The sequence below is a fragment of the Burkholderia sp. COPS genome, from assembly GCF_019425585.1.
GTDB classification, from domain to species: Bacteria; Pseudomonadota; Gammaproteobacteria; order Burkholderiales; family Burkholderiaceae; genus Burkholderia; species Burkholderia cepacia.
On record NZ_WIXR01000026.1, the window covers coordinates 1 to 55532 of the forward strand.

Below are 55532 nucleotides of genomic sequence, written 5' to 3' on the forward strand. Positions count from 1 at the left end.
GCCGAGAGCGGCGCGATCGCGATCGGCGGCAAGGCGGAAGACGCGTATGTCTGATTCGGCGAGCGATCGCGCCGCTCTCGGCCAGGTTGCGCACGATCTGCAGGATGCGGCGCTGCTGCGTCTCGACTTCGGACACGCGTACCGGGCCGCGCGCGTCGAGATCCTCGGCGAGCAGTTCGGCCGCGCGCTGCGACATGTTCGCGAGGAACTTCTGGCGCAGCGCGGGCGGCGCGCCCTTCAGCGCGATGATCAGCGTTTCCGACTCGACTTCCTTGAGCACCATCTGGATCGCGCGGTCCTCGAGGTCGAGCAGGTTCTCGAACACGAACATCTGGTCGACGATCTTCTGCGCGAGATCCGCGTCGTACTGGCGCACGCTTTCGAGCACGCCTTCCTCATGCACGCTCGTCATGAAGTTCAGGATCTCGGCCGCGGTGCGGATGCCGCCCATCGGGCTGCGCTTCAGGTTGTCGCTGCCGGACAGCAGGCCCGTCAGCACGTCGTCGAGTTCGCGCAGCGCGGCCGGCTGGATGCCGTCGAGCGTCGCGATCCGCAGCATCACGTCGTTACGCAGGCGCTCGGTGAAGCACGACGCGATCTCGGATGCCTGGTCGCGGTCGAGGTGCACGAGGATCGTCGCGATGATCTGCGGATGCTCGTTCTTGATCAGTTCGGCCACCGCGCCCGAGTCCATCCACTTCAGGCCCTCGATGCCGCTCGTGTCGCTGCCCTGCAGGATGCGGTCGATCAGCACGCCGGCCTTGTCCTCGCCGAGCGCCTTGGTCAGCACCGAGCGGATGTAGTCGCTCGAATCGAGCGACAGCGCGGTGTGCTGCTCCGCTTCCTTCGCGAATTCCTGCAGCACGTCCTCGACCTGCTCGCGCGTGACGTTCTTCAGCGCGGCCATCGCGGCGCCGATCTTCTGGACCTCGCGCGGCGCGAGGAACTTGAATACCTGCGCGGCCTCTTCCTCGCCGATCGACATCAGCAGCAGCGCGCTCTTGGTCAAGCCTTCAGCGTTCATCGGACACCCAGTTCTTCACGACGGTGGCGACGATCTTCGGATCCTGGCGGGCGATCGAGCGCGCGTAGTCGAGGTTGCGTTCGTAACGGTTCTTTTCGCTTTCGAAACCGAGCAGCAGCGCGTCGGGTTCTTCGGCCTTCTCCGGCGCCGGCAGGCCGTCGAGCGCGACCGGATCTTCCGGCGCGGCGAGCGCCGCCGCGACCGGCTCGGGCGGCGGGAACGCGCGGCGCATCGCCGGGCGCACGAACATGAAGTAGAGCGCCGCCGCGGCCGCCGCGATGCCGAGCCACTTCGCGGCTTCCTTCGCCATCGCGATCATGTCGGGCTGGCGCCACCACGGCAGGTCGGCGTACGGGTCGCTCGCGGTCGAGAACGCGCTGTTCACGACGTTCACCGAGTCGCCGCGCTTCGCGTCGTAGCCCATCGCATCCTTCACGAGCTGTTCGACCTGCGCGAGCTTTGCCGGCGGCAACGGCTGCATCGTCACATGGCCCTTCGCATCGGCGACCGGCTGGTAGTTGACGACGACCGCGACCGACAGCCGCTTCACGCTGCCCATCGGCTGCTCGAGGTGACGGATCGTCTTGTCGAGCTCGTAGTTGGTCGTCTGGTCCTTGCGGTCGCTCACGGGCGTCGTCTGCGGCGCGTTCTGGCCGTTGCCGGCGACGATCGGCGCGGACGCCGGCTGCGGCGGCGTGTTCGACAACGCGCCCGGCACGCCCGACGCGCCGCCCTGCGCGAGCTCGGTCGCGCTGCTGGTCTGCTGGCTGCGGATCGCGGATTGCTGCGGATTGCCGTTCGGGCCGTAGCTTTCCGACGTCTGCTCGACCTTCGAGAAATCGAGATCCGCGCTGACCTGCGAGCGCGCATTGCCCGTGCCGAAGATCGGCGCGAGGATCGCGTCGATGCGCTTCTGCGTGTTGTGCTCGACCTGCTGCACGTACTTGAGCTGGCTCGCGTCGAGGCCGGATGCCGAGGCGGTCTGGGTCAGCAGGTTGCCGTCCTGGTCGACGATCGTCACGTTCTTCGCGGGCATGTCGGGCACGCCGGACGACACCATCCGCGTGATCGCCTGCACCTGGCCCTCGTCGAGCACGCGGCCCGGGTAGAGGTCGACGAACACCGACGCGCTCGGCGCTTCCTTGTCGCGCACGAACACCGACGGCTTCGGGATCGCGAGATGCACGCGCGCGCCGCGCACGGCGTTGATCGATTCGATGGTGCGCTGCAGCTCGCCTTCGAGCGCGCGCTGGTAGTTGATCTGCTCGGCGAACTGGCTGATGCCGAACTTCTGGTTGTCCATCAGCTCGAAGCCGACCGAGCCGCCCTTCGGCAGCCCCATCGCGGCGAGCTTCAGGCGCGTTTCATGTACCTGGTTCGACGGCACGAGGATCGCGCCGCCGGCATCGGCGAACTTGTAGGGAACGTTTGCCTGCTGGAGCGCGGCGATGATCGCGCCGCCGTCGCGATCCGACAGGTTGCTGTACAGCACGCGATAGTCGGGCGCGCGGCTCCACAGCACGAGCGCGGTGATCACGGCGACCGCGAACGCGACGGCGATCAGGAACGGCAGCTTCGGGTTGCCCTTCATCCGCGAGATGCCGGGAATGCGTTCCGCGAAGCCGCCAAGCCCGAAGTCCGCGCCTGCGCCACCCGCGCCCGGCAACGCGGCGGCCGCGGCGGCGCCGGGCGCCGGGCTGGCGAGGCCCGCGCGGGCGTCTGGGTTGATCAGCGAGTTGGCCTGCGAATCCATGCGTCGAGTTTCTCCGGAGCGGGACGACTGAGCTCGCTCGGACGAGCGGGCGGACAATGACACGATGCGATTATCGTGACCCGGGCCCGGTTCCGATCGACTGAAAAGAGCGGGGTTTCCCCCGTACTTTCTCGGCTTTGACGCGCGGCGCGCTGCTATCCTTTTTCGCGATCCGGCATGGTGCGCGTGGTGCGGCGCCGGCGGAACGCCCGGTGCGCCGGGTCTCTTCTCTCAGTTTTGGGGACAGCATGACTGCGAACGTCAGCGGAATCGGTTCGGTGTTGCAACAGATGCAGTCGATGGCCGCGCAGGCGTCCGGCGGCGTCGCGAGCCCGACGGCAGCGCTGGCCGGTTCGGGCGCGGCGACGGCCGGCACGTTCGCGAGCGCGATGAAGGCGTCGCTCGACAAGATCAGCGGCGACCAGCAGCACGCGCTCGGCGAGGCGCAGGCGTTCGAGGTCGGTGCGCCGAACGTCTCGCTGAACGACGTGATGGTCGACATGCAGAAAGCCAATATCGGCTTCCAGTTCGGGCTCCAGGTCCGCAACAAGCTGGTGAGCGCTTACAACGACATCATGCAGATGTCGGTGTGATGCGGCGGGCATCCGGGGACGGGTACCCGGCGACGGGCACCCGGGGGCGGCCATCCGGCGAAAGTTGTTCAGGGAAGGCCTCCGGGCCGGCGCCTTCGGCGCCCCGGCGGCAGGCTACGCTTGCCTAAAGCTTTTCAAATCCCTTCCGATAACTCCGGTGAAGGCCGCGTCGTGCGATGCACGGCGGCGGTTCCCGTATAGCCAACGCATAACAAGGAGAAGCGCATGTTTTCCCCAGGACACGCTGGAGCCAGTGCATACGCGCGTGTCGGCGTCGAGACCGGGGTGATGGGCGCCTCCCCGCACCGTTTGATCGCGATGCTGTACCAGGGCGCGCGGCAGGCGGTTGCGCTGGCGCGCATGCATTTGCAGCAGGGCAATGTGTCCGCGCGCGGCGATGCGATCGGCAAGGCGATCCGGATCGTCGAGAGCGGGCTGAAGGCATCGCTGAACCGCGACGCGGGCGGCGAGATCGCGGAACGGCTGGACGCGCTGTATGCGTATATCGGCCGGCGTCTGCTGGAAGCGAACGCGCAGGCGAGCGACGCGATGCTGGTCGAGGTCGACGGGCTGCTCGCGACGCTCGAGGAAGCATGGACGGGGATCGCCCCGGAAGTCGCGCGGATGGCCGCGCAACAGGCAGTGGAAGCATCGAGATGAATCGCAAGGCCGAATACTTCGCACGTTACGAGGCGCTCGCCGCCGTGTCGGGCCGGATGCTGGGCGCCGCCCGCAGCGCCGACTGGAGCGCGTTGCCGGGGTTGCAGGCCGAATTCATGGCACTCGTCGACGGGCTGAAGGAAGCCGATCCGGGCGTCGTGCTCGACGAATCGGATCTCGGCCGCAAGCTCGACCTGATCCGCCGCATCCTGGCCGACGACGCCGCGATCCGCGACCTCGCGAGCCCGGACGTCGCGCGGCTGTCCGCGCTGTTCGAGGCGCGGCGCTCGACCAAGGTATTGACCGATCTCTACCGCGCGCGCGGGTAGGGCCCGTTTCCAGGGAAGCCGGGAGGCGGGGAGACGGGCGCGGGGCGCACGAACCCGTTGCGGGAGGCGCGCAGTTCCCGCGGGCGGCACCGGCGTGCCGTTCCCGGATTCGCAACGATGTGGCTGAGGTGAGCAGGCTCCGATCATGACCGGTATCGACTCCGTTGCGGCCGCGCTGCTGGCGAGCCGCCTCGACAGCCTGCTGACCGGCACCGTATCGGCGCCCGCCGGCGGCGGCGCGACCTCGCAGGTCGGCACGCCGGGCACCGGCACGGCGCCCACGCCTTCGGCCGGCAGCCCGCCGGCCGCGCCGCCGGCCTCGACCCAGACCGCACTGTCCGATGTCGGGCGCGTGCTCGACGCAATCTCGCGGGCCGGTGGCGACTCGACGCCGGCCATTGCCGGGCGCGTGCCGCTGCTGCCCGATCCCACCGTGCTGCTCACCGATACGGCCTTGCCGGCCCGCGCGCCGGCCGCCTCCGATCCGGCTGCGTCTTCGACGCCGGCCGCCGCCGCGGCATCTTCCGCTGCGGCGGCGCGCGAAGCGGGCGCGGCCCTGCCGGTCGCGGCGCTGCGCGCAGCGCTCGCGCAGGCCGTGAGCGAAAGCGGCCTTTTCTACGAATCCCATCTGGCGCAGTGGCTGGCCGGCCAGCGCCCGCTCGCGGCGCTGATGCGCGAGCCGCAGGCACGCCTCGCGGCCGCGCTCGTGCCGGCCGACCCGGATGCCGCGCAGCACGGCTCGACCGATGTGCTCGACGAACTGCTTGCGCAGCGGCCGCCGCTGCCCGCGACCGCGCGGGCGACGGCGCAGCCGGGTACGCCGGCCCAGGGCGGCGCACCGGCACGCGATCCCGCGCAGGGCTTGCCGGCGGGCGCGCGGCACGGCGCGTCGCTGCCGCCCGATACGTTCGATCTGCTCGGCGAACGCCCTGATGTGCGCGGGACGCCCGCACAACCGGCCACCGCGTCGTCCGACTCCCAGGCGCAGACGCTGGCGACCGTGCATCCGGCCACCGTGCCGCTCGTCAGGCAGCAGCTCGACGCGCTCGCGACCGACCAGTTCCGCTGGACGGGCGAGGCGTGGCCCGGTGCGCGGCTCGACTGGACGATCGAGCCGGACGATCCGGGCAGCCGCTCGCCGCGCGGCGACGATGGCCCGGGAGACGGCATCGCATGGCGCACGCGCCTGACGCTGACGTTGCCGTCGCTCGGCACGGTCGACGCGGAACTGGTGCTGAACGGCACGCAACTGGTCGCGCGATTGCGCGCGAACCAGACGGGCGCCGACCGCCTCGCGCGGCACGAGGCCGCGCTGCGGCAGCGGCTCGAGGTGTCGGGGCTGAGGGTGGGAGGATTGTCGATCCGCGCGGTCGACGACGGCCCGGACGGCTTCGACCTGTTCGCAGCCCAGGCGGCCGCCGCCGCGTATGCGCGCGGTTCGGCCGGCGGCCCGGCGACGCATGCGCCGGATACCGACGACGAGGCGCTGCCATGAGCATGACGTCCCGCAAGCGCGCGGCCGCGCTCGTCTACGATCCGAAGGGCGGCGATGCGGCGCCGCGCGTGGTCGCGAAGGGCTACGGCGTGCTCGCCGAGATGATCGTCGCGCGTGCGCACGATGCGGGCTTGTACGTGCATACGGCACCGGAGATGGTGTCGCTGCTGATGCAGGTCGATCTCGACGACCGGATTCCGCCGCAGCTCTACCAGGCGGTCGCGGATTTGCTCGCGTGGCTGTACGCGCTCGACCGCACCGAGCCCGCGCCGGAAGACACCACACCGCGCTTTCCGCTGCCGCCGCTGCGCTGAATCGCCCGGCATCGCGCGACTTCTTACGAAATGCTGTCCTGGTCTTGCAAGGTCATTCGGGCGGCATTTTCCGGCTATCGGCCGGCATCGTGGCGCAACGCGCGCGCTTTGTCCGCCTTCTTGCTCTTGCCGGGCGTGCCGCGGCGCACCCGGATGGATTGAGCCGCCGGTTTGTTTGTGTAATGATATCCATTCTCATTTTCATGCTACCCGGGCGGCGCGCACGTTTTGCGCGCCGCCCGTTGTTTTGAACGAATGGAACCTTTCGCGTGAACGCGCCCGAAACAATCAATCCGCCCAGGACGGGTACTGCCCGCGCGGGCGTCACCGTGCTGCACCCGGCGGCGGCCCGCCCGCTGAGCGACGACGAACTGGCCGCGCGCCGCCAGCGCTCGCGCCGCGCGACCTTCATCAAGTGGCTGCGCAAGGTGCACGGCTGGGTCGGGCTGTGGGGCGCGGTGCTCGGGCTGCTGTTCGGCGTGACGGGCGTGCTGCTCAACCACCGCGCGCCGCCGCTGAAGATTTCGACAGGCGAGCCGCAGGTCGAGGAGATGCAGATCGCGCTGCCCGATCCGGTGCCGAAGACGCCCGCCGCGATGACGAAGTGGCTGCAGCACGAGCTGAATTTCGACGGCAAGCCGGGGCGCATGCGCAAGGAGGCCGCGCAGCCCGTTGCGTGGGGCGACAAGCGCGTGATGCAGCCGGAGCACTGGCAGTTCGGCCTGTTCGGCCCGCACCAGAACCTGCAGGCCGAATACTGGGTCGGCAACGGCTACGTCTCGGTGAAGCGCACGGGCAACACGTTCCTGACGACGCTGAACAACCTGCATCGCGGCGTCGGGATGAATCTCGGCTGGGTGCTGCTGATGGACACGATCGCGGGCTCGCTGATCCTGCTGTCGCTGACCGGCGTGCTGCTGTGGACCGAGCTGAACAAGCGCCGCACGGTCGGCGTCGTGCTGGTGGCCGGTTCGGTCGCCGCGGCGCTTGCCGCCGGCCTGACCTGACCGGCGGGCGCGCCGGCCGGCCGCCGGCGCGTGCGCTGTCGTCAGTTTCGTCGGCTTCGCCAGTTTCGTCGGCTTAGCCCGTCGCGGCCGCGTATCCCGCGCGACTACCCGCCGATCAGAGGCCGCACGCCGCGCCGCTGTTCGCCGCGATCTCCCGCGCGGCCTTCGCGCCCTCGACCTGCAGGATCGTCGGCAGCGACACATGGTTCTTCGCGGCGGTGATCTCGGCGAGGATCGAGATCGCGATTTCCGGCGGCGTCCGGCTGCCGATGTAGATGCCGGCCGGCCCGTGCAGCCGGGCCAGTTCCGCTTCGCTCAGGTCGAATTCGCGCAGCCGTTCGCGCCGCGCCGCGTTGTTGCGCCGCGAGCCGAGCGCGCCCACGTAGAACGCGGGCGTCTTCAGCGCCTCCATCAGCGCGAGATCGTCGAGCTTCGGATCGTGCGTCAGTGCAATCACGGCCGAACGCGCATCGAGGTTCATCTCGAGCACCGTATCGTCGGGCATCGTGTGCACGACGCGCGTGCCCGGCACGTCCCACGCATCGGTGTATTCCTCGCGCGGATCGCATACCGTCACCTGGTAGTCGAGCCCGACCGCGATCTGGCACAGATAGCGCGACAACTGGCCGGCGCCGATCACGAGCATCCGGTAGCGCGGCCCGTGGATCGTCACGAGCCGCTCGCCGTCGAACGCGAGCCCGTCGGCGGCCTGCGCGGGTGACAGCGATGCGCGGCCCGTCGCGAGCGTCATCGTGCGCGTGACGAGGCGCCCGGCCTCGACTTCCGCGCACAGCGCGGTTATCCCGCTGTCGCGCGTGAGCGGCTCGAGCACGAGCTGGATCGTGCCGCCGCAAGGCAGCCCGAAGCGATGTGCTTCCTCGGCCGTCACGCCGTACTTGAGCGCTTCCGGGCGCGCGTCGGCCGCGATGCCGCTCGCATGCACGCGGGCGATCAGGTCGTCCTCGATACACCCGCCGGACACCGAGCCGACCACGAGCCCGTCCTCGCGGACCGCGAGCATCGCGCCTTCGGGGCGGGGCGACGAGCCCCAGGTCTTCACGACCGTCACGAGCAGCACGCGGCGCCCTTCTTCGAGCCAGCGCGCGCTGGATTTCAATACATCGAGATCGACGCTTTCCATCATCTTCTTCCTGTTGCCGGGCGCACCCGTCGATGCGGGCCGCCGTTCGATGGCGCGATTATGAACCGGCCGCGACAAGCGTGCAGGGACGGGGGAAGGCGCAAAACGGGGAAGGGGAGGCGCGCAGCGGCGGGGAAGGCGAGCGGGACGGCCCGTGCCGGGCCGTCGGCAGGTTGCCGGGCGGACGCATCCGCCCGGCGGGGCGATGCGTCAGAGCGAGCCCAGGTACTGCGTCAGGTTGCGGATGTTGTTGTCATACGCGCTCGGCGAGCCAAGCTCGACGCCGCCGCTGCGCACGTAATACTCGAACGGCACGGAGCGGGTGCCGAAGAACGGCAGGAAATTGTCCGGCTGCAGCGTCGTGCCGTTCAGGCCGATCGCCCAGTTCCGCGACTTGTACAGCTCGAGCTCGCGGATCGTCGCCTGGACCTGGTTTGTCTCCGACGCGCGAATCGCGGCGATGTGCTGCGTCAGCGTCTCGATGTTCGCCTGGTATGCGCTCGGCTCGCCGACCGAGACGCCACGCGCGCGGACGTAGTAGCTGAACGGCAGGTTGCGTTCGGTGAAGAACGTGAGGAAACCATCCGGCGCGAGCGTATCCCCGTTCAGCCCGATCGCCCAGTTCTTGCTTTGATAATCCCTGAGCCCCGCAATCGTCTGGTTGGTCGCGCTGATTTCGACCTTCGCCGTGACGTTGACCAATGTATTGCTCATGACAGACCTCTCTGGTTCTTGTTGAACTTCGGACAGGTGCAGCGACATGCCTCCCCTCGGAGGCAATTCAATACCAGCGACCGGATTATCCGGCTTTAAATGTCGTTAATTAAAAAGATGCTGAAAATTCGTCCGTGAACACGCAATGAATTTCTGTTTGATGGAAATGCGATTCGATGAAGCCGATTGCATCGCGTTGCGCTCATGCTGCGGCGAATTCCCCGTCTGACGCAGGCTGGGCGGGTGTGTGCGGCCGGCCGACCTGAATACTAGTTTGGCGAATGAAGGAGTTCAATGTCGTTTGCGAGATTATTTTCTTCTATTCATATTCAATTCAATTGAATTACATTTTTCATCGATTAATTTGTCGATCCGAATCGAATATACCGGTATTCGGAAAACAGCCGATGAAAACGGGAACTGCCGCGCGAATCGTTGCGGGAAACGCAACGCGGCGGCGTGACGGGCGAGGGAGAGGAGAGGAGGGGGCGGGGCCGGATGGCGGCCCCGCGGATGCGCATCGTGCCGCGTGCGGCACGGCGGCGCTCAGTGCGCGTCGTGGTGACCGTGCGCGAGCTTCGAGTGGTGACGCGAGTACAGGAAGTAGATCACGAGGCCGATCACGAGCCAGATGCCGAACGCGGCCCACGTGACGGGCTGCAGGTTCAGCATCAGGAACAGGCACGATGCGACCGCGAGGATCGGCACGACCGGTACGCCGGGGCAGCGGAACGCGCGTGGCAGGTCGGGGTGCGTGCGGCGCAGCACGAGCACCGCGATCGACACCATCGAGAACGCCGCGAGCGTGCCGATGTTGATCAGCTCGGCGAGCACGTTGAGCGGCACGAGCGCGGCGATCAGCCCGAAGAACAGGCCGACGAGCCAGGTCGTCAGGAACGGCGTCGCGAAACGCGGGTGCACGCGCGACAGCGTTGCCGGCAGCAGCCCGTCGCGCGACATCGCGAAGATCACGCGCGTCTGGCCGTAGCTCATCACGAGGATCACGGTCAGCATGCCGAGCACGGCGCCGAGATCGATGAAGCCCGCCACCCACGTCTCGCCGGCGACCTGCAGTGCATACGAGATCGGGTGCGAGATGTTCGCGTACTGCGCCGACGGCACGATGCCGGTCGCGACCGCGGCGACCGTCACGTACAGCACCGCGCACACCGCGAGCGACGCGATGATGCCGATCGGCAAATCGCGTTTCGGATTCTTCACTTCCTCGGCCGCCGACGACACCGCGTCGAAGCCGATGAACGCGAAGAACATCACGGCCGCCGCGCCGAACACGCCGTTCCAGCCGTGCGGCATGAACGGCTTCCAGTTCGCGGGCGTCACATGGAACACGCCGACCGCGATCACGAGCAGCACGACCGACACCTTGATGAACACCATGATGTTGTTGATGCGGGTCGACTCGCGGATGCCGATCGACAGCAGCGTGGTGATCACGATCATCACGAGGAACGCGGGCAGGTTGAACCACGTGACGACACCCGGCACCGCGCCGGGCGCGGCCGTCAGCACGGTGGGCAGCGTCAGTCCGAAGCCCTGCAGCAGCGACTGCAGGTAACCCGACCAGCCGACCGACACGGCCGACGACGCGAGGCCGTATTCGAGCATCAGGTCCCAGCCGATGATCCACGCGACGAGTTCGCCGAGCGTCGCGTACGAGTACGTGTAGATCGAGCCGGCGACGGGGATCGTCGACGCGAATTCCGCGTACGACAGCGCCGCGAGGCCGCATGCGATCGCGGCGATCACGAACGACAGCATCAGCGCGGGGCCGGCCTGCACGGCGCCGGTGCCGGTCAGCACGAAGATGCCGGTGCCGATGATCGCGCCGATGCCGAGGAAGGTGAGGTCGATCGCGCCGAGCGCTTTCTTGAGCCCGGCGGCCTGCGCGCCGGCGATCATGCGATCGACGTTTTTCTTGCGGAAGAGAGACATTGCGGATGAATCGCCAGCGCGCGCGGGCGCGATAGCGCTGACTGAGTGAAAACCCGCAATTTTAGCCGATTTGGCGCGCAAGACTCGCTGCGGCGCAGCGGTGTACCGCGAAATCGTCCGATAAAACAAGCGCTTGCGCGCCCAAAGGCGGGGCGGCGGACGGCACTCGGCGGCGGCGCGGCATGCGCCGCGTCGCCGGGTCGGGCCAGGTGAGTCGGGCCGGGCGGGGAAATCAGGCGCCGGCCGTGGGCGCCATGTCGACGAGCTGGTTGCTCATCACGTAAAACGTGAGTTCCGCATTGTTCGACAGCCGCATCTTCTCGAGCAGCCGCGACCGGTACACGCTCACCGTCTTCACGGACAGCGACAGCGTGTTCGCGATATCGGTGAGCCGCTTGCCCGACGCGAGCATGCAGAGCGTCTGGTATTCGCGGTCGGACAGCTTCTCGTGCGGCAGCGGCTCGTTCTCGAACGACACGTATTCGGCGAGCGCCTCGGCCATCGCGGGGCTCACGTACTTGCGGCCGGCCGCGACCTGCTGGATCGCGCCGATCATCTGCGCCGCGTTGACCGTCTTCGACAGGTAGCCGGCGGCACCGGCCTTCAGCGCGCGCACCGCGTACTGATCCTCGCGGTACATCGAGAACATCAGCACCGGCGTGCGCGGCAGCTTGCGCTTGAGGCGCTTGAGCACTTCGATGCCGTTCGTGTCCGGCAGCGAGATGTCGAGCAGGATCGCGTCGAATTCCTGCTTGTCGACGGCGGCCATGGCGTCGCCGCCGTTCTCGGCCTCGGTGACGTCGCGCGCGACGCCACGGTCGATCAGCAACTGGCGGATCCCTTGCCGGACGATCGCGTGATCGTCCACGAGCAGGATGTTCAGGCTCATGACGACCTCACGAAAGCGACGCGCGGCGGGCCGTGACGGGCACCGCGAGCAGCGAATCCCAGGCGAAGCGCGCGGTGACGCGCGTGCCGTGGCCGGCTTCCGGCGTGGCCGTCTCGAAGCTGCCGCCGAACGCCTCGCAGCGGGCGCGCATGCCGGCGAGACCGTAGCCGCTGCGGCGGCTGCGGGGGAAACCGGTACCATCGTCGGAGATAATCAGTGACAGATGCGTGCCGTCGGTGACGATCCGCACGTCGACCGACGTCGCGCGGGCGTGCTTCGCGACGTTCGACAACGCTTCCTGCGCGACGCGGAACACCGCGAGCGCGCCGGCGCCGGCGACTTGCGTCAGGCGCGCATCGGCTGCGCACACGAAGCTGGTGCGCAGGCCCGTGCGTGCCGCATGGGTGTCGACCCACGACGACAACGCGCCGACCACGCCCGCGTCGAGCGCCGGCGTGTCGCGCTCGTCGATCAGCCGGCGATTCGCGTCGGTTGCGGCGTCGAGCGCCTGCTGCGCCAGCTCCAGCGCGCGCAGGCAACCGTCCGGCGCGTCGGCCGGCAGCCACGTTTGAACGTTTGCGAGCGCGAAACGCGCGGCGGTGAGTTCGGCGCCGAGTCCGTCATGCAACTCACCGGCCAGGTGGCGGCGAGCGGCTTCGTCGGCGGCGAGCAATTGGGCAGACAGCGCTGCGATCCGCGCGGCGGAGGCGCCGCGTTTCGGCGCGGCGTCGGCAATGGGCGGAGTCGCGGCGCAGCCCGGCACGAGCTGTTGCGACGGGAACGGGGCGTGGGCGCCCAAAGGCGCGTTAAGCGACGTATCCATGACTCTCCCTGCTGTCAGAAAGCGGTTCAGACACCGGCTGGCTGCGTGGATCGGCTGCCGTTTCGAAGACAGTCGCCGCCAGAGAATCGCACCCTGCCGAGGTAACAAAAGTTACGTCTTGTAACACTTGCATCCGACCCTTCCACTCTCATCCGAACGGCAACCACGCGCGGCGAATAATATCTCAAAATTTCCGAAAAGGTCATGTCGGGCGGACATTTAAGGGTAAATGTGAATAATCGGAATGAACGTGTTGTAGGAAAAACACTGACACCCGAGCGCCGGACGATGACGTATCCAAATGTAACTATTTGAGATGGGATGATCCCAATTTGTTACGAATTCGCCAAGTAGGGACGAAAAAAAACCGGAGCTTTCGCTCCGGTTCTTGATGACGCGCAAATCTGGGGACCGATCAGTCCACGAATGCGCGTTCGATCACGTAGTGGCCCGGCGCGCTGTTCTTGCCTTCGACGAGGCCGGCCTGCTTCAGCAGGTCGGTCGTGTCCTTCAGCATCGCGGTGCTGCCGCACAGCATCACGCGGTCGTTTTCCGGCGAGAACGGCGGGACGTCGAGATCCGTGAACAGCTTGCCCGTCGCGATCAGGTCGGTGATCCGGCCTTCGTTGTCGAACGCTTCGCGCGTGACCGTCGGGTAGTAGACGAGCTTTTCCTTGATGATGTCGCCGAGGTACTCGTGGCCCGGCAGGTCGTGCTTGATGTAGTCCATGTACGCGAGCTCGCCCTTCAGGCGGCACGTGTGCGTCAGGATCACCTTGTCGAAGCGTTCGTAGATGTCCGGATCGCGGATGATCGACATGAACGGCGCGAGGCCCGTGCCCGTCGACAGCATCCACAGCGTCTTGCCCGGCAGCAGGTTGTCGGCAACCAGCGTGCCCGTCGGCTTCTTGCCGATCAGCACCGTGTCGCCCACCTTCAGGTGCTGCAGGCGCGACGTCAGCGGGCCGTTCTGCACCTTGATGCTGAAGAATTCGAGATGCTCTTCGTAGTTCGGGCTGACGATCGAGTAGGCGCGCGCGAGCGGCTTGCCGTCGACTTCGAGGCCGACCATCGTGAATTCGCCGTTGTTGAAGCGCAGGCTCGCCTCACGGGTGCAGGTGAAGCTGAACAGCGTGTCGGTCCAGTGATGGACGGATTGGACGGTGGCGGTGTCGTATTTGCTCATGGCTTTGAAAACGGACGCGCGTAGCGAACGCGAGTAACGGGCCCAAAAACGGGCAAAAAAACCGAGTGCGACGGCCCGATCGAGGATCGGCCGGCCGGCGCGTCGGACACGCGCCTTCTCGATGACAGACGATTGAGGAACTCGTTATTTTACCCTGTTGGCGCGGATCGCGGGCTTGACCCCCGCGGCTGCGCGGATTTGGCGCAACGAATTATTTCAATCTGCTTTCAGTTTTCAGCGCTCGGCCGCGAGTTTCGCGCCGAGGCCGACGAGCGCCACGCCGCACAGCGCGTCGAGCGGGCGCCGCACGCGCCGGTAGCCGCGCTGCGCGCGCGGGCTCGCGAACAGGTACGCGACGCACGAATACCAGCCGGCCGACAGCGCGCCGATCGTCACCAGCACCGCGCCGTTGAACCACAGCGGCACGTGTGCGGGCAGCATCGCGGCGAACACGCTGGTCCAGAACGCGCACGATTTCGGGTTCGTCAGGCACGTGAACAGGCCGCTGCGATACGCGCGCAGGTAGTCGCGCGCGTGCGGCGCGGCCAGCGGTGCGCGTTCGTCGGGCGCATCGGCCGGTGCCGCGTCGCGGCGCACGCCCGAGCGCAGCAGCTTGAGGCCGAAATACACGAGGTACACGGCACCGCCGATCCGGATCGCCTCGTACAGCCATTCGACCTGATGCAGCACGGCCGCGAGGCCGAGCATCGCGAGCGAGGCCCAGGCGACCGACGCGGTGCCGACGCCGAGCGCCGACGCGGCGCCGAGGCTGCGCCGCCCCGCGAGCGACAGTTGCGAAATCATGAAGAAATTCGGGCCGGGGGTGATCGCGGCGACGAGATAGACGACGGCGATTTGCAGCAGGATCGGCAGGTAGGTCATGGCGGCGCGGCCCGGCGGCGGGCGCGGGAGGAACGGGCAAGCCGTTAATGTAGCGCGCGCCGCGCGGCCGCGCTTTCGCCGGGGGCGACCGGAGGCGTGATCGACTCGCGGTCGCGGTCGTTGTTGCGAGCGTTTTGCGGTCGTTTCGCGGCCGTATAGCCGTTATTACGGATCGAGACGCAGGCGCGCGATATACGGCAGGTGGTCCGACAGCCACGCGGCCTCGCCGGACGGCGCGCGCCATTCGAGCGGCGTCAGCCCGCGCACGAACATCTTGTCGAGCGCGAGCGCCGGCGAGAACGCGGGGAACGTGCGGCCCGATTCGCCGAGCAGCGTCGCGACCTCGGACAACCCGATCTCGCCGAACAGCGCGACCGAATCGTTGCGCCAGTCGTTGAAGTCGCCGGCCAGCATCAGCGGGCCGTCGCCCGCGTTGCGCACGATCCAGTGCGCGATCCAGTGCATCTGGCGCAGCCGCGCGGCGCGCGTGAGCGCGAGGTGCGCGCACAGCAGCGTGACCGGTCGCGCGCCCGCGAGCGTCGCCCGCGCGACCAGCAGCCCGCGCCGCTCGAAGCGGTGCGCGGAGATGTCCCAGCGGCCGCCGAGGTCGAGCGGATGCGGCGACAGGATCGCGTTGCCGTGCCGCCACGACGGCTTGAACACGTTCGGCCCGAGCGCGATCTGCCAGTCGAGCGCTTGCGCGATCTCGGTGGCCTGGCAGTGCCACACGTCGTCGACCGCGTCGTCCATCGGCGCGCCGAAGCCGGGAGCGAGCATCGGGCGCGGCATGCGGCGCGCCATCGCTTCCTGCAGGAAATACACGTCGGCGTGCGTCGACTGCATCCAGTTGCGCATCGCGTTCCACGCGGTGAAGCCGAGCGGCGAGCGGCCCTTGTGCAGGTTCCAGCTCACCGCGGTGATTTCGTCGGGCGCGGCGTGCGGTTCGGCGAACGGCAGGGAGAGAGCGTCGGCGGACATGACGCTCAATCCTTCGCGACGTGCGCACGCACGCGGTACACGAGGTGCGGACGCTGCTCGACGAGCGTCCAGTCGGTCCACGCGTCGGCGCCGACCGTCAGGCCCGGGTGGCTCGCGACGATTTGCCGCGGCGACGCGGGTATGCACGGATCGCTGCGCGTCGCGTTTTCGTCGTCGAGCGTTTCCTGCACGTCGAGCGCGAGCGACACGGTGTTCGCGCCGGCATCGACGGTGAGCGGCGCGACCGTCACCGAGCGCGAGCGCTCGGTCGGCACGACGCGCGCGGCATTGCCGCAGCCGACCGGCACGGCGGACGGATAGCGATGGGTATCGGTGCGGGTCTGACCCACGGTGGTGCGCTGCTGGAACGTGTCGATGGTCTGACCGTCGCGTACCACCTGGATCTCCCACGCGACGGAGGCCGGCGCGGGGCTCTGCGCATGGGCGGCGAGCGCGATGCTCGCGAGCAGGACGGCCAGGCCGTGTTTCAGCATGAAACGTCTCCGGGAACGCGCGATAGCGGGGAACGGACGCACATCTTACGCCCGATCGATTTCGGTCGTGATGTGACAGGACGCGTCGCGACAGGTTCGCCGCACGATGCGGTCCTGTTCGAAAGGTAGGGCCGCGTCATGCGTTTTCAACCGAAAAAACTCGCGAACTCCGCGACGCTCGCGCGCTCGGTGACGAGGCGGTTCTCGATCGCGTCGGGGTCCGCATGGCCGAGCGACATGCCGCAGACCAACTGTTCGTTGGCGGGAATGCCGAGGTGTTCGGCGATGATCCGGTGAAACGGCACGAACGCGGCCTGCGGGCAGGTATCGAGCCCGCGTGCGCGCGCGGCCGTCATCACGCCTTGCAGGAACATCCCGCAGTCGAGCCATGCACCGTGTGTCATCACGCGGTCGAGTGTGAAGAACAGCGCGACCGGCGCATCGAAGAAGCGGAAGTTGCGCGCGTGCTGCGCATGCATGCGCGCCTTGTCGTCGCGGCCGATGTTCAATAGGCCGTACAGGTCCCAGCCGACCTTGCGGCGCCGGTCGATATACGGCGACACCCATTCGCGCGGGTAGTAGTCGTACTCGGCGACGTATTTCTCGTCGCGCGCGGGATCGTCGTGGGCCGCGGTGAGCGCGGCGGCGAGCGCGTCGCGCGTGGCGCCCGTCGCGACGTACACGCGCCACGGCTGGATGTTGGTGCCCGACGGCGCGCGGCTCGCGGCTTCGAGGATCGCCTCGAGCGTGTCGCGCGGCACGGGCGTCGGCAGGAACGCGCGGATCGCACGGCGCGACGTGAGCGCCGCGTCGACGGCGCCGGTCGCATCGGCATCGACGCGCGGGAAAGCAGTGGGGACGGACATCGGCATACCTTCGGGGCGAGATCCGACGCGCCGCGCGGGCGCGGTCGGCCGGGCCGGTGCGGCGGGTGGGTGAACCGACGATCATACGCCGCGGTGCGCTGGCGTGCAGCGCGCGCGGGTGTTAGCAGCACACGCGCGTGGCTGCTTGCTTGCGCGGGAATACGGGATCGCTACACTGAAATCGTAAGGGTCTGATGATCGTGTGACAGCAAGCGGCAGCGAGGTTGGTATGACGACGGCGATGGTGAAACAGGAACTGGCGGTGGCGTCCTTCAGCACGGTGTACGACCTCGAGCAGGTCGAGACGGCGCTGAGCGACCTGAACGAGAGCGCGAGCGACGCACTGCGCGCCACCTACGAGAAGATGCTCAAGACGGGCAATCTGCGCTTTTGCGTGAAGCCGAACCGGATGCCGTCGTTCGACGCGCTCGGCGAGGCATTGCCCAATTTCGCCGAGCCGCTCGACGACGTGCGCAAGCAGATCGCGCTGTGTCTCGAAACGGACGACCGGCTCGAACTGATGCCGATCCTGCTGCTCGGGCCCCCGGGCATCGGCAAGACGCATTTCGCGAAGGCGCTCGCGCAGCTGCTCGGCACCGCTTACCACTACGTGCCGATGAGTTCGCTGACGGCCGGCTGGATCCTGTCGGGGGCGTCGTCGCAATGGAAGAACGCGAAGCCCGGCAAGGTGTTCGATGCGCTCGTGAACGGCAGCTACGCGAACCCGGTGATCACGGTCGACGAGATCGACAAGGCCGGCAGCGACGCGCAATACGATCCGCTCGGCGCGCTGTACGCGTTGCTCGAGCACGACACCGCGCGCGCGTTCATCGACGAATTCGCGGAAGTGCCGATCGATGCGGGCAACGTGATCTGGATCGCGACCGCGAACGATGCGCATGCAATCCCGGAGCCGCTGCTCAACCGGATGAACGTGTACGAGATCGAGCCGCCCGATGCGGCCGGCGCGCGCCGGATCGCGCAGACGATCTACGACGAGATCCGCACGTCGCATGCGTGGGGGCGGCGCTTCCCGGAGACCCTGGGCGGCGACGCGCTCGACGTGCTGGCCGCGACACCGCCGCGCACGATGCGCCGCGCGCTGCTGCACGCGTTCGGCGCCGCCCGGCTCGACGGGCGCGACGCGATCGGGCCGCGCGACATCCGGGCCGACGAGGGCGCCGCGAAGCGCCGGCCGATCGGCTTCTGAACCGGCGGCGCGGGCACGGCGGCGGCATGCGCGCGCCGCGCCGTACGGCGTGCACCGTGTCGCCGCGACGCGGTGCGCGACCTTCGGCAAGCGGGAGAACCGGGACGTACAATTCTCTTCTCTCCCCTCGACGCGCTAGCGGCGCGAAACGTCATGGAGCAGATGGATTGTGTCGTGATCGGCGCGGGCGTCGTCGGTCTTGCGATTGCGCGCGAACTGGCCGCGCGCGGGCGTGAAACGCTCGTGCTCGAGGCCGCCGATGCGATCGGCACGGGTACGAGCTCGCGCAACAGCGAAGTGATCCATGCGGGGCTCTACTATCCGCGCGGGTCGCTGAAGGCGACGTCGTGCGTGCACGGGCGCGACCTGCTGTACGAATTCTGCGAGACGCATCACGTGCCGCACCGGCGCACCGGCAAGCTGCTCGTCGCCACCAGCGTCGCGCAGGTGAAGCAGTTGAAGGCGATCGCCGCGCGCGCGGCCGAGAACGGCGTGCTCGACCTGATGCCGCTCACGCGTGCCGAGGCGCAGACGCTCGAGCCCGCGCTCGAATGCGTCGAGGCGTTGTTCTCGCCGTCCACCGGCATCGTCGACAGCCACCAGCTGATGCTCGCGCTGCTCGGCGACGCCGAGCGCGACGGCGCCGTGTGCGCGCTGAAATCCCCGGTCGAATCGATCGACGTGCTGCGCGGCGGGCGCTTCGTCGTGCGCACGGGCGGCGACGCGCCCGCCGAGATCGAGGCCGCGTGCGTGATCAACAGCGCGGGCCTCGGCGCGCAGGCGCTGGCGCGCCGCACGCGCGGCCTCGACCCGCGCTGGGTGCCGCCGCTCTATCTCGCGCGCGGCAATTACTTCAGCCTGTCGGGCCGCGCGCCGTTCTCGCACCTGATCTACCCGATGCCCGATCGCGCGGGGCTCGGCGTGCACCTGACGCTCGATCTCGGCGGGCAGGCGCGCTTCGGCCCGGATGTCGAGTGGTGCGATTCGCTGCGCTACGAAGTCGATCCGGCGCGTGCGACCGCGTTTTACGCGTCGATCCGCTCGTTCTGGCCGGGCTTGCCCGACGACGCGCTGCAGCCGGCCTACGCGGGCATCCGGCCGAAGCTCGCGGGGCCCGGCGAGCCGCCGGCCGATTTCATCGTGCAGGGCGCCGCGCAGCATGGCGTGCGCGGGCTCGTGAACCTGTTCGGCATCGAGTCGCCGGGGCTCACCGCGTCGCTCGCGCTCGCGCAGCGCGTGGGCGACATGGCGGCTTACCGCTGATGTGGCGGGCGTGTAGCGGGCATGTCGCGTGTGCGTGTCGGCCAGGTTGCAGGCACGTGGCAGCCGTGTGAAATTCCTTATCTCTGGAATTTCGGCGCGCACATTTATTCGCTTGAGCGTTATTCTGTCGAACGGCTGTCGCCAGAACAGCTTTCAAACCGATAACGTTGGAGCGAGTCCCCCATGAAAACATCCCGTCGGAGTTTCCTGATTACGAGCATTGGTGCCGTGTCCGCGCTGGCGCTGTCGCGCGAAGCGCTGGCCGATGCACCGATGCTGTCGGAAACCGATCCGACCGCCGTGGCGCTCGGCTACAAGGCCGATGCCACGAAGGTCGACAAGACGAAGTACCCGAAATACGCAGCGGGCCAGGATTGTGCGGCCTGCATGCTGTACCAGGGCAAGAAGGGCTCGGCCTCGGGCCCGTGCGGCGCCTTCCCCGGCAAGCAGGTGTCGGCGAAGGGCTGGTGCAGCGCCTTCTCGAAGATGGGTTGAGGCCCGTGCGGCATCGTGCGATGCCGCATTGTGGCGAAAACCGCAAAACGCCCGCCCTCGAACGATGGCGGGCGTTTTTTATTGCTTGAAAACGGTTCCGTCGCTTTCTACACTCGCTGCAAACCAGCGCGCCGCGGGCACCCCGCGCACCGCGCCGCCCGACACGGCGTACTGACGAGGACGAGGCACGCATGGCGACGATTGCGAATTCAACGAAAACGATTCGGCCCGAGCGTGCGCTGAACCGCCGCGCGGTGTTCGCCGCCGTGATCGGCAACGCGCTCGAGTGGTACGACTTCACCGTGTTCGGCTTCATGACGGTCGTGATCGCCGAGCTGTTCTTCCCGACCTCCAGCGAATATTCGTCGCTGCTGCTGACGACGGCGACGTTCGGCGTCGCATTCTTCATGCGCCCGATCGGCGGCATCGTGTTCGGGCTGTACGCGGATCGCGCCGGCCGCAAGGCCGCGCTGTCCCTCGTGATCCTGTTGATGACGGGCGGCATCTTCCTGCTCGCGGTCGCGCCGCCCTACGCGGCGATCGGCATCGGCGGGCCGATCCTGATCGTGCTGGGCCGCCTGCTGCAGGGCTTCTCCGCGGGCGGCGAATTCGGCAGCGCGACGGCGCTGCTGATCGAGGCCGCGCCGTTCTCGAAACGCGGCTTCTACGGCAGCTGGCAGATGGCGAGCCAGGCGGCCGCGCTGCTGATCGGCGCGCTCGTCGGCGCGGCCGTCACGCGCGGGCTGTCGCACGATGCACTGCGCAGCTGGGGCTGGCGCGTGCCGTTCATCCTCGGGCTCGTGATCGGCCCGATCGGCTTCTACATCCGCCGCCATCTCGCCGATTCCGAAGCGTTCCTGCATGCGCAGCAGAACGCGCGCCGCGCGACGCTCGGCGAAGTGTTCACGCGCCACCCGCGCGAGGTGCTGTGCGGGCTCGGCTCGGTGATCGCGCTGACGGTGACGATCTACGTGCTGATCAGCTATCTGCCGACCTTCGCGGTGAAGCAGCTGAAGCTGCCCTACGCGGAATCGTTCTACGCGGTGATCGCCGGCAACCTGCTGCTGATGGTGCTGTCGCCGGTCGCGGGCGCGTGGTCGGACCGCATCGGCCGCAAGGGGCTGTCGCTGTGGTCGCTGGTGCTGACGCTCGCGCTGATGTATCCGCTGTTCGCGTGGCTCGACGCGGCGCCGAGCATCGCGCGGCTGATCGCGGTGCAGGTCGTGCTGTCGATCACGCTCGCGGGCTACTACGGGCCGTTCGGCGCGATGATCGCCGAACTGTTCCCGGCCAACGTGCGCTCGACCGGGCTGTCGATCGCGTACAACGTCGCGGTGATGCTGTTCGGCGGTTTCGGGCAGTTCATCGTCACGTGGCTGATCAAGGTCACGGGCACGCCGCTCGCGCCGACTTACTACGTGATGGCGGGAATCGCGCTGTCGATCGTCGCGGTCGCGTTCGTGCCCGCGCGCAGCGCCGATCTCGACGCACCCGCGTGACGACATGACGATTTGAAGACGATTATCGGATCGTTTCGCAAAACGCAATGATGTGCTGCGGAACACGCGGAAACGGCGCATCGAGCCTTCGTGTTCGCGCCCGAATTGTTTAGTCGTCGAACGAAACTTGCGCGAGATGAACGGAATTGTCGCTCGCGCGCGTTTTCGCATTTTTTACCCCCACTAAACATCGGCACAAACCCGCGCGGGCATGTAGAGGAGTTTTTTCTCCAGCTTGTTGCCACATCGTTAGCTCAAGTAATATCCGCGTACGCCGGCCCCTGGCGGGCCGGTTCCGACCTGGAGACCTGGAGGAAACATGGAATACAATCGTCTGTTGCACACCCTGCGTGTTACCGCCATTGCAGGCGTGGCAGCGGCATCGCTCGGCGTCGCGGGTTCTGCATTCGCACAGATTCCGAACAAAACGCTCGTCTACTGCTCAGAAGGCAGCCCGGCGGGTTTCGATTCCGCGCAATTCACGACCGGCGTCGATTTCACCGCCGCCACGTTCACCGTCTACAACCGCCTCGTCGAATTCGAGCGCGGCGGCACGAAGGTCGAGCCGGGCCTCGCCGAGAAATGGGACGTATCGTCCGACGGCAAGGTGTACACGTTCCACCTGCGCCACGGCGTGAAGTTCCACACGACCGACTTCTTCAAGCCGACGCGTGAATTCAACGCGGACGACGTGCTGTTCACGTTCCAGCGCATGCTCGACCCGAACCAGGCGTTCCGCAAGGCGTACCCGGTGTCGTTCCCGTACTTCACCGACATGGGCCTCGACAAGCTGATCACGAAGGTCGAGAAGGTCGATCCGTACACCGTGAAGTTCACGCTGGCCGAGCCGAATGCGCCGTTCATCCAGAACATGGCGATGGAATTCGCGTCGATCCTGTCGGCCGAATACGGCGACCAGCTGATGAAGGCCGGTAAGGCCGCCGACATCAACCAGAAGCCGGTCGGCACGGGCCCGTTCATCTTCCGCAGCTACACGAAGGATGCGACGATCCGGTTCGACGGCAATCCTGATTACTGGAAGAAGGGCGAAGTGAAGATCTCGAAGCTGATCTTCTCGATCACGCCCGACCCGGGCGTGCGCGTGCAGAAGATCAAGCGCAACGAATGCCAGGTGATGAGCTATCCGCGTCCGGCCGACATCGCGACGCTGAAGGCCGATTCGGGTGTCGACATGCCGTCGCAGGCAGGCTTCAACCTCGGCTACCTCGCGTACAACGTCGAGCACAAGCCGGTCGACAAGCTCGAGGTGCGTCAGGCGCTCGACATGGCGATCAACAAGAAGGCGATCCTCGAATCCGTCTACCAGGGCGCCGGCCAGGCGGCTTCCGCGCCGATGCCGCCGACCCAATGGTCGTACGACAAGAACCTGAAGATGGCCGCGTACGACACCGCGAAGGCGAAGGCGCTGCTGGCGAAGGCCGGTTATGCGAACGGCTTCGAGATCACGCTGTGGGCGATGCCCGTGCAGCGCGCGTACAACCCGAACGCCCGCCTGATGGCCGAGATGATCCAGGCCGACTGGGCGAAGATCGGCGTGAAGGCGAAGATCGTCACGTACGAGTGGGGCGAGTACATCAAGCGCGCGCACTCGGGCGAGCAGGACACGATGCTGATCGGCTGGACGGGCGACAACGGCGACCCGGACAACTGGCTCGGCACGCTGCTCGGCTGCGAAGCGATCAAGGGCAACAACTTCTCGCACTGGTGCTACAAGCCGTTCGACGAGCTGGTCCAGAAGGGCCGCACGACGACGGGCCAGGACGCGCGGACGAAGCTCTACACGCAGGCCCAGCAGATCTTCGCGCAACAGCTGCCGTTCTCGCCGATCGCGAACTCGACGGTCTACCAGCCGGTGCGCAAGAACGTGGTCGACATGCGTATCGAGCCGCTCGGCTATGCTCGTTTCGACGGTGTTGGCGTGAAGTAATACGCCTGTCGTAAGCTGTCGCGAAGACCGGCTAATTCATCCGGCGGCGGGAGGCCAAAAGCTTCCCGTCGCCGGTCGCACATTTCCCACAAGAAAATACGAGACGCATCATGTTCACATTCGTGTTGCGCCGCGTGGGGATGGTGATCCCGACCTTCATCGGCATCACCATCCTGGCGTTTGCGCTGATTCACCTGATACCGGGCGACCCCATCGAAGTGATGATGGGCGAGCGCGGCGTCGATCCCGCGATGCATGCGGAGGCGATGAAACGCCTCGGGCTCGACCAGCCGCTGCCCATGCAGTACCTCCACTACATCGGCCGGGCGCTGCATGGCGACCTCGGCACGTCGATCATCACCAACACGAGCGTCGCGGGCGAGTTCTTCGCGCGCTTCCCGGCGACCGTCGAACTGTCGCTGTGCGCGCTCGTGTTCGCGCTCGCGGTCGGCCTGCCGGCCGGCGTGATCGCCGCGCTGCGGCGCGGCTCGGTCGTCGATCACGGCGTGATGGGCACCGCGCTCACCGGCTACTCGATGCCGATCTTCTGGTGGGGGCTGATCCTCATCATGGTGTTTTCGTCATACCTCGGCTGGACGCCCGTGTCGGGGCGTATCGCCGTCGAATACGACTTCCCGCATCCGACGGGTTTCATGCTGATCGACGCGCTGCTCGCGCCGGACGAAGGCTCGTTCAAGTCGGCGGTCAGCCACCTGATCCTGCCCGCGATCGTGCTCGGCACGATCCCGCTCGCGGTGATCGCACGGATGACGCGCTCGTCGATGCTCGAAGTGCTGCGCGAGGACTACATCCGCACCGCACGCGCGAAGGGGCTGTCGCCCGCGCGCGTGGTCGTCGTGCATGCGCTGCGCAATGCGCTGATCCCGGTCGTCACCGTGATCGGCCTGCAGATCGGCACGCTGCTCGCGGGCGCCGTGCTGACCGAGACCCTCTTTTCGTGGCCCGGTGTCGGCAAGTGGCTGATCGATGCGATCGGCCGTCGCGACTATCCGGTCGTCCAGGGTGGCATCCTGCTGATCGCGACGCTCGTGATCGTCGTGAACCTGGTCGTCGACCTGCTGTACGGCGTGCTGAATCCGCGCATCCGCCACACGAGGTAATTCCATGAGCAATCTGCAAAACACCTTGCCGAGCGAATCCGCGCCGGCCGGCGGCCGTGCGCTCGCGCTGCGCGAGTTCTGGGCCAACTTCTCGCGCAACCGCGGCGCCGTCGGCGCCGGGATCGTCGTGATCGTGCTGATCCTGGTCGCGCTGCTCGCGCCGCTGCTCGCGCCGCACAGCCCGGTCGAGCAATACCGCGACTACGTGAAGATTCCGCCCGCGTGGCTCGCGGGCGGCAACTGGCAATTCATCCTCGGCACAGACGAAGCGGGCCGCGACATCCTGTCGCGCCTGATGTTCGGCGCACGGATGTCGTTCTGGATCGGCTTCGTGTCGGTCGTGCTCGCGCTGATCCCCGGCATCGTGCTCGGGCTCGTCGCCGCGTTCTTCCAGAAGTGGGCCGACACGCCCGTGATGCGCATCATGGACGTGCTGCTCGCGCTGCCGTCGCTGCTGCTCGCGGTCGCGGTCGTCGCGATCATCGGCCCGGGCCTCACCAACACGATGTTCGCGATCGCGATCGTCGCGCTGCCGGCCTATGTGCGTCTCACGCGTGCGTCGGCGCTCGGCGAGCTGCAGAAGGAGTACGTGACGGCGTCGCGCGTGGCCGGTGCCGGCACGCTGCGCCTGATGTTCTCGCAGGTGCTGCCGAACTGCACGGCGCCGCTGATCGTGCAGGCGACGCTCGGCTTCTCGTCGGCGATCCTCGACGCGGCCGCGCTCGGCTTCCTCGGCCTCGGCGTGCAGCCGCCGACCGCCGAGTGGGGCGCAATGCTCGCTTCTGCGCGCGACTACATCGACAACGCATGGTGGATCGTGACGATGCCCGGCCTGTCGATCCTGATTTCGGTGCTCGCGATCAACCTGCTCGGCGACGGGCTGCGCGACGCGCTCGATCCCAAACTGAAGCGGATGGCATGACATGAGCGAGAACCTACTGACCATCCGCAATCTCGCGGTGAACTTCAACGGCCTGCCCGCCGTCGACCGGATCAACCTGTCGATCGCGCCGGGCGAGGTGGTGGGCGTCGTCGGCGAATCGGGCTCGGGCAAGAGCGTGACGATGATGGCGCTGATGGGCCTGATCGACGCGCCGGGCAAGGTGACGGCCGACGAGGTCACGTTCAACGGCGTGGACCTGCTGAAGGCATCGCCGAAAGCGCGCCGCAAGATCGTCGGCAAGGACATCGCGATGGTGTTCCAGGATGCGCTGACGAGCCTGAATCCGAGCTACACCGTCGGTTACCAGATCAAGGAAGTGCTGAAGCTGCACGAAGGGCTGCGCGGCGACGCGCTGCACCGGCGCGCGCTCGAACTGCTCGACCAGGTCGGCATTCCCGATGCGAAGAACCGCATCGCGTCGTTCCCGCACCAGATGTCGGGCGGGATGAACCAGCGCGTGATGATCGCGATGGCCGTCGCGTGCAACCCGAAGCTGCTGATCGCCGACGAGCCGACCACCGCGCTCGACGTGACGATCCAGGCGCAGATCATGGACCTGCTCGTGAAGCTGCAGAAGGAGCGCGGGATGGCGCTCGTGCTGATCTCGCACGACCTGGCCGTGGTGTCGGAAGTCGCGCAGCGTGTCGCGGTGATGTATGCGGGCGAGGTCATCGAGACCAATCGCGTGCCCGACATCTTCCGCGCGCCGCATCATCCGTACACCGAAGCGCTGCTCGCCGCGATTCCCGAGCACAATAAGGGGGCGCGTCGCCTTGCCGCATTGCCGGGCATGGTGCCGGGCCGCGATGATCGCCCGTCCGGGTGCCTGTTCGCGCCGCGCTGCAAGTACGTCGTCGACGATTGCCGCAAGGCGCGGCCGGCGCTCGATACGCTGGTGCCGGCCAACGATGCGATGCGTGCGCGCTGCATCAAGCCGCTCAATGTTTCCAACCTCGACCTGACGGGAGGTGCACGATGAATGCAGTCAATCAGACGCGTGCCACGCCGCACGACGAGGAAGCCGTGCTCGTGGCCGACGGCCTCGCGAAACACTATTCGGTGAAACGCGGGATGTTCGGGCAGGGTACGGTGAAGGCGCTGAACGGCGTGTCGTTCTCGCTGAAGCGCGGCAAGACGCTCGCCGTCGTCGGCGAATCGGGCTGCGGAAAATCCACGCTCGCGCGCCAGCTCACGATGATCGAGACGCCCACCGCGGGCCACTTGACGATCGACGGCAAGGACGTCGCCGGCGCGAGCCGCGAGACGGTCGCCGACCTGCGCCGCCGCGTGCAGATGGTGTTCCAGAACCCGTTCGCGTCGCTGAACCCGCGCAAGACCGTCGAGCAGACGCTTTCCGAGCCGCTCGAGATCAACGCGAACCTGACGGCCGCCGAGCGCGCGCAGCGCATCGCGCAGATCATGCGCACGGTCGGCCTGCGGCCCGAACACGCGAAGCGCTATCCGCACATGTTCTCGGGCGGCCAGCGCCAGCGTGTCGCGATTGCGCGCGCGATGATCCTCGATCCGCGCATCGTCGTCGCCGACGAGCCGGTGTCCGCGCTCGACGTGTCGATCCAGGCGCAGATCCTGAACCTGTTCATGGATCTGCAGGAGCAGTTCAAGACGAGCTACGTGTTCATCTCGCACAACCTGTCGGTGGTCGAGCACGTCGCGGACGACGTGATGGTGATGTACTTCGGCAGCGTCGCGGAGCTCGGCGACAAGGCGACGATCTACGCGCGGCCGCGCCATCCGTACACGCGCGCGCTGATGTCGGCGACGCCGGCGATCTTCGAGGAAGACCGCCGCGTGCAGATCAAGCTGCAGGGCGAACTGCCGTCGCCGCTCAATCCGCCGTCGGGCTGCGCGTTCCACCAGCGCTGCCCGTATGCGGTCGAGCGCTGCCGTGCGGAGGAGCCGCAGCTGCGCGAGGTCGACGGCCGGCGCGTGGCCTGCCATCGGGCCGAGGAGGTAGGGGAGGCGAATGCCTGAAGTGATGGCGGCGCGCGCGTCCGGCGTGCGCCGTGCGGGGGCAAGCGGCGCGCGCGTGATGCGCGCGTACCGCTACGCGCGGCGCTGGGGCGTGCGTACCGTCACGGGCGCGGCGCTGGCCGGCGCGTGCGTGGCGGCCAGCCTCGTGGTTCCCGTCGAATCCGCGCGCGCCGAAGGGCGCGCGCCGGCCACTTCACCGATCCATCCGTCGCAAGTCCCGCCGCCCGGCATGAGCCTGCCGGGCTTTCATGCACCCGCCGTGTCGAACGGCACGGTCGCGAGCGGCGCGGTGCGCGTGCAGCCCGCGCGCATGCCGTTCTACGTCGCGACCAAGGGGCGTGTCACGCTCTACGTGCTCGGCACGCTGCACACGGGCGATCCGTCCGATTACCCGAGCGCGCAGCCGTTCCGGCCGCGCATTCTCGCGGCGCTCGCCGCGTCGCCGACGCTCGCGCTCGAGCTGTCGCCCGACGACCTGCTCGAATCGCAGGACGACGTGTCGAAGTACGGCGTATGCCGCTACCCGTGCCTGCAGCGCCTGCTGCCGGAGCCGCTGTGGCAGCGGCTCGCGGCGCGCCTGCGCGGCAACCCGGCCGCGCTCGCCGAGATCCGCAAGATGCGGCCGTGGCTCGCGGCGCTCGTCGTCGAGACCTACGATTCGCTGTCGGCCGGCCTGCAGACCGAATACGGCACCGAGGCGCAGTTGCAGAACGTGTTCCTGAAGAAGAAGGGCGGCCGCGTGATCGGGCTCGAGACGCTCGCCGAACAGATGCGCGCGTTCACCGGGCTGACGCTCGCCGAGCAGCGCGAGATGCTCGCGCAGGACATGGTGCAGACGCCCGCGCAGAACGCCGACGACATCAAGGCGCTGCATCGACTGTGGCGAATTGGCGACGCCGATGCGATCTCGGCGTGGGCCGTCGCGAAGAGCGAACGGCTCGCGCGTTCGAAGGTGTTGTCGGCGTCGATCGACAACAAGATCGTGTACGAGCGCAACCGCCGCTTTGTTGCACGGATGACGGCAATCGCCGCACCGAACCGGCCGCTGTTCGTCGCGATCGGCGCGCTGCATCTGGGTGGCCCGCGCGGCGTGCTCGAATTGTTGCGCCAGCAAGGATACCGGGTCGACGCGAACTGATCGCGCCCGACGGCCCGCACCGATCTTCCCCTGTTTGATTGGCCTCGCGCACCCGCGGCGAAACGCGTGCGCGTGGGCGGCAATCGATAAGGAAAACCCTTGAATCGTCGGAAAATAGCGTTTAAAACGATTGACATCCCGTTCCGCCAATATCTATTCTTCACCCCACAAGTTGAAAAAATGAAAAGAATAGATAAGTTCTACGGGGTAGCAGAAATAAGCGCGGGGTTAGCGTTGCCGGCACGTGAAGCACGTGCCGGCCGCGGAGTGTCTGCATGCACGGCGGGGCCAATCATCGTCGGACAAAACATGCATGCAGGCCGACTTGCAGATAAGCAACGTTCCGTCGTCTGACCGGGGAATGCAGTGATCGGGCGGCGGCGGACGTTTTTTAATCCGGAAGATTTTTCCGGTCACCGTCGAAAGACGGTTTCGGGGGGCGAATCGACAGACGGCGAAGCCGCAGCGATTGCGCCAACGGAAAAGCGCCACGAGGGCGCTTTTTTCTTTTGTGCCGCCGATCCGTTCCGATCGCGATCGCGCGCGTCCTGATGCGCTGCTGCGCATCGCCCCCTCGCTTGCCGGGCACGCCGGCATGATCCATACACCGCCTGCGGGCGCATCTGTTCCATCGTCGAATCGCACGCTGCACGCGCATCGGGCGTGCACTACGGTCCACGGATTGGCGGATTGGACGGTATGCGATTGTTTCGAGATGCCCGCGATGGCACCGTCGACGTTCTGCCTCAGGTGCGAACAGGAGTGGACGGATGCAACGAGAAGGACGCGAGCGCCTGCCGGTGCTGGTGGTCGATGGGCACCCGATCGTCGCGGATGCGATCGGCGGGGTGCTCGTTGACCTCGACAACCGGCTCGACATTACGGTTTGTCACAGTGCAGTCGGTGCGATCGATGCTTTTCGTCGGGTGCCCGCGTGGTTCCGGATTCTTGTGGATCTCGAGATGCCCCGCGGCGGGCTGGCGCTGGCACGACAGTTTCACGCGTCGGGTATTGCCGATCGATGCGCGATCGTCACGGCCGGCGCGCGGCCGTCGTGGATCGCCGAGGCGAAGCGCCTCGGCATGATCGCGTACGTCGTCAAGGATGCACCGCTCGGCGTGTTCTCCGGCGCATTGCAGTCGATACTCGACGGGCGCCCTGCGTTTCCGGAAATCGCGGCGGGCATGCGGTTGACGGCGCGCCAGCAGGATGTTCTGCAGTTGCTTTGCGCGGGGTATTCGACGAAGGAAATCGCGGTGATGCTGAGTCTGGCCATCGGCACGGTCGACAATCACATTGCGAGCGCGATGCGGATACTGGGTGTGAGGAATCGCACACACGCCATTACGCGGGCACTCGCGCTCGGGATGATCGATGCATGCGAAGGTGAGGGATGGCAGAGCGGATCGGGCGAGCCGGTTGCCCGCAAGCGTGGTGCGATGTCGGCGTGAACGAGCATGTTGATCCGCTGTCAGCGTCGTCGCGGCCGGCTGAGATCTATTTCGAGCAACAGCGAATACACGAGGAATACGACGGCCCCCGCGCTCCATTTGAACAGTTCCCAGGTGCCCAGCAGGTACAGCGCTAGTGCGGATAGTGTGGAAAATATGAGACCTCTGACTGCTCCGCCAGCCAGGGTGCCGATCCACCCACCTCCCAGACGAGGAGCAAGAGGACCGAGAAAGATGCCGTACCGGGCAAATTTTCTCAGCGTTTCGGCGAGGGTTTTGTTTTTCATTGATTGACGGGCCGCATGATCGATTCGGACGATCTCGTCCAACGGACATCGTTTCGGTGGTGTCGCACAAACAGGGTCGATCAGCCGGCGCGTGTCGCGGCTAGTGGCGATGGGCCCAGCGGCAGACTACTTCGCTTCCCAGCATGGCAAGAAACATGGGCGCTGTGGATGCGATCCAGGGCATAGGGGTTCCGATGTCGCTGAAGCAAAGAACAACAGCATTGATGATTGCGAACAGCGCCGTTTTCGCGGCGGCGGCCGTGATAATTCCAGTGCGGCCGCCTCCGAAGCGGGATGCAAGCGGACTGAACTGAACCCGGCGAATCAGGGGGCGTTTCAGTGCGTTCATTGCGGTCGGAATTTCATCGGTTTGAGTTCGTTTGGGGTTTCTGCACGACGCGTGACGTCAGTGTCGATTTTTGCGGCTCCATCGGAATTCGACCCGGAGCGAGTAGAGAAGCGCGGTTGAGGTGACGATTAGCCACCCGAAAGTCTTTTGTGACGAGAAGGCGCGAAGCAGAATCGCATAGGGAAGCGAAACTATCGCTGTCCGGATGGTTGCCGCAAGAATGATGCCCTTCCAGTTGCCTCCGAAACGGGGGGCTAGCGGAGCAAGAAAAACGCCGTAGGTCCAGTATCTCATCAGCATGTCGGTGACCGTGCGGAGTTTCATTGGCTGGAGCGCTTTTTGATCAAGATTCGTCAGGTCGGGGAGGAACATTGCCCCGGCCGGGTTGGTCGGGGCTTCGACTCGATCAGAACCGGCAAATCCAGCTTTGAGAAGGGAAATTCCCTCCGCCAGCCAGGATGGCCATTTGAGGGCCGGCCAGCGCTCCCAGCGCTGTTGCGATCGCGAGGTCGGCGAGATTGATCGGGTTCGGATTGAGCGTACAGGTAATTGCGCCGCTGGCTTGGTTGGTTTCGTTTTGCGTCAGAACTCGCCTGAATTTAGGTATCCTGTAAATACGAGCAAGCCGATCGCTATTCGATTGACCGTCTCCCCTCAAACTTAACAGCGGTTCGGTCGTCAGAAAATATGGAATTTCTCACGGTTTTTTTTGAGACAAGGCGTTCCGTGATTTTGGCGTAGTGTGCGTGAGTTTCTCCGCGGCCCCGGCGGATCGATTTTTTGGGCGCAGGTCAAAGGAGTCGCAATAGCGTGCCTTTCAAATGGAGGCGCTTGCCGAGAGGGAGACTTCGGGGAGCGGTCGAAATCTGTCGTTTTCGACGATGGGAGAAACTTGGCAACCGGTGAAGGCGCGTCGGATGCTCAGGCTATCGCGACGCACGCAGGCGATGCGGCTTGCACTCAAGAAGCGCTACGCGTGGAGCAAGGGACTGCGGGCGGGGGATGGCTTACGTCCCCTCGTCCGCCTGCAGCGCACCCGGCGCCACCACATCGACACCGGAGGCCTCGAGCGCCGCTCGAATCCGCTTCGCGAACGCGAGCGCATGCGGCCCGTCGCCATGCAGGCAGACGGTCTGCGCATTGAGCGGCACCCATTCGCCGCTCAGTGCCCGCACCTGACGGTTGCGCACCATGTCGAGCGTGCGCGCGAGCACCGCGTCTTCATCGTCGATCAGCGCGCCGGGCTGGCTGCGCGGCACGAGCGAGCCGTCCGCGCGGTAGCCCCGATCGGCGAATACTTCCTCCACCGCGGCGAGCCCCGCATGCCGTGCGGCCGCGACGAACACGCTGTTCGCGAGCCCGAACACCGCGAGCGACGGATCGAAGTCGCGGATCGCGGACACCACCGCATCGGCGATCATCGGGTCGCGCGCGGCCTGGTTGTACAGCGCGCCGTGCGGCTTCACGTGCGCGATGCGCCCGCCTTCGGCCTGCGCGATCGCCGACAGCGCGCCGAGCTGGTACAGCACGCCGGCATAGATGTCGCCGGCCGGCAGCTGCATTTCCTTGCGGCCGAAATTCTCCGGATCGTGAAAGCTCGGGTGCGCGCCGATCGACACGCCCTTCTGCACGGCCCAGCGCACGCAGTCGCGCATCGCATTCGCGCCGCCTGCATGCCAGCCGCATGCGATGTTCGCCGATGTGACGAGGTCGAGCAGCGCCTCGTCCGATCCGCATCCTTCGCCGAGATCGGCATTCAGATCGATTTCCATGGTGTTCCTCGTCCACTGATTGCGTGGCCCGTTCTTGCTGCTACTGCCTTCGGTACTGCTACCGCCATCGTCATGCCGCGCGCGACTGGGCGCGGCGGCGCGCTTCCTCGCGCAGGTCGATCGCCACGTCGATCTGCCGCAGGTAGGCACGTTCTGCGGCCAGGGCGGCGCGCGCGGCGTCGGGTGTCGTGCGCACGAAGCGGATCGGCAGGTTGAGCCGCGCCTGCGCGAGTTTCCACAGGTCCGCACGGATCACCGTGCCGATCTTCGGGTAGCCGCCGGTGGTCTGCGCGTCGTGCATCAGCACGATCGGCTGGCCGTTCGGCGGCACCTGGATCGTGCCGGGCAGCACCGCATGCGACAGCAGCTCGGCCGGCCGCTCGCGCACGAGTTCGACGCCCGCAAGCCGATAACCCATGCGGTTGCTGTTCGCCGTGACGAGCCATTCCTCGTCCCAGAACGCCTGCTGCGCATCGGCGGCGAACGACGCGTAGTCGGGGCCCGGCAGCACGCGCACGGGCATCGCCCACGGCGCATGCGCGGGGCGGTGGCGGCGCGGCGGCTCGTCGACGCGCGCGAACGCGCACCACGCCGGCGCCTTCACGCCGAATTCGGGCGCATCGGCCGCGAGGCAGCCCATCCCGGCCGGAAGCACGCCGACCGGGAGGCGATCGCCGTCGCGCAGCGCGCGGCCGCCGAGGCCGCCGAAGCGCGACGCGAGATCGGTACTGCGCGAGCCGAGCATCGGCAGCACGTCGATGCCGCCGGCGATGCACAGGTAGCCGCGCATCCCGCGTTTCGCGGCCGGCAGCACGAGCGTCTGCCCGGCCTCGACCGGCAGGCTCCACCACGAATATACGCGCCGGCCGTCGAGCGTGGCGCCGAACTCGGTGCCGGTGATCGCGATGCGGGTCGCGCGCGTGAAGCGGAAGGCGGCCGGGCCGATCGTGATTTCGACGGCGGCCGCGTCGGGACGGTTGCCGACCAGCCGGTTGCCGACCTCGAGCGCGAGGCTGTCGAGCGCGCCGCCCTGCGCGACGCCGAGATGGCGCGAGCCGCGGCGGCCGAGATCCTGCACGGTGGACAGCGGGCCGGCCCGCACCACCTCGATGGTGCCCGGTGCGTTGTTCTGGGTCATCGCGCGTCGACTCCCGCAATGGTGAAGCGCACGCGGTCGCCGGGCAGCAGCAGCGTCGGCTGCGGCCGCGCCGGATCGAACAGCACGTGCGACGTGCGGCCGATCAGTTGCCAGCCGCCGGGAGACGTGGCCGGGTAGATGCCTGTCTGTGCGCCGCCGATGCCGACCGAGCCGGCCGGCACCTCGAGGCGCGGCGCCGCGCGGCGCGGCGTGTGCAGCGCGGCATCGAGCCCGCCGAGATACGCGAAGCCCGGCTGGAAGCCGACGAAGAACACGACGTAGGCGCCGGCTGCGTGGCGCGCGACGACTTCGTCGGCCGACAGGCCGGTATGGGCGGCGACGGCCGCCAGGTCGGGGCCGGCGGCGCCGCCGTACTCGACCGGGATTTCGACCTCGCGACCGTCCGCATGCTCGACGTCGGCCGTTTCCCACGCGTCGCGCAGCGCGGGCGTGAGCGAGTCGGCCGTCGCGGCGAGCGGGTCGAACACGATGGTCAGGTTGTTCATGCCGGGGACGACGTCGATCACGTCGGGCCACGCGCGCGCGGCCTCGGCAACGGCCCAGACGCGGCGCTGGCAATCGAGCGTGGCGGGCGGCGGCACCTCGCAGACGAGGGCGGCATCGCCGAGCGGATAAATGCGGGGTTGCGTCATCGGACTGGCACGGTTCGGACGGCAATGTTAGCGCACATTGTCAATAAAATATCGACAACTTCCCAATAAGCGTTTTCGCCTAGCCCGTATGTCCGGGCTTCTGGCGTACACTCGGCACACCCTGTCATCCGGCTTGCTCCGTCTTTACATGAAGCGTCCTGCGACCAAGATCGTGTCATCCGAACACCTCGTTTCCGATTCGAGCGCGGAGCTGTCGGAGCTCGAATACGGGCTCATCATGGCAGGCAACGCGTTCAACCGGTGGATGGTGCGCTGCATGTCGGCGGCCGGCGCGAAGGACATGACGGCGGTCGAGGTGTCGCTGCTGCATCACGTCAGCCACCGTGAACGCAAGAAGAAGCTCGCCGACATCTGCTTCGTGCTCAATATCGAGGATACGCACGTCGCGACCTATGCGCTGAAAAAACTGATCGCCCGCGGCTATGTGAAGAGCGAGAAGAGCGGCAAGGAAGTGTTCTTCTTCGCGACCGACGCGGGCCGCGACCTGTGCCTGAAGTACCGCGAGGTGCGCGAGCACTGCCTGATCGAGACGCTGAAGGACAGCGGGCTCACCAACGAGCAGATCGGCGACGCGGCGCAGTTGCTGCGCAACGCATCGGGCCTGTACGACACGGCCGCGCGCGCGGCGGCGTCGCTGTAAGCGGTCGGGTAGGGGGCGGGCCGGGGTTGCGCCGGCCGTGGCGCGCGGCAATGCGCCGGCGGGCGTGCGACGACGGACGCGGCGGCGCCCGCCGCATCATCCGGCGGCCGGGTAGAGCGCGCCGTCGGTCACGATCCAGCCCAGTGCGAGATCGTGCGCTTCGGCCGGCAGTGCGTCGACGCGGCACGCTTCATAGGCGATGCCGACCGTCACGGGCGGCTGGCTGCCCGGCCACGCGGCGAGCGTGCGGTCGTAGTAGCCGCCGCCGTAGCCGAGCCGGTAGCGCTGCGGATCGAATCCCACGCAGGGAATCAGCAGCAGGTCGGGCACGACGACGATTCCCGACGCCGGTTCCGGAATCCGGTGATGGCCTTCGCGCATCGGCGTGTGCGTGTCCCATGCGTGGAACTCGAGCGGCGTGTGCCGCTCGCCGATCACGGGCAGCGCGGCGCGCCGGCCGGCACCGGCCGCGCACCAGGCGAGCACGGCATCGCGCGCATCGAATTCACCCGGCAGCGGCCAGTAGAACCCGACCGTGCGCGGCGCGAGCCGTTCGAGCAGCGTGCGCAGCCGCGCGTCGAGCGCGGCATTCGCGGCGGGTTGCGACGCGGCGTCGCGACGCGCGCCGGACAGCGTTTTGCGTAGCGCAACCTTCGGGTTCGGCACAGGGTTGCGTGCTATGCTTTCGCTCACTTCGTGCTCCATTCAAAACGATGTCGAACAGCCTTTTCCGAGTATATCGCGCGGTCGCGCTGACGCTTTCGGCCACCGCGCTCGTCGCGGGCACGGCCGCGTGCGCCGCACCGAACGACGATACGGTCTCCGGGGACGACCAGACCTTCGTGCAGCTTCGTGAAGCCGCGCGCCGCAACGACGCCGCGAAAGCCGCGCAGCTCGCGTCGATGATTCCGAACTATCCGGTACCGTCCTACGTCGAGTATTTCCAGATCAAGCCGCAGTTGTTCGATTCGACGGGCCGCGCGCGTGTGGATGCGCCGGACGCGCCCGTGCAGTCGTTCCTGCAGCGCTACGATGGCCAGGCGATCGCCGACCGCCTGCGCAACGACTACCTGCTCGTGCTCGGTGCGCGCCACGACTGGCGCAACTTCGACGATCAATACAAGCGCTTCGTGCTCGACGACGACACGCAGGTCAAGTGTTATGCGCTCGAATCGCGCGCGGCGCGCGGCGAGAACGTCGCCGATGCGGCGCGTGCGCTGCTCGTCGAGCCGAAGAATTACGGCGACGCATGCGTCGACCTGATCACCGCGCTGACGGTCAACCAGCAGTTCACGAGCGACGACGTGTGGCAGCAGGCGCGCCTCGCGTACGAGCAGAACTACACGACGCTCGGCGGCAAGATCGTCGACGCGCTCGGCGCGCGTCCGGTCGGCTTCGACCAGGCGACGAGCGCGCCGCCGCTGTACCTCGCGCGCGGCGTCGGCCCCGACGCGACGTCGCACCAGCTCGCGCTGATCGCGCTCGGCCGCATGGCGCGCAACGATCCGGACGCGGCCGCCGGCATGCTCACGACGGTCGCGCCTTCGCTGACCAAACAGGAGCAGGCGATCGCGTGGGGCGCGATCGGCTACCAGGGCGCGATCAAGCGCTCGCCGCTCGCATCGGTCTGGTATGCGAAATCCAAGAATGCGCCGCTGTCGAACCCGGGCTACGAATGGCGCACGCGCGCCGCGCTGCTCGCCGGCAACTGGCCGATGGTGCGCTGGTCGATCGAGCAGATGCCGCCGTCGCTGCGCGACGATCCGGCGTGGATCTACTGGCATGCGCGCGCGCTCAAGCAGAGCGGCGACACGCTACAGGCGAACCAGGAATTCGAGCAGGTCGCCGGGCAGTACAACTTCTACGGGCAGCTCGCCGGTGAAGAGCTGGGCCAGCGCACGACGATCCCGCCGCGCACGAAGGTGAGCGACGCCGAGATCGACGCGATGGGCAAGATTCCGGGCTTCGCGCTCGCGCAGCGTTTCTACGCGCTGAACCTGCGCCTCGAGGGCAACCGCGAATGGAACTGGCCGCTGCGCGGGATGACCGATCGCCAGCTGCTCGCGGCCGCCGAGTACGGCAAGCGTGTCGACCTGCTCGACCGCACGGTCAACACGGCCGACCGCACGAAAGCCGAGCACGATTTCACGCTGCGCTACCCGTCGCCGTACCGCAACATCGTCGAGCGCTACGCGCAGTCGACGGGCCTCGACACCGAATGGGCGTACGGGCTGATCCGCCAGGAGTCGCGCTTCATCACGAGCGCGCGTTCGTCGGTGGGCGCGGGCGGCCTGATGCAGCTGATGCCGGCCACCGCGCAGATGGTCGCGAAGAAGCTCGGCCTCGGCACGATCTCGCGCACGCAGATGCACGACATCGATACCAACATCCAGCTCGGCACCTGGTATCTGGCGGACATCTACAACAACTTCGACAGCTCGCCGGTGCTCGCGACGGCCGGCTACAACGCGGGCCCGGGCCGGCCGCGCCAGTGGCGCCAGGTGTTGACGCAGCCGGTCGAAGGCGCGATCTTCGCGGAGACGATTCCTTTCAACGAGACGCGCGACTACGTGAAGAACGTGCTGTCGAACACCGTCTACTACGCGGCGCTCTTCGAGGGCAAACCGCAGTCGTTGAAGAAACGTCTAGGCATGATCTCGCCCTGATAAGCAATCTTCACACTGCCGCGCGAGACGCGGCAGTGTTCTTTTGAGGCCCACATCATGGATCGCCAGACCGTCGCGCTGCTGGGCGGCACCGGCTTCATCGGCAGCCGGCTCGTCAATGCGCTGATCGAAGCCGGCAAGCAGGTACGGATCGGCACGCGCCGGCGCGACCACGCGCGCCACCTGCAGATGCTGCCGGTCGAAATCGTCGAGCTCGAAGCGCTCGACACGCGCACGCTCGCGCGCTTCGTCGCCGGTGCGCACGCGGCGATCAACCTCGTCGGCGTGCTGCACGGCGGCCGCGGTACGCCCTACGGGCCCGGCTTCGAGCGCGCGCACGTCACGCTGCCGGCCGCGCTCGCGACCGCCTGCACCGAGGCGGGCGTGCGGCGCGTGCTGCACATGAGCGCGCTCGGCGCCGATTCGCATGGCGCGAGCATGTACCAGCGCTCGAAGGGCGACGGCGAGGCCGCGCTGCATGCGATCGCGGCGACCGATTCGCTCGCGCTGACGATCTTCCGCCCGTCGGTCGTGTTCGGCCCCGGCGATGCGTTCCTCAACACGTTCGCGAACCTGCAGCGCACGGTGCCCGTGCTGCCGCTCGCGATGCCCGACGCGCGCTTCCAGCCCGTGTTCGTCGGCGATGTCGTGCGTGCGTTCGTCAACACGCTCGATCTCGCGGCCGCGCACGGCAAGACCTACGAACTCGGCGGCCCGACCGTCTACACGCTCGAGCAGCTGGTGCGCTATTGCGGCACGCTGGTCGGCCGGCAGGCACGCATCGTGCGGCTGCCCGACGCGCTCGCGCGGCTGCAGGCGAGCGTGTTCGAATGCCTGCCCGGCGAGCCTGTGCTCACGCGCGACAATCTCGCGACGATGTCGGTGCCGAACGTGCTGTCGGGGCCGCTCGCGCCGGAGCTCGGGATCTCGCCCGCGAGTCTCGAAAGCATCGCGCCCGCGTATCTCGGCCAGGCCGCGCAGCGGTCCCGGTTCGACTGGTTCCGCTCGCGCCGCTAGGCGTTCAGCTTCACCCTTTTCACCTTCTCGCTTTCCGGAACACCGTCATGAAACTCGTCATTGGAGACAAGAACTACTCGTCGTGGTCGATGCGTCCGTGGCTGCTGCTCGTGCATTTCGGCATCCCGTTCGACGAGATCGCGATCGAGCTGCGTCACGACGACACGGCCGCACGCATCCTCGAGTATTCGCCGTCCGGCAAGGTGCCGTGCCTGATCGACGACCACGGCGTCGCGATCTGGGATTCGCTCGCGATCGCCGAGACGCTCGCCGAACGCTATCCGCAGTTTCCGATGTGGCCGGCCGATCCGCTCGAGCGCGCGCATGCGCGCTGCGTCGCGGCCGAGATGCATGCGGGCTTCGCGGCGCTGCGCACGCAGATGGGCATGAACGTGCGCGCGTCGATGCCGGGGCGCGGCGCGACGCCCGATGCGCTCGCCGACGTCGCGCGCATCGACGCATTGTGGAGCGCGTGCCTCGAGGCGTCGGGCGGGCCGTTCCTGTTCGGCGAATTCGGGATTGCCGATGCGATGTACGCGCCCGTCGTGATGCGCTTCAACACGTACGCGCCGGGCCTGTCGCCGGAGGCGGCCGGTTATGCGGCCCGCGTGACGGCGCTGCCGGCCGTCCAGCGCTGGATCGACGCCGCGCGCCGTGAAACGAACGTGATCGCCGAATTCGAGCCGCAGCCATGAACATCTACGCTGTAGGCGGTGCGATCCGCGACGAATTGCTCGGCGTGCCCGTGCAGGACCGCGACTACGTGGTGGTGGGCGCGACCCCCGAGCAGATGGCCGCGCAGGGTTTTCGGCCGGTGGGCAAGGATTTCCCGGTCTTCCTGCATCCGCGGACGCAGGAGGAGTACGCGCTCGCGCGCACCGAGCGCAAGACGGCGGCCGGTTATCACGGCTTCCAGTTTCATTACGCGCCGGACGTGACGCTCGACGAGGATCTCGCGCGGCGCGACCTGACGATCAACGCGATGGCGCGCGAGGTGAGCCCGGAGGGCGAGCTGGTCGGGCCCGTGATCGACCCGTTCGACGGGCAGGCCGACCTGCGCGCGCGTGTGTTCCGCCATGTGAGCGATGCGTTCGTCGAGGATCCGGTGCGGATCCTGCGCATCGCGCGCTTTGCCGCGCGGTTCGCGGATTTCACGGTCGCGGACGAAACGCTCGCGCTGATGCGGCGGATGGTCGATGCGGGCGAGGTCGACGCGCTCGTGCCCGAACGCGTCTGGCAGGAAATCGCGCGCGGGCTCATGGAGGTGAAACCGTCGCGGATGTTCGCGGTGCTGCGCGAGTGCGGCGCGCTCGCGCGCATCCTGCCCGAAGTCGATGCGTTGTGGGGCGTGCCGCAGCGCGCCGACTACCACCCGGAGGTCGACACCGGCGTGCACGTGATGATGGTCGTCGACTATGCGGCGAAGCAGGGTTATTCGCTGCCGGTGCGCTTCGCGGCGCTCACGCACGATCTCGGCAAGGCGACGACGCCTGCCGACGTGCTGCCGCGCCATATCGGCCACGAGGGACGCAGCGTCGACCTGCTCAAGCCGTTGTGCGAACGGCTGCGCGTGCCGAACGAATGCCGCGATCTCGCGCTCGTGGTCGCGCGCGAGCACGGCAACCTGCATCGCGTGATGGAGATGGGCGCGGCCGCGCTGGTGCGGCTGTTCGAGCGCAGCGACGCGCTGCGCAAGCCGGCGCGTTTCGCCGAGATGCTGCAGGCGTGTGAATCGGATGCGCGCGGGCGGCTCGGGCTCGATACGCAGCCGTATCCGCAGGCCGAGCGGCTGCGCGTCGCGCTCGCGGCCGCGCGCAGCGTCGATGCCGGCGCGATCGCGCGCGGCATCGGCAACGATACGGAGAAGATCCGGGAGGCCGTGCATCGCGCGCGGATCGAGGCTGTCGCGCAGGCGCTCGCGATCGGCGAATAGGGCGGCAGGAAGGTCGGCAGGAAGGGCGGCAGGAAGGGCGCGCGTCGCGCGCCTGCAAAGCCGTTATGGCTTCTTCTTGCGTGCCGGCTTGGCGGCCGCCGCGCGTTTGCCGGCGGCCGCGCGCGGCTTGGCTGCCGCCTTCTGGTCTTTTTTCACCGAGCCGGCGGCCCGATCGCGATCCGCCCGTTCGGGCGCCGGCGCGCGGCGGCTCGTGCGCGGTTCGCCCGCCGTGGCGCGCACGACGGGGGCCGGTTTCGTGGTGTCCGTCGTCGCGGACACGAACCCGGCGCGACGGTCGTCGAACAGCGGCAGCGTGCCGACCGCGATCAGCTCGGCCGGCCCGTCGCCCACGTTGGCGACCCGATGCCGCTTGCGCGCGTCGAAGTGCAGCGAGTCGCCGGGCGACAGCGGGTAATGCTTCTTGCCGATCGTGAAGCAGATCCGGCCGGCCAGCACGTACACGAATTCGTCGCCGCCGTGCGCCACCCATTCCGAGCGGTAGCCTTCCATCATCCGCACCTTGAGCGCGTTGATCTGGCTGCCGTCGAACGTGGTGGACAGGCGTTCGTACCATTGCGACGTGGCGTCGAGCGCGTACGCCTTGCGGCTGCCCTCGTGCGAATCGGGCCGCACCTGGCGCGGCTGGTCGATCAGCGCGCCGAGCGGTACGTCGAGCGCCTTCGCGACGTTGACGAGCGACGACAGCGAAATGCCCGTGAGATGGCGCTCGACCTGGGACAGGAACCCGACCGACAGTTTCGCTTCGGTCGCGACTTCCTGCAGCGTCTTCTTCGCTTCCCGGCGCAGGCGGCGAATGCGCTGGCCGATACGCATGAGGTCTGAATCCATGAATCTCTTTCGCGGCAACGAATCGGGAGGCGGGCGGACGGGCGGTGCAGTCGCCGGACAGGGAATTCCGCGCACCGCATGAAGCACGGCCGTCGGGGCGGCGATGCCGGCGCATTGTACCGCGCGGTGCCGCCGGACGAACGCCCGTTGTGCCGGGATCCGCAAGCGTCATGCCGATTTTAGCCCTACGAAAATTTCAGCTTGACCTCAATTTCAGCGTGCTCTAGATTCTGTCGCGCGCATCAAAAAAAGTTAAGTGAGACGAAATTTTTTAAAGGGCCTGCCGCCGGGACGGTACGGCGGCCCGGCGTCGTGCCGCGCCGGGTCGAGCGTCGACCGTGCAGCGGCGCCGGGCCGCGTCAGGCCTGCTTCAAGCCTGCTTTGGGCCTGTACTCCCGCCGCGTCACCGCCGGCCGCCGACAACAATGCATAACGGGCTTCCGATGATCGATCGACTGAAATACAGCTTCTCCGGCCTCCCCCCGTACGACGCGTCCGTCGTCGACACGCAGGCGGCCCTGTCGCGCCTGCTCGACGCCGCGCGGCTCGATGCGGTACTGGTCACGTCGCAGGACGAATACGTGACCGAGTACCTGCCGCGCAGCAACAACCCGCGTTATGCGCTGTCGGGCTTCGACGGTTCGGCCGGCTGCGGGATCTTCCTGAGCGCGGCGACCGCGCAGGCGCTCGGCGTGCCGCCGTTCGTGCTGTTCGTCGACGGCCGTTATCACCTGCAGGCCGAGCAGCAGTGCGATCCGGCACGCGTGCGCATCGAGAAGCTCGGGATGAACGTGACGATCTGGCAGGCGATGGCCGACTGGCTGGTCGCGCACGGGAGCCGGCTCGCACGGGTCGGCTACGACGCGCGGCGGATCAGCGTCGCGCAGCGCGATCGCCTGTTCGAGCGGACGCAGGCCGCGTCGCTCGACTGGACGAGTCTCGCCGAGCGCGAGATCGATCGCGCGATCGCGTTGCCGGGCTGGGTCGTCGAGCGGCCGATCTTCGAGGTGCCGGAAGCGATGACCGGCCTGAGCGTCGCGCAGAACCTCGACGCGCTGAACACCAAGCTCGCCGCGCACACCGGCGCGCCGGACGGCAGGACCGCCTTCTTCACCTGCGCATCGGACGACCTCGCGTATCTGCTGAACAGCCGCGGTTATCACATCCCGAATGCGTCGTCGCACCTCGGCTTCCTGTTCGCGGTGGGCGGGCAGGTGGCGTTGTTCCTGCCGGAAGGCTGCGACCGCTGCGAGGTCACGCTCGAGTCGTATCCGGCGCTGCATGTGATCCGGCGCGATGTCGCGGCGCTCGAGCGCTTTCTCGCGCCGTTCGCGGTCGAGCACGTGTGCTACGGCTTCGAATCGGTGAACTGCGCGCTCGTCGACGCGGTGAAGCGGGTGTGGCCGCACGCGCGGCATGCCGACTTCAACCCGGTCGAGGCGATGCGGGCCGGCAAGACGCCGGCGGTGCTCGACCGGTTCCGCGACGCGTTTGCGCGCAGTTCCGCGGCGATCGCCGAGACGATGCGCTGGGCGAAGACGGGCGAGCCGGGCGTGCGCCATACCGAATACGACCTGGCGCGCGCGATCAACGATGCATACGCCGCGCGCTCCGCGGTTGCGCTGACGTTTCCGTCGATCGCCGCGAACGGCGCGAACAGCGCGTTCGCGCATTACACGGCGGCGAGCGCCGACGTCGAGCTGACGGAAGGCGAACTCGTGCTGCTCGACAGCGGCGCGTATTACGAAGCCGGCTTCGCGACGGACTGCACGCGCGTGGTGCTGCGCCGGACGCACCCGGATACGGTCGCGCAGCCGTGGCAGCGCGAGATCTACACGGTCGCGCTGAAGGCCTGCATCAAGGGGCTCGTCACGCGCTTCCCGAGCACGGCAAAGGGCGGCGACGTCGATGCGCTCGTGCGGCAGGTGTGCCGCGATCACGGCCACGATTTCGGCCACGGCACCGGGCACGGCGTCGGGATTCACGTGCACGAGGGCGGCGTGCGGTTCGCGCCGGGCGCGCAGTACGGGCTCGTGCCGAATGCGGTGATTTCGGTCGAGCCGGGCATCTACCTGCCGGGCAAGGGCGGCGTGCGGATCGAGAACATCGTGATCATCCGTCAGGACGACGCGCAGCCGGATACCGTGACGTTCGAGAACATCGTGACGGTCGGCTACGACTGGGACCTGATCGATCTCGACCTGCTGGACGACGACGAGCGCGCGTACCTGCGCGACTACGAGCGGCTGTGCGTCGAGCGCGGCACGCAGGTCACCGCGTGTCCGCTGCTGTAGGCACCGCCGCCCGCGCCGGTCAGTTCAGCAGGCGCGCCCGCGCGAACGGCGCGATCCGCTCGGCGAGCCACGCGTGCGTGCGTGTCGTCGGGTGCAGCGTGTCCCAGAACACGAAGCGCGCCGGGTCGCGGCAGTCCGCACGCGGCGTCTGCGCGCTCAGGTAGGTGAGCGACGACGGTTTCGGGATGTCGAGGCATGCGCGCTTCGCGTCGTCGAAGCCGTATTGGGCCGGATGGCTCAGCAGGTCGTCGAACAGCGCGTACGCGTCGAACACCTCGAGCCGCAGCGTCGCGCCGTAACGGGCGCGCAGCGCGGCGGCCGCGTCGGCGAGGCGCCGGTTGTAGTCCTTCACCTGCGCGGCGACGCTCGCCGTGTCGGTGCGCGTCGCGAACACCGGTGCGCGCGACACGTCCGGCAGCGTGACGAGCATGATCCGCGTCGCGCCGGCCGCGGCGAGCCGCTCGAGGCTGTCGCGCACCGCATTCGCCGCCTGCTCGGGCGAGCGCCCGTAGTTCACCAGGTCGTTGCCGCCCGCGAACACCGCGAACAGCGTGTTGGCGGGCCGGTAGTCCGGTGCGCGATCCATGTATTCGCGCCACGAGTCGATCTGCTGCACGAGGCCCGGCACGACGAGGTACTGGTCGGTCGCCGCGCCGCCGATCGCCCAGTTGTAGAACGGCAGCCGCAGCGCGTTCGCGAGATATTCGGCCCACACCGGGCCGTTGCTGAAGCGCCCCGCCTGCCAGCTCGTGGCGTTCGGCAGTTTCCACTGGCTCGCGTTGAACATGTTCTGCGTGTCGGACAGGCTGTCGCCGAACACGATCAGCTTGTTGACGCGTGCGTCCTGTTGCGCGGCGTCGACGGTCCACACCGTGTAGTTGAACGACAGCGCGTTGTTCGCCGCGACCGCCTGCACGAGGTCGGACCTGATGCCTTTCGCGGCCAGCGTCTTGCGGCACACGTCGGCGAGCGTGTCCTGCGTCGTCGTGCTGTAGAACATGTTCTTCCACTGCGTGATGCCGTCCGCCCACCAGTAGCCGGACACGCGATACCAGTCGCCGCCGGCGGGGTCGCGCGCCCATTCATAGGTCGCGGCCGGCTTCAGCGGATCCGCGTCGATCCGGTACCAGCAACGCAGGTACGTGTAGGTGTCGGAGCCGCGGCGCGGCGCGCGCGGCGTCGCGCCGGGCGTGGCCGGGGCGGCCGGCGGCACGACGTCGGGGCCGGCCGGCGACAGCGACATGTCGCCCGTTGGCACGGGCAGCGGCGCGGCGCCGGCGGCCTGCGCGGCGGACAGCGTCAATGCGGTGCCCAGCGTCGCGGCGGCGGAAACGGCGGCGATGCGGTACGAAAACGGAATGCGGAAATATGGCATGCGGCCCTCTTCTGATTGTTGTGACGGGACGGCGGCGCGGCTGCGCAGCCGTGTATCGGAAGGGACCGTGGGTGCCGGGTTCGAGCCCGGTCTGTCGAAACTCGGGAAGCCGCGAATGGCGGCGAGGTGCTGCGAGGTACTACGAGTTGCTATGAGGTGGTGCGGCAGGAAAGGCAGCGGCGCCGCTGCCGGTCGCTCGGTTGGTCAGTCCGTGCTTCAGCGCATGAGCGCCGATACGCGCCCGTCGGGGCCATAGACGCCGGCCGGCGCGGGCGCCGAGCGCAGTACCGCGAGCGCGCGCTCGTTGTAGTCCATCCGGATCCGGATCAGCATCCCGTTGTTCGCATTGGCCTGGCGCGCGCGTTCGGCGGCCTGTTGCAGCAGCTGCCAGCGGCCGGCGAGGCGCGCATCGCGCTCGGCGGCCTGGTCCATCCCCTTCTTGCCGGCCGGAAAGCCGAGCGCGGAAAGCTGCGTGTCGCGCGTGCGTTCGAGCTGCGCGAGCCGGTCGATCAGCTCGCTCTTCTTCTCGACGATCCCGGGCAGCATCTCGAGCGGCTGGGCCATCGTCAGCGCCTTTTCCTCGTAGGCGAGCAGGGACGCGAACGCCTCGACCGTCGCGTGTTCGTCGTTGACCGTGGCCAGCAGCTCTTCTCTCATCGCGTCATGCTCGTCGCGCCGGCGCGGGTTGGGCGCGCCGGCAAACCGGTAGACCGGGGGACCGGCCGCGAGGCCGGCTTCAGTTGCCCGGGCGCTGCTGCTGCAGCAGCTCGCGGGCGGTATTCAATATGCCGTCGGCGATCTTGCTCGCATCGATCGTCAACGTGCCGTTGTTCAGCGCGTCCTTGATCGACTGGACGAGGCCCGTGTCGATATCGGCGTTGCCGGACGCGGATACCGAACGCAACTGGCCGGACAGACCCGACAGGTTCACGGTCGTGTCGCCGCCGGTCGACCCTGCGTCGGCCGCCTGCGCGGACGAAGACGAGGCCGCGCCGGATGGCGCACGGGTCGCGCCGTTGCCGGTCGGCGCCAGGGGGCTCGGGTTCGGAGTGGAATCGATCTTCACGATGGGTTTCCTGTTCGGTTTGACCCAGATAACGGCCGGGTCGGCCCGAACTTTAGCATCGCGAGCCCGAAATGCTCCGAATAAACAATTCTTTACATTCTTGCCGCAGGATCCGTCCCTACAGCGGAATCTCCACGGTGCCGGCGTCCTTGACGATCGCCGTGACGATCTGGCCCGCCGCCATCCGCACCCTGACCGACTGGCCGGGCGCGGCATTCGCCAGCGCGCTGCCCTCGGCCGAAATCGTGAAACCGGGCCCGGCCGCGACCACCCGCACCGTCTGGCCGGCCGACACCGACGCCGCGCTCTTCAGCAGGTCCTGCCGCAGCGGCAGCCCGGCCGAGATGCGCGCGAGCGCGGTCGAGCCGATCGCCTGCGCCGGATCGGTGATCACCGCGAGCGGCAGCACCGTCAGGTCGCCGTCGCGGGCGACCAGGTCGGCCGCGGAGAGCGGCTCGCCGGGCGCGATCTGGCGCGCGGCGACGTAATAGGTGGCCTGTACGGTGACTTTCGCCTGCAGGTAGACGGTCCACGGCCGCTCGCCCGCGCAGCGCACGCCGACCGTCGTGCGGCCCCACAGGCGCGCGCCGGTCGGCATGAACGGCTCGAGCGTCGTGCACGCGGCGAGCCCGCGCGGAAACGCGGTCGTGACCGTCGCGGTGGTCTTGCCGGGCAGGCCCGCGATCTGCTGCTGCAGGAACGCGAGGGCCGCGCGGCGGATCGACTCGGGATCCTGCTGGCCGGGCGGTGTCGCGGGCTGGGCGGCATTGGTGGGATTGGCTGCCGGGGCCGGGTTGGCGGAACCCGGCGTCGCGCGCGGCGCCGGCAACGCCGACGCGGCGCGGGCGGCCGCCATGCGTGCGGCGAAGGCCGGCTGCGGGGCCGGCCGCACGGGATTCGACGCGGGTTCGGCCGTGCCGGCGACGACCGTCGCGATCGCAGTCGGATCGGCGGCACGCGGCGCGCCGTATCCGGCGTTCGCGCGGGCGGCTGCGTAGACGGGGCGGGGCGCGGGCGCCGGTGCCGGTGCCGGTCCCACAGCAGCCGGTGGCGGGACGGTCGTCACGACCATCGTGCCGGCCGGTTGCGGCGCGTAGCCGGTGGTGGCGGCACCCGTGCCGCTCGTCGAGCGGCCCGCTTCCGGCGCCACGCCCACAACCGGCGCCATCGCCGCATTCTCGGCGAACTGCCCGCCGCTTGCCGCATTGGCGTGCGCGAGCGCGGTTTCGGCCGTCTCGCCGCGCCCGGGAATCACGATCATCCCGTCGTCCGCGTGCGCGGCCGGGGCGGCGATCCACAGCGCCGCGGCGAGTGCAAAGGCACGCGCAAACGCACGCCGGACGTGCATGAGCCGCCCGTTCCTTCCGCGAAGTGCGCTGCCAGTCATTGCCCGATCCCCGATCCGTTGCTCCGCTTCGCATTCTAGGGAGCGGGGCCGTCGCGCAAACGATGAATAGAGGGGGCCTTTGCCGCGTTATTCGCCCGATTGCCGGTTGCGTCCGGCGCCTACCATCGCTGTCATGGAAAAAAGCCTCTCGGGTCGCCATCCGGCGCGAGGGGCGTGCAGCGCTTCATACGGAGAGACGCACACATGCTGGACAAACTCGATGCGGAATTCGCGTTCGGCCGACAGGCGCTCGACGTGCGCGCCTACCGGCAGGAACTGCTGTCGTCGAACATCGCGAACTCCGACACGCCCGGCTACCAGGCCCGCGACGTCGATTTCGCGTCGACGCTCGCGCGCTCGCTGAAGCAGGCCAATGGCGGCCTCGCGCCGAGCAACGCCGCGCAACTGCCGATGACGCAGCCGGCCGGCGTGACGAGCGGCATGTCGATGGTGTCGACGGCGGCGGGCCACATGGCCGGCACCGCGAAGCTGATCCCGACGGGCGGCCCGGCGGACGACTACGGCCGCGCGCAGTACCGGATGCCGCTGCAGCCGTCGCTCGACGGCAACACGGTCGATCTCGACGTCGAGCGCGTGCAGTTCGCGAACAACGCGCTGCACTACCAGACCGGGATGACCGTGATGACCCAGCAGATCAAGGCGATGATCGCCGCGATCACGACGAACCAGTGACGGCGCGCGCCGCCTCCGAATCCGAGCAAAAGGAGCTTCCATGCCTTCGTTGATGAACATCTTCGGCGTCGCCGGCTCGGCGCTGTCCGCGCAGTCGCAGCGCCTGAACGTCACCGCGTCGAACCTCGCGAACGCCGACAGCGCGACCGGCCCCGACGGCAAGCCGTACAAGGCCAAGCAGGTCGTGTTCGCGACCGACCCGATCGGCGGCGCGCGCACCGCGTCCGGCCAGGGCGTGGGCGGCGTGCGCGTGACGAAGGTGATGGACGACCCGTCGCCGATGAAGTCGACCTACGACCCGTCGAACCCGGCCGCCGACGCGAACGGCTACGTGCAGATGCCGAACGTCGATCCGGTGCAGGAGATGGTGAACATGATCTCGGCGTCGCGCTCGTACCAGGCCAACGTCGAGACGCTGAACACCGCGAAGACGCTGATGCTCAAGACGCTGACGATCGGCTCGTAAGCCGCGCGCCGACCGACCTTACAGACCCGACAGTTCCGAAAGTCCAGACAGAAGGCCACCCAGGATGACTTCCTCCAGCACGACGATCGGCAGCAACGGCACGAACGTGTCGAACCTGCCGACCGACACGATGAACACCAACAACGTGTCGTCGACCAACGGCACGTCGGCGAGCGACCTGCAGGCGACGTTCCTGAAGCTGCTCGTCACGCAGCTGCAGAACCAGGATCCTACGAGCCCGGTCGACAGCTCGCAGATGACGTCGCAGCTCGCGCAGATCAACACGGTGAGCGGCATCGCGCAGCTGAATACGTCGCTCACGTCGCTGTCGTCGCAGCTCACGGCCGGCCAGCAGACGCAGGCCGCGCTGCTGATCGGCACGAACGTGCTCGCGCCGGGCAACGCGGTCGCGGTGAAGGGCGGCGCGGCGTCGCCGTTCGGCGTGTCGCTGTCGAGCTCGGTGTCGAACCTGACGATCACCGTGAAGAACGCGGCGGGCACCGTGGTGAACACGATCAAGGCGGGCGCGCAGTCGGCCGGCACCGTGCCGTTCAACTGGACGCCGACCGACTCGGCGGGCAACGCGCTGCCGGACGGCAAGTACACGGTCAGCGCGTCGTACACCGACAGCAACGGCACGCCGCAGCCGGCCACGACGCTCGCGGCCGCGACGGTGCAGAGCGTGATCAAGCAGGCGGACGGCACGGCGGGGCTCGTGCTGTCGAACGGCACGACGGTGGGGCTGACCCAGGTCGCGTCGATCTTCCCGAACACCGCGTCGTCCTCGTCCTCGGCCGGCGGCACCACCACCAACTGATACTGATCGAGCATTCTCGAAACGGAGACCGAAATGGGTTATCAACAGGGTCTGAGCGGCCTCTCGGGTGCATCGAACGCGCTCGACGTGATCGGCAACAACATCGCCAACGCGAACACGGTCGGCTTCAAGTCGAGCACCGCGCAGTTCGCCGACATGTACGCGAACTCGGTCGCGACGTCGACCAACACGCAGATCGGCATCGGGACGCGGCTGAACTCGGTCGAGCAGAACTTCGGCCAGGGCGGGATCACCACGACGAACTCGTCGCTCGACGTCGCGATCAACGGCAACGGCTTCTTCCAGATGTCGAACAACGGCGTGACGACGTACTCGCGCGACGGCACGTTCCAGCGCGACAAGAACGGCTTCATCGTCGACTCGCAGGGCCGCAACCTGATGGGCTATGCAGCCAACGCGGGCGGCGTGATCAACACCGCGCAGACCGTGCCGCTGCAGGCGCCGACGACCAACCTCGCGCCGACCGCGACGACCAAGATCTCCGCGCAGTTCAACCTGAACTCGCAGGACACGGTGCCGACCAAGACGCCGTTCAACGCGACCGACAACACGACGTACAACTACTCGACGTCGATCCAGGTATACGACTCGCTCGGCGGCTCGCAAGCGGTCAACATGTATTTCGTGAAGTCGGCGGCCGGCACGTGGGAAGCGTACGCGGGCGTGCAGGGCGGCGCGACGAACGACCTCGGTACGGTCACGTTCAACTCGTCGGGCGCGATCCAGAGCACGACGACGGGCACGCCGGCCACGCCGACCACGTCGCTCGGCCAGTTCCAGTTCACGGTGCCGAACACCGACGGCTCGGCGACGCCGCAGAACCTCACGCTCGACCTGACCGGCACGACGCAGTACGGCGGCAAGGACGGCGTGAACAACCTCGCGCAGGACGGCTTCGCGAGCGGCACGCTGACGACCTACACGATCGGCACCGACGGCAAGCTGACCGGCAACTACTCGAACGGCCAGACGTCCGTGCTCGGCCAGATCGCGCTCGCGAACTTCAACAACCCGAACGGGCTGGTGAACCTCGGCGGCAACCAGTACGCGGAAAGCTCCGCGTCGGGCGTGCCGCAGATCTCGGCGCCGGGCAGCACGAACCACGGCACGCTGCAGGGCAGCGCGCTCGAGAGCTCGAACGTCGACCTCACGTCGCAGCTCGTCAACCTGATCACCGCGCAGCGCAACTACCAGGCGAACGCGCAGACGATCAAGACGCAGCAGACCGTCGACCAGACGCTCATCAACCTGTAAGCGCGGATAACGGGCAGCCATGGACCGACTGATCTACACGGCGATGACGGGCGCGTCGCAGTCGCTCGACCAGCAGGCGATCGTCGCGAACAACCTCGCGAACGCGTCGACGACGGGCTTTCGCGCGCAGCTCGCGACGTATCGCGCGGTGCCGATGAATTTCGGCGACGGCAGCAACATCGACCCGACGACGACGCGCACCTACGTGCTCGCGTCGACGCCCGGCGCCGATTACGCGCCGGGCCCGATCACGCGCACCGGCAACCCGCTCGACGTCGCCGTGCAGGGCGCCGGCTGGCTGGCGGTGCAGGCGGCCGACGGCAGCGAGGCGTACACGCGCGCCGGCAACCTGCACGTCGACGAGAACGGCCAGCTCGTCACTGCGAGCAACCTGCCGGTCGTCGGCAACGGCGGCCCGATCTCGGTGCCGCCGAACGCGGAAGTGACGATCGGCAAGGACGGCACGGTGTCCGCGCTGATGCCGGGCGACCCGCCGACGGCGGTCGCGATCGTCGACCAGATGAAGCTCGTCAATCCCGATCCGGCCACGCTCACGCGCGGCAACGACGGGTTGTTCCGCACCGCCGACGGCAATCCGGCCGACGCCGACCCGAACGTGGTCGTCACGCCGAATTCGCTCGAGGGCAGCAACGTCAACCCGGTGACCGCGATGGTCGCGATGATCGACAACGCGCGCGCGTTCCAGCTTCAGTCGAAGCTGATCCAGACGGCCGACCAGAACGAGCAGTCGGCGAACCAGCTGCTCAACTTCAGCTGAGCGCCCGCGCCAGCCCACGCAGGAGACCTTACAAGTGAACCGTTCGCTCTACATCGCCGCCACCGGCATGAATGCGCAGCAGGCGCAGATGGACGTGATTTCGAACAACCTCGCGAACACCAGCACGAACGGCTTCAAGGCGTCGCGCGCGGTGTTCGAGGATCTGCTGTACCAGACCATCCGCCAGCCGGGCGCGAACTCGACGCAGCAGACCGAGCTGCCGTCGGGCCTGCAGCTCGGCACCGGCGTGCAGCAGGTCGCGACCGAGCGCCTGTACACGCAGGGCGGCCTCACGCAGACCGGCAACTCGAAGGACGTCGCGATCAACGGCGCGGGCTTCTTCCAGGTGCTGATGCCGGACGGCACGAACGCGTACACGCGCGACGGCTCGTTCCAGACCAACGCGCAGGGCCAGCTCGTCACGTCGAGCGGCTACCAGATCCTGCCGGCGATCACGATCCCGCAGAACGCGACGTCGCTGACGATCGGCAAGGACGGCGTCGTGTCGGTCACGCAGGCGGGCTCGACCAACTCGGTGCAGATCGGCTCGCTGCAGATCGCGACCTTCATCAACCCGGCCGGCCTCGAGGCGCGCGGTGAGAACCTGTTCTCCGAGACCACGTCGTCGGGCGCGCCGAACGTGTCGCAGCCGGGCCTGAACGGCGCGGGCGTGCTCAACCAGAACTACGTCGAAGCGTCGAACGTGAACGTCGTGCAGGAGCTCGTCAACATGATCCAGACGCAGCGTGCCTACGAGATCAACAGCAAGGCCGTGACGACGTCCGACCAGATGCTGCAGACCGTCACGCAGATGAAGAGCTAACCGGAAAGTCCCGTCGTCGCCATGAAGCAGGTTCGCCTCCTCCCGTCAGCCACCGTCCGCGCCGCATGCGCGGTCGCGGTGGCGGCGCTCGCCGCCGGTTGCGCGCAGATTCCGCGCGATCCGATCATCCAGCAGCCGATGACGGCGCAGCCGCCGGCGCCGATGTCGATGCAGGCGCCCGGCTCGATCTACAACCCCGGTTACGCGGGGCGGCCGCTCTTCGAGGATCAGCGGCCGCGCAACGTCGGCGACATCCTGACGATCATGATCGCGGAGAACATCAATGCGACCAAGTCGTCGGGCGCGAACACGAACCGGCAGGGCAACACCGACTTCAACGTGCCGACGGCCGGTTTCCTCGGCGGGCTGTTCGCGAAGGCGAACCTGTCGGCCGCCGGCAACAACAAGTTCGCGGCGACCGGCGGCGCGAGCGCGGCGAACACGTTCAACGGCACGATCACCGTGACCGTCACCAACGTGCTGCCGAACGGCAACCTGGTGGTCAGCGGCGAGAAGCAGATGCTGATCAACCAGGGCAACGAATTCGTGCGCTTCTCGGGCGTCGTGAACCCGAACACGATCTCGGGCGCGAACTCGGTCTACTCGACGCAGGTCGCCGACGCGAAGATCGAATACTCGTCGAAGGGCTACATCAACGAAGCCGAGACGATGGGCTGGCTGCAGCGCTTCTTCCTCAACATCGCGCCGTGGTGATGACGATGCAGAAGACCCTGTTCAACCGGCTGTCGGCCCGCGCGCATGCCGCCGCGCGGCTCGCCCTCGTGTTCGCGGCGTGCGTGCTCGGCGCGGCGCCCGCGCACGCGGAACGCCTGAAGGATCTCGCGCAGATCCAGGGCGTGCGCGACAACCCGCTGATCGGCTATGGCCTCGTCGTCGGTCTCGACGGCACGGGCGACCAGACGATGCAGACGCCGTTCACGACGCAGACGCTCGCGAACATGCTCGCGAACCTCGGCATCTCGATCAACAACGGTTCGGCCAACGGCGGCCCGTCGTCGCTGAGCAACATGCAGCTGAAGAACGTCGCGGCCGTGATGGTGACCGCCACGCTGCCGCCGTTCGCGCGGCCGGGCGAGGCGCTTGACGTCACCGTGTCGTCGCTCGGCAACGCGAAAAGCCTGCGCGGCGGCACGCTGCTGCTCACGCCGCTGAAGGGCGCGGACGGCCAGGTCTACGCGCTCGCGCAGGGCAACATGGCGGTCGGCGGCGCGGGCGCGAGCGCGAACGGCAGCCGCGTGCAGGTGAACCAGCTCGCGGCCGGCCGGATCGTCGGCGGCGCGATCGTCGAGCGTTCGGTGCCGAACGCGATCGCGCAGATGAACGGCGTGCTGCAGCTGCAGCTGAACGACATGGACTACGGCACCGCGCAGCGGATCGTGTCCGCGGTCAATTCGAGCTTCGGCCCGGGCACCGCGACGGCGCTCGACGGCCGCACGATCCAGCTCGCCGCGCCGGCCGATTCGGCGCAGCAGGTCGCGTTCATGGCGCGCCTGCAGAACCTCGACGTGAGCCCGGACAAGGCCGCGGCGAAGGTGATCCTGAACGCGCGCACCGGCTCGATCGTGATGAACCAGATGGTCACGCTGCAGAGCTGCGCGGTCGCGCACGGCAACCTGTCGGTCGTGGTCAACACGCAGCCGGTGGTATCGCAGCCGGGGCCGTTCTCGAACGGTCAGACGGTGGTGGCGCAGCAGTCGCAGATCCAGCTCAAGCAGGACAACGGCGCGCTGAAGATGGTGACGGCCGGCGCGAATCTCGCCGACGTCGTGAAGGCGCTGAACACGCTCGGCGCGACGCCCGCGGACCTGATGTCGATCCTGCAGGCGATGAAGGCCGCCGGCGCGCTGCGCGCCGACCTGGAGATCATCTAAATGGCAGCCTCTCTTCCGAACGCGAACGACCTCACGCAGCGCTTCGCGCTCGACGTGCAGGGTTTCGACGCGCTGCGCGCGCAGGCGAAACAGTCGCCGCAGGCCGGCGCGAAGGCGGTCGCCGGCCAGTTCGACGCGATGTTCACGCAGATGATGCTCAAGAGCATGCGGGACGCGTCGCCGGACGGCGGGCTGTTCGATTCGCATACGTCCAAGCTGTACACGTCGATGCTCGACCAGCAGCTCGCGCAGCAGATGTCGACGCGCGGGATCGGCGTCGCCGACGCGCTGATGAAGCAGCTGCTGCGCAATGCGGGGCAGGGTGCGGGCAGCGACACGGCGGCCGACGTCGGCGCGGCCGGTCTGGGCGCAGGCGGCCTCGGCACGTCGGGTAACGAAGGCGGCCTCGCCGCGATGAACGCGATGGCGAAGGCCTACGCGAACGCGGCGAACAACGGCGGGCTCGCCGGCACGCGCGGCTACTCGGCCGGCAGCGCGCTGACGCCGCCGCTGAAGGGCGCGAGCGGCGTGCAGGACGCCGACGCGTTCGTCGACCGGCTCGCGGGCCCCGCGCAGGCGGCCAGCGCGTCGACCGGCATCCCGGCGCGCTTCATCGTCGGCCAGGCCGCGCTCGAGTCGGGCTGGGGCAAGCGCGAGATCCGCGCGAGCGACGGCTCGACCAGCTACAACGTGTTCGGCATCAAGGCGACCAAGGGCTGGACCGGCCGCACGGTGTCGGCGCTGACGACCGAATACGTGAACGGCACGCCGCGCCGCGTGGTCGCGAAGTTCCGCGCGTACGACTCGTACGAGCACGCGATGACCGATTACGCGACCCTGCTGAAGAACAATCCGCGCTACTCGGGCGTGCTGAGCGCGAGCCGCAGCGTCGAAGGCTTCGCGCACGGGATGCAGAAGGCCGGCTACGCGACCGACCCGAACTACGCGAAGAAGCTGATCTCGATCATGCAGCAGATCGGCTGACGGCCCGTCGGCCAGTGCCGTTGCCCCTTTCGGACCGCGCCCGGCAGCCCGCCGCGCGCGGTTTCAACGTTTGCGCGAAAAAAATCCCCGTTTCGATCTAAACTTTCGGTCAGCACTGCCGCTAAGTGTGAGAGACCTGCGACCGGGCCCCCGTTCTGGCCCGGTTTTATCGCGCACCGGTTGCCCGGGCGCCCAT

The 55532-nt window shown here is 67.8% G+C and carries 57 protein-coding genes; 33 read left to right on the forward strand and 24 right to left on the reverse strand.

The genetic code is table 11. The features are described from left to right. On the reverse strand, positions 1-1024 hold a 1024-nt coding region (fliG, locus tag FOZ70_RS23195; protein WP_258025706.1), incomplete at its 3' end, for a flagellar motor switch protein FliG. Continuing rightward, entirely contained in the window at positions 1014-2777 is a 1764-nt protein-coding gene (fliF, locus tag FOZ70_RS23200) for a flagellar basal-body MS-ring/collar protein FliF (protein WP_048026708.1), read from the reverse strand. The genes fliF and fliG, both read right to left, overlap by 11 nt. Before the next feature lie 248 nt (positions 2778-3025). On the opposite strand from fliF, the gene fliE reads away from it, so the two are divergent. The 6 genes from fliE to FOZ70_RS23230 all read left to right on the forward strand — a co-directional run bounded on the left by fliE (position 3026) and on the right by FOZ70_RS23230 (position 7175). Then, a complete protein-coding gene (gene fliE / locus FOZ70_RS23205) occupies positions 3026-3370 on the forward strand; it encodes a flagellar hook-basal body complex protein FliE (RefSeq protein ID WP_021164033.1) in 345 nt (114 codons plus the stop codon). A 225-nt stretch (positions 3371-3595) separates the two neighbouring features. Beyond that, positions 3596-4030, forward strand: coding sequence for a flagellar export chaperone FliS (gene fliS, locus FOZ70_RS23210; protein WP_021164034.1), 435 nt, complete (start codon positions 3596-3598; stop codon positions 4028-4030). Next, complete coding sequence (locus tag FOZ70_RS23215) at positions 4027-4359, forward strand: flagellar protein FliT (protein WP_021164035.1); 333 nt, start codon at positions 4027-4029, stop codon at positions 4357-4359. The genes fliS and FOZ70_RS23215 overlap by 4 nt, the downstream gene beginning before the upstream one ends. A 145-nt stretch (positions 4360-4504) precedes the next feature. Beyond that, complete coding sequence (locus FOZ70_RS23220; RefSeq protein WP_219706854.1) at positions 4505-5854, forward strand: flagellar hook-length control protein FliK; 1350 nt, start codon at positions 4505-4507, stop codon at positions 5852-5854. Next, complete coding sequence (locus FOZ70_RS23225) at positions 5851-6168, forward strand: EscU/YscU/HrcU family type III secretion system export apparatus switch protein (RefSeq protein WP_060222448.1); 318 nt, start codon at positions 5851-5853, stop codon at positions 6166-6168. Before FOZ70_RS23220 ends, FOZ70_RS23225 begins: the two co-directional genes overlap by 4 nt. Before the next feature lie 269 nt (positions 6169-6437). Further along, the gene (locus tag FOZ70_RS23230) at positions 6438-7175 is read left to right on the forward strand and encodes a PepSY-associated TM helix domain-containing protein (RefSeq protein ID WP_219706856.1); all 738 of its coding nucleotides are present in this window, start codon (positions 6438-6440) and stop codon (positions 7173-7175) included. Between the two features lie 115 nt (positions 7176-7290). Here FOZ70_RS23230 and FOZ70_RS23235 read toward each other — a convergent pair whose 3' ends face one another. From FOZ70_RS23235 to FOZ70_RS23280, 10 genes are all read right to left on the reverse strand, one after another. After that, positions 7291-8316: an XdhC family protein gene (locus tag FOZ70_RS23235; protein WP_027788892.1), complete on the reverse strand. Its 1026-nt coding sequence runs from the start codon at positions 8314-8316 to the stop codon at positions 7291-7293. 210 nt (positions 8317-8526) lie between these two features. After that, positions 8527-9030, reverse strand: coding sequence for a hypothetical protein (locus FOZ70_RS23240; RefSeq protein WP_027788893.1), 504 nt, complete (start codon positions 9028-9030; stop codon positions 8527-8529). 546 nt (positions 9031-9576) lie between these two features. After that, positions 9577-10983 carry an amino acid permease gene (locus FOZ70_RS23245; RefSeq protein WP_048026600.1) on the reverse strand — a complete coding sequence of 469 codons (1407 nt, stop codon included), beginning with the start codon at positions 10981-10983 and terminating at the stop codon, positions 9577-9579. Between the two features lie 232 nt (positions 10984-11215). Further along, positions 11216-11872 (reverse strand): response regulator transcription factor RqpR, encoded by a 657-nt coding sequence (gene rqpR, locus FOZ70_RS23250; protein WP_021157028.1) that lies wholly within the window; start codon positions 11870-11872, stop codon positions 11216-11218. 7 nt (positions 11873-11879) lie between these two features. Next, positions 11880-12695, reverse strand: a complete 816-nt coding sequence (rqpS, locus tag FOZ70_RS23255) for a quorum system sensor histidine kinase RqpS (RefSeq protein ID WP_042973076.1) — start codon at positions 12693-12695, stop codon at positions 11880-11882. 415 nt (positions 12696-13110) lie between these two features. Further along, positions 13111-13881, reverse strand: a complete 771-nt coding sequence (locus FOZ70_RS23260; protein ID WP_027788896.1) for a ferredoxin--NADP reductase — start codon at positions 13879-13881, stop codon at positions 13111-13113. 234 nt (positions 13882-14115) lie between these two features. Continuing rightward, positions 14116-14763 carry a LysE family transporter gene (locus tag FOZ70_RS23265; protein WP_059710703.1) on the reverse strand — a complete coding sequence of 216 codons (648 nt, stop codon included), beginning with the start codon at positions 14761-14763 and terminating at the stop codon, positions 14116-14118. A gap of 165 nt (positions 14764-14928) precedes the next feature. After that, positions 14929-15741 (reverse strand): endonuclease/exonuclease/phosphatase family protein, encoded by an 813-nt coding sequence (locus FOZ70_RS23270; protein ID WP_060376791.1) that lies wholly within the window; start codon positions 15739-15741, stop codon positions 14929-14931. Positions 15742-15746: 5 nt separating this feature from the next. Beyond that, positions 15747-16235, reverse strand: a complete 489-nt coding sequence (locus FOZ70_RS23275) for a hypothetical protein (RefSeq protein WP_021163081.1) — start codon at positions 16233-16235, stop codon at positions 15747-15749. Between the two features lie 146 nt (positions 16236-16381). Continuing rightward, on the reverse strand, positions 16382-17101 hold the full coding sequence (locus FOZ70_RS23280; protein WP_193094454.1) for a nitroreductase: 720 nt from the start codon (positions 17099-17101) through the stop codon (positions 16382-16384). 229 nt (positions 17102-17330) lie between these two features. On the opposite strand from FOZ70_RS23280, the gene FOZ70_RS23285 reads away from it, so the two are divergent. The 12 genes from FOZ70_RS23285 to FOZ70_RS23340 all read left to right on the forward strand — a co-directional run bounded on the left by FOZ70_RS23285 (position 17331) and on the right by FOZ70_RS23340 (position 30161). Beyond that, on the forward strand, positions 17331-18311 hold the full coding sequence (locus tag FOZ70_RS23285) for an AAA family ATPase (RefSeq protein ID WP_060218316.1): 981 nt from the start codon (positions 17331-17333) through the stop codon (positions 18309-18311). A 153-nt stretch (positions 18312-18464) separates the two neighbouring features. After that, positions 18465-19574, forward strand: a complete 1110-nt coding sequence (locus tag FOZ70_RS23290) for an NAD(P)/FAD-dependent oxidoreductase (RefSeq protein WP_111998590.1) — start codon at positions 18465-18467, stop codon at positions 19572-19574. Between the two features lie 183 nt (positions 19575-19757). Continuing rightward, positions 19758-20069 carry a high-potential iron-sulfur protein gene (locus tag FOZ70_RS23295; RefSeq protein WP_021163765.1) on the forward strand — a complete coding sequence of 104 codons (312 nt, stop codon included), beginning with the start codon at positions 19758-19760 and terminating at the stop codon, positions 20067-20069. Positions 20070-20260: 191 nt separating this feature from the next. Beyond that, positions 20261-21568, forward strand: a complete 1308-nt coding sequence (locus FOZ70_RS23300) for an MFS transporter (RefSeq protein ID WP_021163766.1) — start codon at positions 20261-20263, stop codon at positions 21566-21568. A gap of 319 nt (positions 21569-21887) precedes the next feature. Then, positions 21888-23516 (forward strand): ABC transporter substrate-binding protein, encoded by a 1629-nt coding sequence (locus FOZ70_RS23305; RefSeq protein ID WP_021163767.1) that lies wholly within the window; start codon positions 21888-21890, stop codon positions 23514-23516. 110 nt (positions 23517-23626) lie between these two features. Further along, a complete protein-coding gene (locus FOZ70_RS23310) occupies positions 23627-24637 on the forward strand; it encodes an ABC transporter permease subunit (RefSeq protein WP_011353491.1) in 1011 nt (336 codons plus the stop codon). 4 nt (positions 24638-24641) lie between these two features. After that, positions 24642-25559 (forward strand): ABC transporter permease subunit, encoded by a 918-nt coding sequence (locus tag FOZ70_RS23315; RefSeq protein WP_021163768.1) that lies wholly within the window; start codon positions 24642-24644, stop codon positions 25557-25559. Position 25560: 1 nt separating this feature from the next. After that, positions 25561-26559, forward strand: coding sequence for an ABC transporter ATP-binding protein (locus FOZ70_RS23320; protein ID WP_021163769.1), 999 nt, complete (start codon positions 25561-25563; stop codon positions 26557-26559). Then, positions 26556-27572 (forward strand): peptide ABC transporter ATP-binding protein, encoded by a 1017-nt coding sequence (locus FOZ70_RS23325; RefSeq protein ID WP_059863533.1) that lies wholly within the window; start codon positions 26556-26558, stop codon positions 27570-27572. The genes FOZ70_RS23320 and FOZ70_RS23325 overlap by 4 nt, the downstream gene beginning before the upstream one ends. Further along, positions 27565-28710: a TraB/GumN family protein gene (locus FOZ70_RS23330; RefSeq protein ID WP_048026611.1), complete on the forward strand. Its 1146-nt coding sequence runs from the start codon at positions 27565-27567 to the stop codon at positions 28708-28710. The genes FOZ70_RS23325 and FOZ70_RS23330 overlap by 8 nt, the downstream gene beginning before the upstream one ends. Positions 28711-28809: 99 nt before the next feature. Beyond that, positions 28810-29064: a hypothetical protein gene (locus FOZ70_RS23335; protein WP_124469190.1), complete on the forward strand. Its 255-nt coding sequence runs from the start codon at positions 28810-28812 to the stop codon at positions 29062-29064. Positions 29065-29480: 416 nt separating this feature from the next. Continuing rightward, on the forward strand, positions 29481-30161 hold the full coding sequence (locus FOZ70_RS23340; RefSeq protein WP_219706858.1) for a response regulator transcription factor: 681 nt from the start codon (positions 29481-29483) through the stop codon (positions 30159-30161). A 20-nt stretch (positions 30162-30181) separates the two neighbouring features. Here FOZ70_RS23340 and FOZ70_RS23345 read toward each other — a convergent pair whose 3' ends face one another. From FOZ70_RS23345 to pxpB, 6 genes are all read right to left on the reverse strand, one after another. Further along, positions 30182-30490, reverse strand: coding sequence for a hypothetical protein (locus FOZ70_RS23345; RefSeq protein ID WP_111998588.1), 309 nt, complete (start codon positions 30488-30490; stop codon positions 30182-30184). A 58-nt stretch (positions 30491-30548) separates the two neighbouring features. Next, positions 30549-30797 (reverse strand): hypothetical protein, encoded by a 249-nt coding sequence (locus FOZ70_RS23350; protein WP_219706860.1) that lies wholly within the window; start codon positions 30795-30797, stop codon positions 30549-30551. A gap of 57 nt (positions 30798-30854) precedes the next feature. Continuing rightward, complete coding sequence (locus tag FOZ70_RS23355; protein ID WP_219706862.1) at positions 30855-31169, reverse strand: hypothetical protein; 315 nt, start codon at positions 31167-31169, stop codon at positions 30855-30857. A 635-nt stretch (positions 31170-31804) separates the two neighbouring features. Then, positions 31805-32569 (reverse strand): 5-oxoprolinase subunit PxpA, encoded by a 765-nt coding sequence (gene pxpA, locus FOZ70_RS23360; RefSeq protein WP_059483934.1) that lies wholly within the window; start codon positions 32567-32569, stop codon positions 31805-31807. 70 nt (positions 32570-32639) lie between these two features. Beyond that, positions 32640-33707, reverse strand: coding sequence for a biotin-dependent carboxyltransferase family protein (locus FOZ70_RS23365; RefSeq protein ID WP_059483932.1), 1068 nt, complete (start codon positions 33705-33707; stop codon positions 32640-32642). Further along, positions 33704-34360 (reverse strand): 5-oxoprolinase subunit PxpB, encoded by a 657-nt coding sequence (gene pxpB / locus FOZ70_RS23370; RefSeq protein WP_059496547.1) that lies wholly within the window; start codon positions 34358-34360, stop codon positions 33704-33706. The genes FOZ70_RS23365 and pxpB overlap by 4 nt, the downstream gene beginning before the upstream one ends. A 148-nt stretch (positions 34361-34508) precedes the next feature. Here pxpB and FOZ70_RS23375 point away from each other — a divergent pair, with 148 nt between their 5' ends. Further along, on the forward strand, positions 34509-35021 hold the full coding sequence (locus tag FOZ70_RS23375) for a winged helix DNA-binding protein (RefSeq protein ID WP_021163776.1): 513 nt from the start codon (positions 34509-34511) through the stop codon (positions 35019-35021). A gap of 96 nt (positions 35022-35117) precedes the next feature. Here the strand turns inward: FOZ70_RS23375 and FOZ70_RS23380 are convergent, their stop codons facing one another. Then, positions 35118-35726 carry a 5-formyltetrahydrofolate cyclo-ligase gene (locus FOZ70_RS23380; RefSeq protein WP_059483929.1) on the reverse strand — a complete coding sequence of 203 codons (609 nt, stop codon included), beginning with the start codon at positions 35724-35726 and terminating at the stop codon, positions 35118-35120. An 8-nt stretch (positions 35727-35734) separates the two neighbouring features. On the opposite strand from FOZ70_RS23380, the gene FOZ70_RS23385 reads away from it, so the two are divergent. The 4 genes from FOZ70_RS23385 to FOZ70_RS23400 are packed head-to-tail and all read left to right on the forward strand — an operon-like array spanning position 35735 to position 40637. Further along, positions 35735-37687 (forward strand): lytic transglycosylase domain-containing protein, encoded by a 1953-nt coding sequence (locus tag FOZ70_RS23385; RefSeq protein WP_048026618.1) that lies wholly within the window; start codon positions 35735-35737, stop codon positions 37685-37687. Between the two features lie 57 nt (positions 37688-37744). Then, on the forward strand, positions 37745-38704 hold the full coding sequence (locus FOZ70_RS23390) for a complex I NDUFA9 subunit family protein (RefSeq protein ID WP_059483926.1): 960 nt from the start codon (positions 37745-37747) through the stop codon (positions 38702-38704). A 47-nt stretch (positions 38705-38751) separates the two neighbouring features. Continuing rightward, the gene (locus FOZ70_RS23395; protein WP_042977654.1) at positions 38752-39399 is read left to right on the forward strand and encodes a glutathione S-transferase family protein; all 648 of its coding nucleotides are present in this window, start codon (positions 38752-38754) and stop codon (positions 39397-39399) included. After that, on the forward strand, positions 39396-40637 hold the full coding sequence (locus tag FOZ70_RS23400; RefSeq protein ID WP_021163148.1) for a multifunctional CCA addition/repair protein: 1242 nt from the start codon (positions 39396-39398) through the stop codon (positions 40635-40637). The genes FOZ70_RS23395 and FOZ70_RS23400 overlap by 4 nt, the downstream gene beginning before the upstream one ends. Positions 40638-40700: 63 nt before the next feature. Here the strand turns inward: FOZ70_RS23400 and FOZ70_RS23405 are convergent, their stop codons facing one another. After that, positions 40701-41486: an XRE family transcriptional regulator gene (locus FOZ70_RS23405; protein WP_219706864.1), complete on the reverse strand. Its 786-nt coding sequence runs from the start codon at positions 41484-41486 to the stop codon at positions 40701-40703. Positions 41487-41929: 443 nt separating this feature from the next. Between FOZ70_RS23405 and FOZ70_RS23410 the strand changes: the two genes are divergently transcribed. Further along, entirely contained in the window at positions 41930-43780 is a 1851-nt protein-coding gene (locus tag FOZ70_RS23410; protein ID WP_219706866.1) for a M24 family metallopeptidase, read from the forward strand. Between the two features lie 19 nt (positions 43781-43799). Here FOZ70_RS23410 and FOZ70_RS23415 read toward each other — a convergent pair whose 3' ends face one another. The 4 genes from FOZ70_RS23415 to flgA all read right to left on the reverse strand — a co-directional run bounded on the left by FOZ70_RS23415 (position 43800) and on the right by flgA (position 47608). Continuing rightward, a complete protein-coding gene (locus tag FOZ70_RS23415; protein WP_124589757.1) occupies positions 43800-45155 on the reverse strand; it encodes an SGNH/GDSL hydrolase family protein in 1356 nt (451 codons plus the stop codon). Between the two features lie 216 nt (positions 45156-45371). Continuing rightward, entirely contained in the window at positions 45372-45812 is a 441-nt protein-coding gene (locus FOZ70_RS23420) for a flagellar protein FlgN (RefSeq protein WP_021163144.1), read from the reverse strand. Positions 45813-45891: 79 nt separating this feature from the next. Continuing rightward, entirely contained in the window at positions 45892-46221 is a 330-nt protein-coding gene (flgM, locus tag FOZ70_RS23425; RefSeq protein ID WP_048026624.1) for a flagellar biosynthesis anti-sigma factor FlgM, read from the reverse strand. A 118-nt stretch (positions 46222-46339) separates the two neighbouring features. Further along, positions 46340-47608, reverse strand: a complete 1269-nt coding sequence (flgA, locus tag FOZ70_RS23430; RefSeq protein WP_219706868.1) for a flagellar basal body P-ring formation chaperone FlgA — start codon at positions 47606-47608, stop codon at positions 46340-46342. Positions 47609-47812: 204 nt separating this feature from the next. Here flgA and flgB point away from each other — a divergent pair, with 204 nt between their 5' ends. The 9 genes from flgB to flgJ all read left to right on the forward strand — a co-directional run bounded on the left by flgB (position 47813) and on the right by flgJ (position 55336). Then, the gene (gene flgB, locus FOZ70_RS23435; protein ID WP_021164155.1) at positions 47813-48301 is read left to right on the forward strand and encodes a flagellar basal body rod protein FlgB; all 489 of its coding nucleotides are present in this window, start codon (positions 47813-47815) and stop codon (positions 48299-48301) included. Between the two features lie 40 nt (positions 48302-48341). Next, positions 48342-48767 carry a flagellar basal body rod protein FlgC gene (gene flgC / locus FOZ70_RS23440; RefSeq protein WP_021164156.1) on the forward strand — a complete coding sequence of 142 codons (426 nt, stop codon included), beginning with the start codon at positions 48342-48344 and terminating at the stop codon, positions 48765-48767. A gap of 64 nt (positions 48768-48831) precedes the next feature. Then, positions 48832-49584, forward strand: coding sequence for a flagellar hook assembly protein FlgD (gene flgD / locus FOZ70_RS23445; protein WP_021164157.1), 753 nt, complete (start codon positions 48832-48834; stop codon positions 49582-49584). Between the two features lie 33 nt (positions 49585-49617). Then, a complete protein-coding gene (flgE, locus tag FOZ70_RS23450) occupies positions 49618-50859 on the forward strand; it encodes a flagellar hook protein FlgE (RefSeq protein ID WP_021164158.1) in 1242 nt (413 codons plus the stop codon). 19 nt (positions 50860-50878) lie between these two features. Continuing rightward, entirely contained in the window at positions 50879-51637 is a 759-nt protein-coding gene (gene flgF, locus FOZ70_RS23455) for a flagellar basal-body rod protein FlgF (RefSeq protein WP_027788921.1), read from the forward strand. 34 nt (positions 51638-51671) lie between these two features. Beyond that, positions 51672-52460 (forward strand): flagellar basal-body rod protein FlgG, encoded by a 789-nt coding sequence (gene flgG, locus FOZ70_RS23460; RefSeq protein WP_021164160.1) that lies wholly within the window; start codon positions 51672-51674, stop codon positions 52458-52460. 21 nt (positions 52461-52481) lie between these two features. Beyond that, a complete protein-coding gene (flgH, locus tag FOZ70_RS23465) occupies positions 52482-53174 on the forward strand; it encodes a flagellar basal body L-ring protein FlgH (protein ID WP_021164161.1) in 693 nt (230 codons plus the stop codon). A gap of 5 nt (positions 53175-53179) precedes the next feature. After that, on the forward strand, positions 53180-54352 hold the full coding sequence (locus FOZ70_RS23470; protein ID WP_042978316.1) for a flagellar basal body P-ring protein FlgI: 1173 nt from the start codon (positions 53180-53182) through the stop codon (positions 54350-54352). Beyond that, positions 54353-55336, forward strand: a complete 984-nt coding sequence (gene flgJ, locus FOZ70_RS23475) for a flagellar assembly peptidoglycan hydrolase FlgJ (protein ID WP_027788924.1) — start codon at positions 54353-54355, stop codon at positions 55334-55336. Positions 55337-55532: the final 196 nt, after the last annotated feature.

Bases quoted from the DNA above. Each gene is read 5' to 3' on its own strand.
- fliF (WP_048026708.1), bottom strand. From the start codon at position 2,777: ATGGATTCGCAGGCCAACTCGCTGATCAACCCAGACGCCCGCGCGGGC.
- fliE (WP_021164033.1), top strand. From the start codon at position 3,026: ATGACTGCGAACGTCAGCGGAATCGGTTCGGTGTTGCAACAGATGCAG.
- fliS (WP_021164034.1), top strand. From the start codon at position 3,596: ATGTTTTCCCCAGGACACGCTGGAGCCAGTGCATACGCGCGTGTCGGC.
- FOZ70_RS23215 (WP_021164035.1), top strand. From the start codon at position 4,027: ATGAATCGCAAGGCCGAATACTTCGCACGTTACGAGGCGCTCGCCGCC.
- FOZ70_RS23220 (WP_219706854.1), top strand. From the start codon at position 4,505: ATGACCGGTATCGACTCCGTTGCGGCCGCGCTGCTGGCGAGCCGCCTC.
- FOZ70_RS23225 (WP_060222448.1), top strand. From the start codon at position 5,851: ATGAGCATGACGTCCCGCAAGCGCGCGGCCGCGCTCGTCTACGATCCG.
- FOZ70_RS23235 (WP_027788892.1), bottom strand. From the start codon at position 8,316: ATGGAAAGCGTCGATCTCGATGTATTGAAATCCAGCGCGCGCTGGCTC.
- FOZ70_RS23240 (WP_027788893.1), bottom strand. From the start codon at position 9,030: ATGAGCAATACATTGGTCAACGTCACGGCGAAGGTCGAAATCAGCGCG.
- FOZ70_RS23245 (WP_048026600.1), bottom strand. From the start codon at position 10,983: ATGTCTCTCTTCCGCAAGAAAAACGTCGATCGCATGATCGCCGGCGCG.
- rqpR (WP_021157028.1), bottom strand. From the start codon at position 11,872: ATGAGCCTGAACATCCTGCTCGTGGACGATCACGCGATCGTCCGGCAA.
- rqpS (WP_042973076.1), bottom strand. From the start codon at position 12,695: ATGGATACGTCGCTTAACGCGCCTTTGGGCGCCCACGCCCCGTTCCCG.
- FOZ70_RS23260 (WP_027788896.1), bottom strand. From the start codon at position 13,881: ATGAGCAAATACGACACCGCCACCGTCCAATCCGTCCATCACTGGACC.
- FOZ70_RS23265 (WP_059710703.1), bottom strand. From the start codon at position 14,763: ATGACCTACCTGCCGATCCTGCTGCAAATCGCCGTCGTCTATCTCGTC.
- FOZ70_RS23270 (WP_060376791.1), bottom strand. From the start codon at position 15,741: ATGTCCGCCGACGCTCTCTCCCTGCCGTTCGCCGAACCGCACGCCGCG.
- FOZ70_RS23275 (WP_021163081.1), bottom strand. From the start codon at position 16,235: ATGCTGAAACACGGCCTGGCCGTCCTGCTCGCGAGCATCGCGCTCGCC.
- FOZ70_RS23280 (WP_193094454.1), bottom strand. From the start codon at position 17,101: ATGTCCGTCCCCACTGCTTTCCCGCGCGTCGATGCCGATGCGACCGGC.
- FOZ70_RS23285 (WP_060218316.1), top strand. From the start codon at position 17,331: ATGACGACGGCGATGGTGAAACAGGAACTGGCGGTGGCGTCCTTCAGC.
- FOZ70_RS23290 (WP_111998590.1), top strand. From the start codon at position 18,465: ATGGAGCAGATGGATTGTGTCGTGATCGGCGCGGGCGTCGTCGGTCTT.
- FOZ70_RS23295 (WP_021163765.1), top strand. From the start codon at position 19,758: ATGAAAACATCCCGTCGGAGTTTCCTGATTACGAGCATTGGTGCCGTG.
- FOZ70_RS23300 (WP_021163766.1), top strand. From the start codon at position 20,261: ATGGCGACGATTGCGAATTCAACGAAAACGATTCGGCCCGAGCGTGCG.
- FOZ70_RS23305 (WP_021163767.1), top strand. From the start codon at position 21,888: ATGGAATACAATCGTCTGTTGCACACCCTGCGTGTTACCGCCATTGCA.
- FOZ70_RS23310 (WP_011353491.1), top strand. From the start codon at position 23,627: ATGTTCACATTCGTGTTGCGCCGCGTGGGGATGGTGATCCCGACCTTC.
- FOZ70_RS23315 (WP_021163768.1), top strand. From the start codon at position 24,642: ATGAGCAATCTGCAAAACACCTTGCCGAGCGAATCCGCGCCGGCCGGC.
- FOZ70_RS23320 (WP_021163769.1), top strand. From the start codon at position 25,561: ATGAGCGAGAACCTACTGACCATCCGCAATCTCGCGGTGAACTTCAAC.
- FOZ70_RS23325 (WP_059863533.1), top strand. From the start codon at position 26,556: ATGAATGCAGTCAATCAGACGCGTGCCACGCCGCACGACGAGGAAGCC.
- FOZ70_RS23330 (WP_048026611.1), top strand. From the start codon at position 27,565: ATGCCTGAAGTGATGGCGGCGCGCGCGTCCGGCGTGCGCCGTGCGGGG.
- FOZ70_RS23340 (WP_219706858.1), top strand. From the start codon at position 29,481: ATGCAACGAGAAGGACGCGAGCGCCTGCCGGTGCTGGTGGTCGATGGG.
- FOZ70_RS23350 (WP_219706860.1), bottom strand. From the start codon at position 30,797: ATGAACGCACTGAAACGCCCCCTGATTCGCCGGGTTCAGTTCAGTCCG.
- FOZ70_RS23355 (WP_219706862.1), bottom strand. From the start codon at position 31,169: ATGTTCCTCCCCGACCTGACGAATCTTGATCAAAAAGCGCTCCAGCCA.
- pxpA (WP_059483934.1), bottom strand. From the start codon at position 32,569: ATGGAAATCGATCTGAATGCCGATCTCGGCGAAGGATGCGGATCGGAC.
- FOZ70_RS23365 (WP_059483932.1), bottom strand. From the start codon at position 33,707: ATGACCCAGAACAACGCACCGGGCACCATCGAGGTGGTGCGGGCCGGC.
- pxpB (WP_059496547.1), bottom strand. From the start codon at position 34,360: ATGACGCAACCCCGCATTTATCCGCTCGGCGATGCCGCCCTCGTCTGC.
- FOZ70_RS23375 (WP_021163776.1), top strand. From the start codon at position 34,509: ATGAAGCGTCCTGCGACCAAGATCGTGTCATCCGAACACCTCGTTTCC.
- FOZ70_RS23380 (WP_059483929.1), bottom strand. From the start codon at position 35,726: ATGGAGCACGAAGTGAGCGAAAGCATAGCACGCAACCCTGTGCCGAAC.
- FOZ70_RS23385 (WP_048026618.1), top strand. From the start codon at position 35,735: ATGTCGAACAGCCTTTTCCGAGTATATCGCGCGGTCGCGCTGACGCTT.
- FOZ70_RS23390 (WP_059483926.1), top strand. From the start codon at position 37,745: ATGGATCGCCAGACCGTCGCGCTGCTGGGCGGCACCGGCTTCATCGGC.
- FOZ70_RS23395 (WP_042977654.1), top strand. From the start codon at position 38,752: ATGAAACTCGTCATTGGAGACAAGAACTACTCGTCGTGGTCGATGCGT.
- FOZ70_RS23400 (WP_021163148.1), top strand. From the start codon at position 39,396: ATGAACATCTACGCTGTAGGCGGTGCGATCCGCGACGAATTGCTCGGC.
- FOZ70_RS23405 (WP_219706864.1), bottom strand. From the start codon at position 41,486: ATGGATTCAGACCTCATGCGTATCGGCCAGCGCATTCGCCGCCTGCGC.
- FOZ70_RS23410 (WP_219706866.1), top strand. From the start codon at position 41,930: ATGATCGATCGACTGAAATACAGCTTCTCCGGCCTCCCCCCGTACGAC.
- FOZ70_RS23415 (WP_124589757.1), bottom strand. From the start codon at position 45,155: ATGCCATATTTCCGCATTCCGTTTTCGTACCGCATCGCCGCCGTTTCC.
- FOZ70_RS23420 (WP_021163144.1), bottom strand. From the start codon at position 45,812: ATGAGAGAAGAGCTGCTGGCCACGGTCAACGACGAACACGCGACGGTC.
- flgA (WP_219706868.1), bottom strand. From the start codon at position 47,608: ATGACTGGCAGCGCACTTCGCGGAAGGAACGGGCGGCTCATGCACGTC.
- flgB (WP_021164155.1), top strand. From the start codon at position 47,813: ATGCTGGACAAACTCGATGCGGAATTCGCGTTCGGCCGACAGGCGCTC.
- flgC (WP_021164156.1), top strand. From the start codon at position 48,342: ATGCCTTCGTTGATGAACATCTTCGGCGTCGCCGGCTCGGCGCTGTCC.
- flgD (WP_021164157.1), top strand. From the start codon at position 48,832: ATGACTTCCTCCAGCACGACGATCGGCAGCAACGGCACGAACGTGTCG.
- flgE (WP_021164158.1), top strand. From the start codon at position 49,618: ATGGGTTATCAACAGGGTCTGAGCGGCCTCTCGGGTGCATCGAACGCG.
- flgF (WP_027788921.1), top strand. From the start codon at position 50,879: ATGGACCGACTGATCTACACGGCGATGACGGGCGCGTCGCAGTCGCTC.
- flgH (WP_021164161.1), top strand. From the start codon at position 52,482: ATGAAGCAGGTTCGCCTCCTCCCGTCAGCCACCGTCCGCGCCGCATGC.
- FOZ70_RS23470 (WP_042978316.1), top strand. From the start codon at position 53,180: ATGCAGAAGACCCTGTTCAACCGGCTGTCGGCCCGCGCGCATGCCGCC.
- flgJ (WP_027788924.1), top strand. From the start codon at position 54,353: ATGGCAGCCTCTCTTCCGAACGCGAACGACCTCACGCAGCGCTTCGCG.